This is a genomic window from Peribacillus sp. NPDC096379, from assembly GCF_044762875.1.
Taxonomy (GTDB): domain Bacteria; phylum Bacillota; class Bacilli; order Bacillales; family DSM-1321; genus Peribacillus.
In genome coordinates, this window is the sequence record NZ_JBIWFD010000003.1 from 530,395 (window position 1) to 588,065 (window position 57,671).

The following is a 57,671-nucleotide window of genomic DNA, read 5'->3' on the forward strand; positions in this document are numbered from 1 at the left end:
TAGTCTCAATAACACCAAGCGCACCAGATTCATACTCTACTAAAACAACAGCGTTATCATCCACTCCGAGCTTTTTTGTTTGCTGTAATCGTGCATGTAGAGCCTGTACGGGTCCAGCAAGACGGTTCGTCAAATAAATCGGATGTGCCCCTAGGTCAATCAATGAACCTCCACCACTTTGTTCTTTATCAAAAAATCGTACAGGCAACCACCCCTGTGTTCTCCCATCCGCTACAACCGCTCCATTATGAGCAAGTCGACAACGAATCATCGTCAATCGACCAAGCCAGCCTTTGTCCACTACCTTTTTGGCATATAAATAATAATCTCTCGTTAGCCTTGGTAAAGAAACCATTAGCTTAACTCCTTGTACCTCGACTGCATTAAATATTTCCTCACTGTCTTTGACAGAAAACGCCAATACCTTTTCAGTGAAAATATGTTTTTTATTGTTTGCTGCAGCAAGAATGATTTCCTTATGCAGATTAGTAGGTGTATTGACAACGATCGCATCTATAGATGGATTGGCTAGAACGGATTGTAGATCTGGTTCAAACGGGACGCCAAGCTCCTCCGCCCATTTTCTACCTCGTTCCATATCTTCATCCCACACAACTTGGACAGATAGATGTTCATTCTCCCTGATCTCTCTTTCATAATCATCAGCATGTACATGCCATCTACTTAATAAAGCAACATGAATCATTTTTTTTCCTCCTTAACAAACTCGAAATAAAACCCAAATTAATTCATACGGAAAATGCTTCTGCCTTCTGTACTTTAAGAACCTCTACTAGCATTTCACTCAAAATAAACGGCTTTACCCGTTTTGGCAGATTCATAGATGGCTTCTAAGATTTGTGTAACGACTAAGGCCTCTTCCGGTTTCACGATCGGTTCTGTGTTATGAATAATGCTTTCGATCCAAAGTCTCGCTTCTAGATCAGCATCACTTTCTTCCTTCCCATCATAAAAGGCAACACCACCAGCACCTAACTCCACATTTGTTGTATACAGTTTACTAAAATTCTCACCATTAATACGCAAGCCGTCTTTCATATCAGCTCCACCTTCCGTACCACTAAGCGAGCATTTTGCTTCATCCACATCAAGGGTATTCAAAGCCCAACTTGCCTCTAAGACAATGGTTGCTCCATTTTCCATCGTAATAAACCCAAACGCAGAATCTTCAACCGTGAACTTTTCTGGATCCCAAGGGCCCCAAGCATTTGCAGCGTCCTTCTTTTTCCCTAATTTATGATAAACCGTTCCCATCACAGATTTCGGTTTATAATTGTCCATCATCCATAATGTTAAATCGAGAGCATGTGTCCCAATATCAATTAACGGGCCGCCACCTTGTTTCTCTTCATCTAAGAATACGCCCCAAGTGGGTACTGCTCGGCGGCGAATGGCGTGTGCTTTTGCGTAATACACTTCACCTAGGTCCCCCTGTTTACAAACATTGTGTAAATGTTGGCTGTCTGGTCTAAAGCGATTGTTATATCCAATCGTTAGCTTTTTACCGGTACGTTCTGCCGTTTCAACCATTAACTTAGCTTCTTCAGTCGTTTTTGCCATCGGCTTCTCACACATAACATGCTTGCCAGCTTCCATGGCCGCAATTGAAATTTCCGCATGAGAAATATTTGGTGTCAGGACATGGACCACGTCGATGGATTCGTCTTTCAATAATTGTTGATAATTCTTATACACCGCTGCTTCAAGTGTTCCATACTTCTTCGCAGCTTTCTCTGCCTTTGTTATGTCAATATCACAAAATGCAACCATTTCTACTTGTCCAAGCTTCTTAAGACTCGGTAAGTGTTTTCCATTCGCAATTCCTCCACACCCAATAATCGCTACCTTTAATTTTTTAGACATTTTATTTTCCCCCTCAAAATATTTTTTTGCTAAATACCATACTAATATTTAAAAAAATCAGTATTTTGTAAATGTATCTACTAGTGCCCTTTTAATATCTGAAAAAATGGACCTATTTTTTTAATGATTTTCAATATTTGTTTTTCATCCCCTTATTTTAGCCGCCGTTAATCGAAGTAAATTTCCATACCTTTTTCACTAGATTCATAAATACCAGCCAATATTTTCATGATTTCTACGCCATCTTGAACGGGGCTGATTGTTTCCATTTCACCCTTTACACAAGATACAAAATGGTCAATTTCATTTTGGAATCCTTTATTAAAATCAAATGATAATGAATCAATTTGTGGTGTAATATTTAAAATAGTATTATTTTTTTCCGTTACAAGTTGAAGTCTAGGTTCAATTTCTGCACCACCTTTGTCACCGAACACGCTAACCGCGATTAACTCTTCCTTCACATGAAGCGTAAAACTGACATCAACCATTAAAGATGCACCATTTTCAAATCGAATGATTGCATTGGCTAGATCTTCTACTGTATTTTTATCTGGATCATAGTCTGCCGCCTTATAGAAGGTTTTATTTTCAACATTTGAACGATTTCCCAGTTTATTGTATGTGTTTCCGCTAATTGATTTAACTTTTGGTTTCCCCATTAAATACCAGCATAAATCTAAAACATGAACACCTAAATCGATCAACGGACCTCCACCTGAGCGTTCTTTATCAGCAAACCAGCCTCCAGGGTTACCCAAAGCCCTAATGCAAGATGCTTTTGCATAATAGATTTCACCAAGGTCACCTGAATCAATGAATTTTTTTAACACTTGAGTATTGGTGCCAAAACGGCGAACGAAGCCAACTTGAAGGGTTTTTCCATCACTTTCTTGAACTGCTTCCTCTATTTCAAGTGCTTCCTCTACTGTTTTACAAAGTGGTTTTTCTACTAATACATGTTTACCAGCTTGTAATGCAGCAATTGATATTTCCGCATGGGAGTTATTCCATGTACAAATACTTACAGCATCAATTTCAGGATCAATTAATAAATCCTGATATTTTTTATAATACTTTTCAGCACCATACTTCTCTGCTTTTTCTTGTGCTCTATGTTCGTTAATATCACAAACGGCATAGATTTCAACATCCTTATTATTTTTGTAGGATTCAAAATGCATGTCTGATATAGAACCTGCTCCAATTACACCAACTTTTATTTTCCCCATTTCCTTATCCTCTTTTCTCTTGTTAAACTTCTTCCCGAATTCCGATTTAACAATTCAAGCACCCGACTCTTGAGCAATACAACAAATTATCATAGAGGGTTTTCAAATCAAAATTGAAAATGCCTATCACAAATGTAACTAACCTGATACTAATTAAGCCTCTTTCCAAAAGCGTCTTAGATTATCCATTCCAATTTTACATGCTTCCTTGCATTCTTCCATTCCTTCAAATTCCAATGTAATATTACCATCGTAACCAAATTCCTTAATAAGTTTAACAATTTCTCTTATTGCTATATCACCCTGTCCAACAATTGCCCCCCTTAGGAAATTACCATTTGACGTCTTAAACCATTTTCCTGCACCAGGATCTTCATAAAAAGGACGAAAATAAAAATCTTTAAAGTGAACAAGTGATGCATATGGCAAATTCTTCTTCACACCTACAATAGAATTTTCATCAACACACATAAAGTTCCCTATATCCAATGTTGTTTTAAAGTTAGGCCTATCAACTGCATGGAGCACGCGTTGGACGCGATCACTGTGTTGAACAGCAACACCGTGATTTTCTATCGTTGTTGTAATCTCGAATTGTGCTGCATAGTCAGCAATGCGACGGCTCCCTTCAATGATTTGTGGTAGACTATTTTCAAAGTATTCAATTGTCATTTTTTCACGCGGGAGTGTAAACGCTGTCACATCATGACGCATATGTCTGATACCCATTCGTTTTAAAAGATCAACATGTTCTTTCAATCGTACAATTTCCGCTTCAAATTCTTCTTCTGTTTCTTGGACAAAATTTGCTGGAATCGAATAGTTTGATAGTTCGATCCCCACTTCTTTTGCTTTATCACACACTTTATCTGCTAGTTCTACATTATCTACTAAACTAAAACCATAAGGAACAATTTCCATATGCTCTCCACCATTGTCGGCAATCCATTGCACAACATCTAGTACATCCATTTCTCCAGCTTCAATGGCATCTAGCAAACTATACGTGCTTAATCCTACTTTCATCTCATATATCCCCCTTACACCTTTGTATTCGTACCAGAAATACTATCTGGATTTTCATACATGATGGATGTAATCTTGATGACTGTCATTCGATTAAATTACATTTTATGTTTAACTAGTCAACTCTACCTTTAGACTATTTCTATTGATAATGACTCGTATGAATATTTCCCAAAAGGGCCATACGAGTCATCTTTTTAATTATCATGAGAGCTCAATTAGCACGGTATTTAAGTACCAGCAAACTGTTATTTTTCTATATAAATATAGGATTATTTATTTTTAGCCCAACGATCATACGCACCTTGATAAATCTCAATATATTCGTCAATTTTCATCTTTTCAATTGTTTCTACATAATTACCCCAATTTGATAATGGTTCAACACCAGTAATGAACTTTGCTTCCATCTGCTCGACATAAGAGCGTAAGTCAACCTCAATCGCATTAACTTGTTTTTGTTCCTTTGCAGTTAAATAAACGTATGGAAAAGGAACTTCACCAAAAGGAGCAATCTTTTCCGATGTTTCTGAATTAATGAATTTTTCAAAGTCTGACTTTTCCCCAAATCCTTGAATTGGCCCTCTTAAGGATGGAGTAGCAATTGCATAATCAGGAGTCAATGTACCTCGATAATCTTCCATTGATTCAAACTCCTTAGGCAATTCAGCTTGTTTTTTTGTACCTGCTTCTTTGTCAACCCACTCCCAAAGTAATCCTTCAGGACCTTTATTTATGAATTCAAAACCTTCCTGTGAATAGAAGTAGTCAATCCAACGTATTGATGCTTCTGGATTTGGATTGTTTTTCGTGATAGAAAAAGTACCTCTTGTCATTCCCGATCTAATTGGCACGACTACTTCATCTGATACAGAACTTGTTAAAGGGTAAAACATCGGATTATTCAATGCCACTTCTTCCGTTTCACCTGTTGTAAAGAATGAGAACCAATCCGGGAATATCCCTAGTCTATTAGACTGCCCTTTTGCTTTTTTCTGTTCATCTGATTGAGAAAATGTCTCTGGATCTAATAATTTTTCCTTATAAAGTTTATTCATAAATGTTAAATATTCTTTATACTCATTTTCAACTGGTGTATATCTAACGGTTCCATCATTTTCTTCAATACCCCATTCTTTCATGCCAAATGCCGCTAAAAACCATGCACGAGAACTATTCATTTTAACGTCAAGTAATGGAATCTCATCTGCTTTGCCATTACCATTAGGATCCTCTGTTTTAAATCGTTTTAATAATTCATAAAATTCATCTGTAGTCTTGGGAAGCTCCTTAACGCCTAATGCTTCTAGCCATCGACCGTTATACCATAATGGTCCTTTAAACCAACTCGCTGAACTACCTGATGTTTCTGAATCTACCATTGGCAATGAGTAAATATGACCATCAACTGTAGTAATAGACTTTCTGACATCAGGTCTTTCTTCAAGTAACTTTTTTAGATTAGGAGCATGTTCATTTATAAGATCCTCTAAAGGTATTAATACTCCCTGTTCACCATAATCAACTTCCATTGCAGGAGTTAAGTTAGATGTACCAGCTGCATAGATAATATCAGCTATATCTCCACTAGCAAATGCTAAATTTAATTTCGTTTGAAAGTCACTTAATGGAGGTGTAATGTATTTAAAGTCCATATTGGTCATTTTTGCATATTCTTTTAAAGCAGGCATGTCTTTCCATTCCTGCATACCAGTACCTGGTGCCATCAATGTTAATTCTAATTTTTCGTCTACAATCGGAAAACCGTCTTTATTTACTTCAACAGCTGCAGCTTTTGATGTGTCTTTTTCTTTGTCTGATGAACACGCGGTTAGTGCTAATGTTGCAAAAACAGCTGGTAAAAGTAATGTTAATGCTTTTCTCATCTGTAAATCCCCCTTCACTTTTTGAGTTTTGTATGTCTCCCCACCCAGATCGTGCGTCTTCTAATACGTGATCACCCCCTTATAAATAACCTTTTTCCTATGATTATTTTGCTTATCCTTTGAGTGAACCTATCATGACGCCTTTAACAAAATGGCGTTGTAAAAATGGATACGCAATGATAATAGGTAATGTGGATACAATCATTACCCCGTACTTAATAATAGCGGCTAGTTGTTGCTTGCTATGCAACGCCTCAGCCATACTACCTGTCATATTTGTGTTCTGAGATGACATTTCTTGCAGGACAAGAATTTCTCTCAAGACTAATTGAAGCGGATACAGACTTTTATCAGATAAATAGATCAATGCGTTAAAATAGCCATTCCAATGGCCAACGCCGTAAAATAATGCCATGACGGCTATGATTGGAGCTGATAAAGGTAAGATAATCTTAATAAACATCTTAAAATTAGAGCATCCATCAATAATCGCCGCTTCTTCCAATTCTTTTGGTATCGAAACCTGAAAAAACACACGCGCAATAACGATATTCCATACAGCCGCCGCGTTAGGTAAAACCATTGCCCAGATCGTGTCAATTAGCCCCAAGTTTTTTACAACTAAGTACGTTGGAATTAATCCACCACTAAAGAACATAGTTATTACAAAAATACCCATAAGTACATTTCTACCAACCAAATCTTTACGTGATAGTGCATAAGCTGCTGGTATAGTAACTGCTAGGTTAATGAACGTACCAAGTGCAGTATAAAAAATAGTATTGAGATAACCTCTCCAAATAGCATTATTCTCCAAAATCATCCTGTAACCTTCTAAAGTGAATCCTTTCGGTAGAAGCCACATTTCCCCTGAATTTACAGATGCCGGATCACTCACTGATGCACTAATAATGTAGATCAATGGATACATGACGATTAATAATGCGCAAGTTAGAAAAATATAAATAAAGGTTTTAATAACTTTATCTGTCTTTGTTTCACTAATAGCTGTATTCATTATCCTTTACCTCCCTACCATAGACTTGTTTCCGACCGTTTTTTCGCAACTTGGTTCACTGTTATTAGTAAAATAGCGTTAATTATTGAGTTAAATAATCCTACCGCTGAAGCAAAACTGTACTGGGCATCTAATAAACCAGCCTGATAAACGAAAGTCGCGATAACGTTCGACGACTCCAAGTTAAGTGGATTTTGTAGTAGCAATATTTTCTCGAACCCCATTGCGAGGAGGTTACCAACGTTCATAATTAACAAGATAATCATTGTAGGCACAAGTGCTGGAATGTTTATATACCAAATACGTTGAAGACGTGTAGCACCATCTACAATTGCTGCTTCATGATGTTGTGGATCTACACCAGAGAGAGCCGCGAGATAAATGATCGTTCCCCACCCCGTACTTTGCCATACACCTGAAAATACATAGACCGTTTTAAACCATTTTGGATCACTCATAAATGGAATTGGATCAAAGCCAAATAACTGAATAGCATGATTTACAAGACCTGTTGCTGGTGATAGAAATGCAAGAATCATACCTGCCATAACAACAACGGATATAAAATGTGGAGCGTATGTTACTGTTTGCACGGTTCTTTTGTATAGTCCATCTTTTGCCTCATTTAGTGCAAGTGCTAATATTATAGGTAATGGAAAACCAACAGCTAATTCGTAAACGCTAATTTCAAGTGTATTCTTAATTAAGTCCCAAAAATAATATGAATCAAAAAATCGAATGAAATGTTCAAACCCTACCCATTCACTGCCCCATATTCCCAAAGAGGGAATAAAATCTTTAAAGGCAATTTGTACCCCATACATTGGAACATAATGAAAGATAATAAAATACAAAAGTGCTGGCAATATAAATATGTACAGTTGCCAATTTTGCAGGATCTTTCTATTTTTTTTCTTTTTTTGTTTTCTTTGTATTAACTTTGGCTTAAAAGATTCTATCTCTTCTTCATGTGGTATGTTAGTAGCGGTGCTTGTCCCCATTTTATATCCCTCCCTTTTATGTAACTGCTTACATATTAGTTTTTTCAGAAAAGATAATCAATATGTTGTTTTTACTAAAGGTTGTCATAACAGAAATAATCCACTTGTTAACGCTTTCGAAAAGAGGGGCTATGAACTGGAACATATGTCAGTTTTGTTTTAGTATGTTTATTTTGACAATATGCTTACAAACCCTTGTCCACCGGCGTTTAGAGTTTAAAAACACTTTAATAGGATAAAGAATTCAAAGTTTCTTTACTTTTAAGGCCCATCTTTATGGAGTTATTTATACTCCAATAAAAAAATACCTCCATCATACGAAGGTACTAAAATATCTTTTATTTATTTATCGTACGATACTGCCCAGGTGTTACGCCAACTATTTTCTTGAACTTTCTAGTAAAATTGGCAACATCTTTATAACCCACTTGAGTTATTATATTAATAATCGATTGATCCGTCTCCCTTAGTTGCTTCTTCACTTCGTCCATGCGGAGATCCTGTAAATATTGTGTAAAGGTAACACCAGTTTGTTCTTTTATAAACCGACTTAGATATGATAGGGATAGATGAAACTCAATAGCTATATTTCCTAAGGATAGCTCATACAAATAATAATTTGTTTTAATGTAGTCCAAAATATCATTTCGTAGTTTATCATTATGGCTCTCTTTCCTAGCTTCAACCTCTTTACAAATAGTCAAAACTACATTACCAAGCTGGTTGTGTAATTGTTCAATAGAATTAAAGTCAACTATTTGATTGAAATCATGAAGATGTTTACTTAACCCCAATTCAGAAACTGTTTTCACAACCGTATTGATAATATCAAAACAAATGCATTTCGATACTTGGATTGACATATCTTTATCAGCAATGATTGTAAACATATTACGTAATGTTTCTACAGCAACAATTTCATCCCCTTGTTTTAAGCTTTGAACAAGTTTTATTTGTTCTTCCTTGGGATAACCTAGTGCCTGTTCTGGATGTAAACTAATATCCTCAAAATAGATAATACTACCTTGCGGGTTTACAAATTTGTATTCCATTGCGGCAAGAGCTTCAATATAGGAACGATTTATTCGACTTTTTTCATCATACAGCCCCCCTACACCAATAGTAGGCTCAATTGATGAAGTACCTTGAATATACTTTTTGATTTTTGGTACCAGTAATTGACGTTGTTTGTCTGTATTACTTTTTACCTGATCTAGACTTATAATGATCGCCATTGCATCATTATAAAGCAAATCAATACCGTGCACTGCGGTATCTTTAAGTGAGATATTTGCCAGCAGGTTAAAAATCCCTTCTCTTTCTTCGATATTATCTTCTTTAAATGTTCCTTTATCAAAATAGACAATTGCTACAAAGTAGTGACCATTTCTCATTTTAATATTTAAGGTCTGTAACAATGATTCTATTTCTTCGTTACCTCTTATGTCACCTTTTAATAGTCTCACTAGTAATTGATCTCTAGCAAAAGGCTTTTGCCTATACATTGCTTCATTTAATATTTGATGGTCTTCGAATACATTTGTAATCGTATTATGAATTGACTCCCATTCATTTCCACTCTCTACATTACCACCGCGTTTATCATTCTTGTTTGTTATTTCAAACAGATTTCTTATTGGCCTGTATTGATTTCTTCCTAGTAAAACAGCCAAAGCAAAACCAATAAATAAAGTAAAAATCAAAATTATCATTATTAAGTTTTTCGTATAATCAAGCTTCTCAAAAAATTGATCCGCGGCCATTAAAGTGATAAAAGTCCAACCACTAACGTCCGACTTAACGGAAGCAAGAGAATAGTCTTTTCCATCAATTACAACGTTATCAACCCCATTGCCTTTAATGGTTAATAAATCTAAATTTTTCTGGTTAATAGCCTTATCATTAATGGTGGCAGCAACTATCTCATTCTTTTCATTAAAAATATATGCATTGCCTTTAAATTCTCCTAATATATTTTGAATTAGGTCTGTCATCACTGACTCCTCTATAAAATACATGACGGTCCCATAAGGACTTGGATTACTCGGAGCGATTGGAAATAAGTAAGCAATCATTCTATCATGATCAGAATTGTTAACAATTACATTATCGATAGGCCTTATAAATGGAATTGTCGTATGCAAATCGCGAATAAAGTCTTCCTTTTTCCATCGATCAAATCTATACTTTTTTTTAAATAAAGTATCAATGGAATACGAACCACTAGTCGAATATAATGTTTCCTTCGTATGATAATAAACAAATAGTTCTTCGATAATAGAGCTATTCGCCTTATACTTTTTTAATTCTTCAATTGCCTCTCCGCTGTAATAGTCATGACCCATCATATATGGTGTTAAGCGCGGATCATAAGAAATTCTTGCAGCTAGAGTATTTAATTCCTTCATACGCTCATCAGTTATTTTCTCCACCTGTTCCAATTTATTAATATTGGATTGTTCAATTTCCTGACGTAAATTAGATACAGAATTATAATAGATTATTGCACTCATAATCATAAATGGAACAAGAAAAACCAGTAGATAGGAGACAATATATTTATATAATAGTCGAGATCTAATCCTATTAATTACAGACAAGTTCCATCTCCCTTTCCCCCTAAAAACATTCACTTTTAGTTTTCTTCCCTTTTTTTACTTATTTTCTTTTTCTATCCATATTATATCACAAAAGTGAATATTTTTGAATATTTAATCAACATTCAAAAGGGTCCATTCCCCTAATCACAACAACTATTCATCTCATTATGAAAATTGCTACTCATATAGGTTGATGCAATAATTAATAACTACTGAATTGGTTATATCTACTCTATTAAATCTTGATTAATATTCTAAAGAAAAGGCTCTTTTCGTAAAGATTGTTGTTTTTTCAAGTAACAAATTCGAGCAGATGTTGATTGTAGTGGAAGGTACGAGGCTCCTGAGAACGCCCGCCGAAAGCGAGTACCTGCAACGGAAATCAACCCAGGATAGTATTGTAAATATCATTCAAAAGCAACAAAGTATGCGAAAACAGCCAAAGAAAAAGAGACTATCCGAATAGTAACGCAATTAGTTTGCTTACCTTTTTTGGTAGTCTCTTCTATTCATTTGCAAATTGTTATGAGACGAATCCTGCTAGATATTACACCTTTTTGTGAAATTTCATGTTGCTATCACGTACTTATTCGCTACTATTTTTCCCATCTTCACACTTACGATCTATTCCTTTAAAAACAATTCAATCACAGGTACAATTACATCTGGTTTTTGCACAGGAAGTTCCAATACAACTGAATTAATATCAATTTTCGCTTCTGTACTTGTTATTACCTCTTCAGGGTCAAATTCTCTAAAGTAAACCTCTGACGCATCATTAAGCAGTTGCGCATATTTTACTTTTCCAGCTAAACCCTCCAAATGAATGTGTCGGAATGGCCATGAGTAGATATGGAGATATAAACGATTCCCTTTTTGCGTATAGCGACAGTTACTTGGCGTTTTATATTCACTATGTTTTGCCCCATATATTGAACGAGAATGCAATCTCATCCATTCTCCAATTTCTTGTAAACGCAAAATGGAACGACTATCAAACTCTCCCCGCCCATTAGGCCCTACGTTCAATAGGAAATTCCCACTTTTTGAGACAGTATCAATTAACATTTTAAGGAGCATGTCAGTGGATTTCCAGTCTAGGTTATCGCGATGGTATCCCCAAGTTCCATTCATCGTTTGGCACGCTTCCCATATAACGGGAAGTCCATTTTTCTCAACCGGTTCATTTGGTTGGTACTGTTCTGGAGTTATTACACCTCGATTTAAGTCGAGGCGGTCATTAATTAGAATATCCGGTTGCAATTCTAACACCATCTTCTCTAATTCCTCAGACTGCCAATCAATAGCCCCTTTTCCTTTAGACCAACCCCAATCTCGATGAGGATATGAAAAATCGAACCAAATGTAATCTATTTGACCGTAATCTGTTAATAATTCTCGAACTTGTCCATGCATAAATTTCAAATACTTATTCATATCTCGATTGACATTTTCTTTTTTTAAATCTTCGTCATCTCGTTGTGGATGTAATCCATCGAGTGTAAATTCCGGATGATACCAATCGATTAAGGAATGATAAAGTCCTACTTTTAATCCTACTTCACGAAAAGCCTCAATTATTTCAGACAATAAATCTCGCTTTATTGGTGTGTTTGTCACCTTATATTCACTTAGTTTCGTATCCCATAATGCAAAGCCTTCATGATGTTTTGTCGTTATAACAAAATATTTCATACCAGCCTCTTTAGCAACACGAGCCCATTCTTTTACATCTAATAAATCCGGATCAAAATGTTCAAAATACTTACGATATGCATCTAGAGGCGTTTTTTCATGTGTCATGACCCATTCATGGCGTGCTGCTGGCGTGTAGAGACCTAAATGTATAAATATTCCAAAACGATCTTTTAGAAACCATTCTGGATTCCCATATTGTGTAGGCCAATTTGCAAATTTTTTTTCATTGGTAATTGTATTCATTTTTATTAACCTCCAATACTCTAGTGAATAGTCGTTATATTATAAGTGCGTGTTCAAAAAGGAGGATAAAAGTTCGGGGAGCAATAGTCTCAAACCTTTTGCGTATGCAGTACGTTTGGGACCGGACTTGCACAGGACGTGCGCGATTTTAACAGAAGGTCATTCATAAACTTTGATGAAGTTCGCAAGCTTTTTTACCGGACTTTTTGAACATCCTCTATTAGTTTCAACAGAGGTGCAGGCGTACTATTTATTCCCTCTAGAGGTAAATCGAGAAAAGACTTACTAATGTTAACGTCCACCTACTCAAGTAGGTGGATTTAGACATTCATGTTGACGACTTAAAGTCGTAAAACTAAGACTCAAGTCTTCTCCTTTGATTAACGATACAGATTATATTTTATCTGCAGATTGAAGGTTCACTTTTGTTCCTATTTCGTCATATTCCCACAATTGAAGAGCAGCACCTATCATGCCCCCTAAGTTTCCTTTGTAGGCAGCGAAAATATCAACGCCTTCTACTAATGAAGACATGGCTCGCTTTTTCATTTCCGCTTTTATTCCATCAATAAGAGGTGCTCCTGCTTCCGCTACCCCTCCGCCAATGATAATTGCTTCTGGATTAAATATATGAACGAGTGATGCAATCGCTGATCCTAGTGCTGCAATTGCTTGATTCATAACAAGTGCTGCTGTAGGATCACCTTTTATCCAATCGGCAATGATTTTTTTTGCCTCGATTGGAGTAGTTCCTATTCCTTGTTTCATAAGAAGTTCTTGCATTCTCCACGCAATACCCGTACCTGACGCATATTGTTCAAGGCATCCGATACTCCCGCAATGACAAGGAACACCGTTAAAATCGACTGTCATATGGCCGATTTCAGCGGCACCTCCCCAAGCACCGTGAATGATTTTTCCATCTATGAGAATAGCTCCGCCAACTCCTGTTCCAAGTGTTAAACAGATGACATTTCTTTTATTTTGTGCAGCTCCTAAATATTTTTCAGTTAGGGCCAAGCAATTCACATCATTATCGACAATCACCGAGGCAGTAAATTCATGTTCCAATTCATCCTTTAACTTCGTTCCAGTATAGCCGGGAATTAATGAATTAGCATAGCGGATACTCCCTTTGTTCCAATCGATTTGACCAGCACTGCCAATTCCAATTCCCTTTAATGAAGTACCATCAAATGAATAGTGGTATTCATTCAAAAGCTTAGAAATTAATGTTTTCACTTGGTTCAGCACCTCTCCTTGCTTGGCAAGGGTCGGCAAATGATGCTGTAAAAGGATCTGACCATTTCGATCGATTATTCCAGCGTTTATCTTTGTTCCTCCAATATCAACACCGATGGCAAAATCTGATGAGGAAATGAATTCGATTGGAGTCATATTTGCTTACCTAAAAGGGAGTCATCATTGCCACAGACTGCTTCTATAAATTTGGCCATCAGTAGTTGTTGCCTTGTGATGACACGCCCAACTGTACCAGCCACTTCTATCACTATTTTCTTCACCGTATCACCAACATGTAAGAGTTCTTCCTGAAGCACGTGGAAAGTAACAATCAATTCTTTTTGAGAAAATTGTGAATTCACTTCCTTCACCTCACTCTTACACTTTTTGCTTCACTGATATAATCCAAGATTTTTTGGTTTAATCTTTCTATGGAAGCCTCATCCGACTTTCTTATTGGCAATAACGGCAGACGGGGTTCTCCGCAATCAATCTGGCGTAGCTTTAAGATCGCTTTACACGCACCATAAAGGGAAGGGTAGGATAATAATTCTGAAATGATATCATTTACTTTATATTGCCAATGTCGTGCTTCCTCGATATTTCCTTCTTGAAAACACTGTTCAATTTTCAAAAACAACTCAGGCATGACACCATACGTACCGCCAATCCCTCCATCTGCCCCGATCATTCTACCCGCAATGTATTGTTCATCTGGTCCGTTAAAAACAAGGAAGTCTTCTCCACCAATTGCTTTAAACTGCTGCAGCTCGTATGTGCTTTCAGATGAAATTTTCACACCAATTACTTTCTCTTGTGCAGCCATTTCTTTCAGTAGCTCTGGAGAAAGATGGAACCCTGTAGTTTGAGGAATATGATAAATAATAAAAGGAAGATCTGTGCTGTCAATCATACTTTGCCAGTGTTGTTTTACACTAGCAGGAGAGAGACGGTAATAAATAGCTGGGACAGCAGAAATCGCATCCGCGCCTGCCAGCTCTGCATGTTTTGCCAGCTCCACACTATGCTTCGTAGACGGACTTCCAACATGGGCAATGATGGTCAGTTCTTTTCCCACTTCCTCCATGACAGCACCCAATACAAGTTTACGTTCTTCATTGGTTTGGAGCATTCCCTCTCCAGAACTTCCGCCAACATATAATCCTTTTACGCCACTATCTGCATAATATCGAGCCAGTTTTTTCACACGCTCATAAGAAACTTCTCCGTTTTGATCATAACAGGAGTACATCGCAACAAAAATCCCTTTGAATTTTTCTCTATTAATTCTATTCATACTACCGCCTCATCCCTCATTAAATTTCAATTATCTTTGCTTTATTTGAAGTAATTCCATTCACAGGGTTTTTCCCTTTTAATTTAGAAGCCTTTCGTTCCATACTGACAAATGCTGTATTCGCGAGCCACATAAGCGAATATGCCAACAAGCTGAAACTAAAGAACGGAAAGAGCCCAGGAAACTGGATCATGATCATGCTGAAGACAGTGATGACGGCAGCCATGCTGATGACATGAAATGGGTGGGAGATGGCAGTAATGGCTGCATATTTTATGACATTGGATAGTTTAATCTCAAAGTGGACATATACCGGAATAACAAACAATACCGTCATCAAATATGCGACGCACATTGTCGAAACTACGAAAAATAATACGATTTGGATTGTATCATTTCCCCCTCTAAATAATTGGAGATAATAAAAAAGACTAAATCCTGTCACAACAATAACCCATCCCAATATATTGGCCTTAAAAAAAGAAGCACGGTACAGATTCCAAAATGTACGAAAAAGAGGAAATTCTGTTTGTTTATTGATCCATTTCCTGCAAATCGCAAACATTGTAAATGTGGCAGGAAAAATGCCTCCTACGATAAGCCCCAAAATGCAGAAAAGTATCCATATTAATTGAACAAAAAAGAATCTTGCAATCCATTCCATGACCGTGTTTAATTTCCCCATGTAGCCGCCCGTTTGAAACATTTTCCCACCCCATTTTTTTCTGAGCATCTATTGTCATGTCGATGCTATCAAAGTTTACATATCATTTTTTCTTTGTCTCTGACAGGCACGTTTGCTTCTACCAACTGTTGAAAACGAACAGCCAGTATTTTATCGCCTTCAGCATTTGGATGCAGCCCGTCAGGCATATACTTTTCATACTCTTTTCCAAACATTTCAAGACCGTCTAAATAATACAAATTTTGATCACCATGCTTCTTCAAGATGTCAATAACTTGTACGATTTCTTTTCTTGTCTTTTCAAGTGATAAACCAACTTTGTTTTCTGTTTTTTCATATTCCCTGTTAAAAATAGGAGAAATGATCGCAATTGGCACATCTTTTTGTTTATCTCGGATGATTTGGATAAAGCCCATTAATGCTGGTGCAAACGTTCGATCTGAGAGCGCGTTTCCTCTTACAATGTTGATTCCTACACACATAGATATAAAATCAGCAGGCATATCGCGGATCATCCGCGCTACCGTAGGTTCCAAAAAACAATTTCCACTGTATCCAAGGCAGGTAAGTTTAAAATCCATCTCATTCGCTACAAGCGCAGGCCATGTTTGGGAAGGACTTTCAGAATAATAACAATGAGTAATCGAGCTTCCATAAGTAACCCAGTGCAAGCGTGAATCCTCTACAAGCTCCCACTTTGCGTGCTCATCAATCCAAATTCCAGTAATAGGTACAGCCATTTTTTGTGATAAATATAGTTCGATCAGCTTTGTTTCGTCTGAAAGACCATCAAAGTGTACAGAAGTATCTCCTTTTGAGATGTGAGCAGTTTTGTATAGAGAACCGTTTATTAAACAATCCATCTGCATAAACTCAGCTGCGTCCAATATTCCAATGTTTATAATTTTCGTAGTACTACGAATTACTATTCTGACACCAGCAGGAAGCTCTGCCTGCCCGCCAATCTCGTTTGGTAAAAAAATCTCAGCTTGCTCAAAAGGAATTCTCCAAGGTTTCATATACGTTTCTGTTTTTTCAATTGAGATGGCCCCATGAAACATTTTTTCAGATAATGGCAGTTGTTGCACAGTAATCACTCCATATCAGTTTCATAGTTAAAAACCTAAGATTTCAGCCATTCTAATGTAAACGTACAAAATTGTATGTCCATGTTATTCCAATCAGAGTAATCATAAACACGTTCATATAGGACGCCAATTTCACCATTCTTAAGGACAGTTAAGCAAGAATATCCATAATAGCCGTCTTCTATCACTTTACTGTATGGCCATGTCTTCCCACCATCTTCACTTAAGCGAACGGTTCCTTTTACTCTCGTTTTTTCATCATCTGGATTAGAGAATAAAACACGTACCTTGCCATCACCCAAATCAGGATAAAGCACAACACTTGACTGACAAGTCGGATCGACCAATGCCATATCAAACGTCACTTCTCCCCATGTTTCTCCGCCATCAGTACTTGTTGTAACAGCTGTTCTTTGAATTCCATAATGATTACGTAAATAATATTTCAATTCACCTGTAGGCAATTCAATCACTTGAGACTCTGTCAAATATTGTTTACCTTCTGAGATTGTTTCAGCAGACAGAATTTCTCCGTCCAATTCTCTGCCATCATTTGGCGATTCCCCACGTTTCCATGTAACCCCATGATCATCACTATAAATACAAGCACAAGATAGGTGACCTGCTTCATTAGAGAAGTATATTGGAAAAACTAATCTGCCTGCATGTTTCCCTTGCTTTAGTTGAATCCCACAGCCTGGACCTGAACCGATAAACTTCATCCATTCCTCTTTAACCATGACATTCAATTCTCTAGGTTTCGACCAAGTACGGCCATCATCATCACTCTGAATGATTTGTAAAAAGGAAGTTCTTGCTTCTAGTAAACTTTCATTTAGATCGCTTCCTTTTTTCAAATAGATATTTCCATGTAGCTGAGTCTCTTTATTAACATTTCCTTGATCGTCTACTGTATAGTCTGTTAAATTGTTTTCTGAGTCATAGACTTGCCCATCTTTTGCAAGGAAATAACATTGACCATTTTGATCATACAATTGCTTGCGCCCATCTGAATCAAAGCCAATTCCTGATTCACTATTCCAAAGACCAACTCCACCTGGAGTATGGCAGAAAATCATAAATATCGTGCTCGTTACTTCATCTTCTAAAAGTGCTGTATCGATTGCGGCTGCTCCGTCTAACCCTTCCCCTGCATAGGCAACTAGCTTTTGCGCAGGTCCCCACGTTTTTCCATGATCTTCACTACGGCGAATCGTCACATCGATTTTGTTAGGGTTGTCTCTTTGATCAGCTAGCCTTGCATCGATTCCTGCAATGACAGTCCCTTTCGATGTTGTAATCATAGATGGAATTCGATAAGATTTAGAATCTGCAAAACCTGGATAAAAGATTGCTTCTTTCTGGATATTGGACATGTGAATATCTCCTTTTATTATAATAATATAGATACTCCAATTTCATTTAAGCTGTAATATGTAATAAAAAACGTTCATGAGTGTCTGATCCCAACTTAGGCGATGAAAAAGGTTCAGGTTCTCAATTTGTATCACCTTATAAAGGGGGCGGTGCGGAGCTGGTTTTGCAAAGCCCGCCCCTTTTCTGTGTTATTTTTCTGATAGTAGGCATATTGTTGTCACCTTATCAAGATTCCTTCATTAAAACGACAGATCATTGAAGACAATAAGACTGCTTATTATGATAGGGTCATACCTAATCATCTACCATATACCGTTTTTATTACGTCTCAGTGACACAATCAACCGTGTATAGAGTGTAAAGTAGACCCTTTCATAGAAAACCTCTTACTTACTTATTGCTTCATTAAATCTGATACTTTATCTGATTTATCCATCTCTGCAAGGATATCTTGTCCGCCGTTATTCAACCAATTTTCAATATATTTATCCCATTCTTTATCGATGTCAATTTCCCCTACAATCGCTTTCATTCTAAATTCATCAACAACTGTTTTTAATTGTCCTTGGTAACGCAACTTCATTTCAGCCATTTTTGTTTTATTCAAGACATCCCATTTATATGGACGAATTAACATATTTTCTTTTACATCATCTCGAGCAAAGTATTCTTTTCTAAGATTCATTGTATATTCTGATGTAAACCACTGTACTCTTTCCTTATCATAGGTACGGAAGTTATAACCCCAGAAGCCAGAATTTCCTTCTTCAGCTGCATATTCAGGGCGTACCTTTAAGGCAGATTTTTCAGGCTCGCCTTCCCAATCTGAATGAACGCCAACTTCGCCATAAAGCGTCCATCTTGCCTCATTATCAAAGTTGATATAGTCAAAAATTTGGAGAATTCTTGCTAGTTCTTCATCTGTTACATTTTTTGAAACATAGAATGCATCCGCTAAATTACCAACTGGTATAAACGAACCAACACCTTGCTGTCCATCTTTACCAATTTCCGGTGCAGTAGCCAGTATTTTAGCAGTAGAGTTTGGATTTTCTACAAGATTTTGTGGCGCTCGTCCTTTAGTCCAATCATCCATGGCAAGATATGAAGATTGTGCAATATAGTAACCGATTTTTCCTTGCTTGTATTTTTCCCAACTCTTATTTAAATCAAGTGTTGTAAATTCAGGATCAATTAAGCCCATATCATACCATTTAGCTAACAGCTTAAGAAATTCTTTATATTTCTTAGAAATCTCTGTAACTACTAATTTATCATCTTCGATAAAATTGTAATCAGGAGCTAATCCAAATGATCCCATTAAAGAAGCTGCCCAGTGCATTTGGTCATTATATGGAGAAATTCCATACGTATCATTTTTGCCATTTCCATCTGGATCATTAAATGTAAACGCTTTTAAAATTTCTTCTACTTCTTCAAGTGTATAAGCTTTGTCTGTATAATAGATTTTCTCACGTCCACCGCTTGGGCCCACTTGTTTAATTTCCCCTGGTGGTTCAAATCCCAATTTCTCCAACCAGTCTAGACGGAATGTTGGTGTCCAAGTTAATCCATCAACATGTGAATATAAACCAATTAATTGTAAATATTCATTATCTGAACCCTTTAGTAAGTTCATTTCTGGTCCTGGTGGGTTTTCCCCTAACATTTTCATATAGCGAGGCGCATACTTTTCAAGCATCTCTTTTGGAATCGTTCTTGTTAATCCTGCATCAAATAATTCCTGTGGTGTTTTTCCCCCCGCAGTAAAAGCAAATGTATCAGGTAATTCACCAGAAGCAACCATTAAGTTCACTTGGTCTTTATTCCAAGTATCTACTTTTGTGTTTTTAATTTTAATGTTAAATTGTTCTTCTAATCTCTTTTGAACATAGTTACCATCTTCCGCTTTTCCTTTTGTAATTGATCCAGATAAGCTTAATTCAAGCTTATCTGAATAATCCCCTGAATCCGGCAAACTTGCAATATCGATTTTTTCCCCTGAAGTAGCTTCATTATTGGAGCAAGCAGTTGTTAGAAGTAACGCACTTGATAAAGCTGTGGCTGACAGAACTTTTGCATATTTCTTCATTGTGTATTCCCCCATTATCCTTTTAATGAACCTATCATAATGCCTTTAACGAAATATTTCTGTACAAATGGATAGATTAAAACAATCGGGCCGATGGAAATAATTACCGTAGCTGCCCGCACATTACTTAACAACAAATCTGAATTGGACGAGCCACCTCCACCCATTTGGCTATTCGCTTGTGTAAGATCCATCGCTACAAGCATATCTCTTACGACGGTTTGTAAAACATCTAATGAATCGTCTTGTATATAAATCAAAGCATGGAACCACTCATTCCAATGATAAACCGCTGCCCAAAGTGCTACAGTGGCGATAACAGGTTTCGATATTGGAATAATGATTTTAGTTAAGATTTGGAAATAATTAGCACCATCAACAATCGCTGATTCTTCAAGCCCTTTATCAATCGTCATAAAATAGTTTCGCATGATGATGATAAAGAAGACATTGACCGCTGAAGGCAAGATTAATGCAAAACGGCTATCAATTAAACCAAGGTTTTTAATTAGCAAAAATTCAGGAATCATACCTCCTGAGAAGAACATCGCAATCAAGAAAAAGATTGTAAAAAAGTTTCGATATGGTAAATCTTTTTTTGAAAGCGGATATGCAGCTAATACTGTAAATGAAACAATTAATACCGTCCCTACCACTGTTCTAATAATTGTATTGAAATAAGCGACCATAATATTTTGGTATGAAAATACAAATGTATAAGCATCTGGTATCCATTTATCCGGCCATAAATTAATTCCGAGACTAGAAGCAGATTCGGCATCTGAGAAGGATAAAACAACTGTCTGCCAAAATGGGTACAACACGATAATTGAAAATAAGGTAAATCCTGTCACATTTAGAATATCAAATAAAGATATTTTACGTTTTTTTACCGCCATCTTTATATCCTCCTTCCTACCAAATTCCGTGTTCGCTCTTTCTTCGAATGATCGCATTCGCGGTGAGGATAAGTGCTATACCAATAACGTTTTTAAATAATCCTACTGCTGTTGCATAATCAAATTGGAATTGCTCTAATCCACTTCGATACACATATGTGTCGATAATGTCGGCAACCTCATATACTAGTGGGTTGTACAAGTTAAGAATTTGATCGAAACCGGCATTTAATACTGCCCCTAGTCGAAGAATAAACATAATGATAACCATTGGCATAATCGATGGAAGAGTAACATGAATCATTTTACGAAATCTTCCTGCTCCATCTATTTCCGCTGCTTCATATAATTGAGGATCTATGGACGTAATCGTAGCCAAATAAATAATCGCTCCCCAGCCCAACTCTTTCCACATATCAGTAAGAATTAATATCGGGATAAAAGAACCTTTATCAGACATAAAGTTAATGGCCTCTCCACCAAAGAATGTAATAACATAGTTGATAATTCCTCTTTGCGGAGAAAACACTTCAATCACCATCGCTGACAAAATAACCCAAGACATAAAATGTGGCAAGTACGAGATCGATTGACTCACCTTTTTAAACTTTTCACTTTTGATTTCATTTAATAAGATTGCAAAAATAATCGGTGCTGGGAAAACAATTAATAACTTTAATAGACTAATAACGACTGTATTTTTCAAAGCCCTAATAAATAAGAAATCGGAAAACAATCTTTTAAAATGTTCAAAGTTATTCCATGGACTATCCCAAATACCTAAGCCAGGAGAAAAGTTTTTAAATGCGATCAAAATTCCATACATTGGAATGTAATGAAAGATAAATAACATGACCATCGGAATAGCCATCATAAAATAAAGCATCTTCATCTTCTTCATTCTAACCCAATTAATATTTTCTTTACGCTTGGGCTTTGATTCTACCGCCCTTTCCCTTTCTATTGCTGTTTGCATGATATTTCCCCCTCTCTCTATTCTTTTATTGAAAGCGTTTACTATTTTCAGAATAATATAAAATTAAAACAGATAGTTCTACTATATTTAGAAAAAATATCACTATTTTAAGCATTAGTAAAAATAGTGTAAAGAATATTTCATTCTATCTGCAAAATGAAGCTATCGGATTTATATTTATAAATCCGATAGACTAAGTATTATTTGTTATACAAACAATGCCCCATTCGAAGTCTGACTCCCATTCACAGTACTATATCTAGATAATTTAAAACACAAATCAAACTAAGATAGGATTGTGAAGAGAGCTGACTCCATGACTTTTGGGACACCCTTTACATAAAAAATTATTTAACAATTGGAATAACGATTGAAACTTGTGTACCTTCTCCGAACTTACTTTCTATGTTAAGACCATATATACTTCCAAAATGAAGCTTGATCCTTCCATTAACATTGTAAATACCTGATTTATTTAATACCGCTGCGAAAAGATATGCTTTCACCTTTGAAAGATCCTCTTCTCTTATACCAATGGCATTATCTTTTACACGAATATGCACCGTATCTTCAATACGTTTACAGGAAATATGAATTGTTACCATATTCTTTGTTTTTCTAGCTCCATGGTGAATCGCATTTTCAATAACTGGTTGGATAATCAACTTAACCGTTTTAAAATTTAATACATCATCATCAACATCCCAAATACATTCAAAATTATCAAAACGATATGACATAATTTTAATATAAGTCTTAGTATAGGCCAGCTCATCCCTGATTGCGATCATTACCTGTTCTTTATTCGTAATGAATCGAAACAGCCTACTTAATGAAACAATCATATCTACCGATTTATCCGTTTCATTTGACTCAACGAGATAAATCAAATTGTCCAAAGTATTATATAGAAAGTGTGGGTTAATCTGCGACTGTAAAGCATTGATTTGAATCTCCCGCTTCTCATATTTTAGCTGGATGCGCTCTTTATTCGCCTCTAGCGATTCATGTATTAACTCTTCCATTCTCTGAATCATCGTATTGAAGTTTCTAGTTAGTGTATCCACCTCATCAATTCCTGAGAATTGTTCAGCAATCTCATGATGAGAACCTTTTAAATCGAAAGTATTGAATAATTCATTTAACTGACCGAACGGCCTCAATATTCGTTTAGAAATCCAGTAGGAAAAAACGAGTAACAACAGGAATATGATGAATAACAAATAAAGATTGCTGATAAACAATTGATTGACCTGCTTTTGTATATCAGAATAATTATATTTAGAGATAAATTTCCATCCTTGTTCTGTTATTTTTGTACTATAGATATGGTCATTTAAACTTTGAATATGGTCATTTTCTAATAAATCTTCTGTCACTTCCAAAACGCCGCCAATTTTCATTGGATTTTGATGGGAGATAATTCTATTATTCTTATCTACTAACAGCAAATCCAGGCCTGGTTTTCGCCAATTTGAATAAAAGTTTGATAGTTGATTACTATCAATATCTACCGTAACGTATCCAATCACCTCTGAATAATTATCGGGTGAAAATATCGGCATCCCCATTATAATTGTACTATTATTGAAATGGTTTCTTTCCAACGTATAACTTATTTTTCGACCAGAATGTAATAAAAGTTGATAAAATTCATCATTTAATTGATTCGGATGACTATAGCTATTCGTGTACAAAAATTCACCATTTTGATTATAAATCCATATATTCTGTTTCATTAATTCGGAATATTTCTTTTTATCCAGCAACTCAGACCCTATCTCATCCTTTTTTTCCTCTTGTACTTTATACTGTAGTGGATTATCTAAGGCGATCCTCGCCATAATTAGCTCTCTCTGATTGATTTCATTACTCATAATCCTTGCCATTTTTTCATGTACTGTGTGATAACTTTCCTGCAAATCCTCCAAAACGATTTTAGAAGTTTGCCAATAAAAGATCACCATAAATACAATGAGAGGCAACAAAATGGTCATTAAAAAATAAAAAAAGAATCGTTCTCGTAAGCTCATTTTAATGTGTCTTTTATCATTTTTTTGCAAAAGACTGCTATAATTTTTACTTTCTTCATGCTCTTTTAAAGATGTTAATAATTTATATAAAGGCTGAAGCACTTTTCTACCAACTATTCTTGAAAAAATATAAGCAATTAATACAGTAAAAAGAAAAATCAGAGCAATCACTTTCAACGTTGTTTGCATTTGCTTCGAATAATAGCCTATTTGTTCCGCATAAATGAGTTGAAACTTATAAAAAGGTATACTTGAATAATGAAGTTCCACATCTTCTTTCTTTGATAGCAATCCTTTTTTACGCTGTTCCAATCTATCGATCTCATGAGGAATATTTCCATCTACTTGATTTCCTTTAAAAAGCATCGTTCCTTTTCTGTCATATAATGCAATTTGATCTGCATAAAAGATATGATCATCTAAATTATTCATATTCATTATAATTAGGATGACCCCTTTAAAATGGCCGTCCGCTGATACACTATTAGCTCCAAAATACATTTGGTTATTCAAGTCTTTTGAAGTAACATCCTCTTGCCAGTTCTTATCACCTAACAAAGGATGCTCGATCATCTTATTTGTTTCACCAATGGAAACAAAATGATAATTACTCTCCACTTCACTTTTTAATTTCATTCCATTAAACTTGTAATCCACGTATTTACTGTCTGAACTGAATTGGGATTCTGGTGTAATAATCAGAATACTATCAATGAGCTTGTTATTCTGTTTGATTGCATACAAGTATTCCTCAAGACTCTTCATCTGGTAGTACTTATCGGAAGGACTGAGTTCCGAACCTGTCAATTCATCTATATATCGAATTACAATCTCATTTGCCTTTAAGTTGTTAATCGTTTCATACATATTATTAAACTTGAGTTGTATTTCATTAGAAATTTGGTCTATCCTTAATTGGGTAGTGGCTTCTTTTTTTTCTTCAATAAAGTCTTTTATTTTCACATAATAAATAGAACTTAATAGCAAAAGAAAAATGAATACCACAATCAACGAAAACATCAGTAAATAGTTTCGAAAAGGGTATTTCCCTTCTATTCCTGTTTTTTTCCTCATGCTATACCTCCACGAGCGTTACCGTTTTTGCTGTCTTCTAAACACGACTGGCGTGACGCCTTTTTCATTTTTAAATACTTTGATAAAATACGAATGGCTATGGAAGCCGACCATATCAGATATCATCTTCACTTTATTATCCGTCTCTCTTAGCAACTGTGTGGCTTTTTCAATCCTAACCTCATTCACATAGTCGACGAAATTTTGCCCTGTCTCTTTTTTAAAAATAGCACTGAAATATGCTTGATGAAGGAATAGGATATTCGACATTTCAATTAATGAGATCTTCTCATGATAATTTGACTTCACATATTCCTTGGCAATCAGCACGTAGCGATTAACATTCTGCTCATCACTTTTCGTTAAATCATAAGACATAGTTTCCAGCATTTGTTTCAGCCATCTTTTCAATTCCTTTAGTGAATCAATCTCATAGATTTTTCCAAGTACTTGTTGATTATCTATTGATGGGAGTGCGAGCCCCTTTTCTTTAAGCCTGAAGATAAGCATAATGACGAGCTCGGAACAGGAACCACGTATTTCTGAAATTTTCTGGCCTTTTGATCGCTCCAACGCCTCGAAGAAACGGTGGATATCGTTTGAAATTTCAGTTATTTCTCCAATTAAAACAGACTCCATCAGTTTTCCCTCAATGCGGTTCACATGCTCCACTATATTATCTTGAATTATCTTATTATTTGCGAATCCTTCGTTGGCAGACAAATCCTCACGAAAGATGACCGTCTCATGTTCACTAAAATATTTATAGCTACTAGCATGGACAGCTTCATGATAAGAACGGCTAATTTCTTGGATTGATTGGGCCAAATTGCCAACCCCCACAACAATATGGGACTTTTCTTTGAATATTTCTCCAAGATTTTGTTGCAAAGAGTCTGCAAACAATAGAATTTTTGGCTTTAAATCTTTTCTTAAAACAGGCTTCTGTTCAGAGATTAATAAAATGAGACTATTCCCGTAAAACAATACAGGGACACGATAGCGCTTCCAAAAATCAATTGCAAGTTCTTTAATCTTTTGCCTAATTGAGAAGGTTGAGGTTTCTTTAAACACCCTTTCAAATGAAAAGATGACGACCCTAATGTATGGATTTTGCGCACTCCATTCTTGAGTATACTTCTGTAAGTTTGCACCTTTAATCAAATCCAATAGCATTAATTCCTGCGTATTCCACTTCTCATTTGATGCACTTACTTTTTTCAATTCTGCATCTTCATTTAATTCGCCCATCAGTTTATTAAAAACATCATAAAAATCCTCCTTATTCAATGGTTTCAACATATATCCCTTCACACCATATTGAATGGCATCCTGGGCATATTTAAAGTCATCATAAGCACTGAGGATGATGACCTTTATATCTGGGTATGATATTTTTATTTCTTTAGCGAGCTCCAACCCTGTCATTTCAGGCATAAGCACGTCAGTCAACACTACATCGGGATGTTCCTGTTCAATGAGTACTAGAGCTTCACGGCCATTTTCTGCCGCCCCAACTACTTCAAACCCAACATCAGACCATGGAAAATAACGGGTTAATCTTTCTCTAATGCTTTTTTCATCATCGACTACTACTACTTTATACAAAAACATTCAACTCCTTTTAGAAGTGTGCCTATTAATATCACTAGATTGGTTTATTAGCTCAAGTATATTGATTATTGATGAACCATCACGAATTTCTGCCCTATTCTTTCGAAAAACAACGTCCGCTACTTTGTCCATTTAAGGATTACCATATTGGTACCTTGCTCTTATTGTATAAGAAAATGTTTAAGTATGGGGGAAAAGTTATTGAAAAAGAGCTAAATGTGGAGAACGGGGACTCTTGGCTGTTATTTTTGCTTCTGAGTATAGATTTGTAATCAGTTTGATCAAATTGATATTAATAATCTTAATAAACGATCAATAAGAAAAAGCATGTTTTGAAAAAAAATTGATCAAAACACGCTCTTACTATATTCAATTGAATCATTATTTAAAAAGGCACAATTCCTTATACAAGAATTGTGCCCTTTTGTGGAAGTTCATCGCATCCTATTTCAGCTAGATAGTTATATAAGAATGGTCATTTATTATGCTGATGGAATTACAACTGCGTTACATGCCTTTTCGTAAAACTCTATTGGCCCGGCTTCACCAATAATGGCATACTCATAACCAATATCCTTCATATCTTTTAAACAATGATGTAGTAATGAGTAACCAATCCCGTTAATCCTATTAGACATCGATACTCCCATAGGACCAAAATAACACTTTTTATTTTTATATACATCAAAAGCAGCAAAACCGACTATTTCTCCTTCAGTGTCTGTAGCTATATATATCGAAGGTTCACTTAATAAAAAACCATCTTTTATTGTTTGTGACCATTCGTATGAAAAATTATGTTCTACAAACTTAACAAGCCTATTTAAATCGGTATTCTTCACTTTACGAACAATCTGTGAATTTATATTTGGGAAGCTGTAATTGCCAAGATGTGTAATCATATCTCGAGAGGTAGTACCGAGAGTTAAAATTATCTTCTTGTTTTCATCTGTTAAAAAACGATCAATCACATTAGTTTTTATTAATGCTTTAAGGATATGACCTTCATTCAGATAGACTTGGTTGTATTTTTCCATATAACTAATGGCTACTTCAAAAACCTTTTTAACTTCTTCAGTTACGGGCACATTAAAAAGGAAACTGCTAGTCAATTTTTGATCTATAGAATCATCCCTTTCCTCAATCTGAACCCTTAAGGAATATACGTCTAACGTGCTTTTTAAATATATTTCCCCAATCACACCTGCTTTTTCCTTTAAACAGGCTATAAGTAAATGTACCGGCTTTAGCACTTTACTTTTAGCAATTTCAACCTCGTTTTCCGCATTCCTTATTATTCTTAACATTCTATTAGTGAATTTAAAATTACCCAGTTTTACCTCTCCCTTTTAAGTGATTTCACTATTTTACTTCCAGGAGTAAATTTAAATCCTTATTAAAAAAAGTGCCTGATAATTCCTGCTCTAGAATTGCCCCGATTGTTGAAGATAACTAAAGCTTCTATACTGAGCCAACTATGCTAAAAATCTAGTAAGCTTCATAACAGAATGGTAAGCCAGAGACAAAAAAAGGCCACAAAGCTTTCTAAAAAGGCTTTGCGGGCTTTTTTGTTTCTTGTTTTGTATAGGTAAAAATCAATGCGATCTCTTTGGAATCTACTGCTTTCGCATGGAACTATTCTTCCCTTTTATGCCTCTTCCCAAAGACGTCGCAAATTATCCATGCTGATTTTTGACCCTTTCTTACATTCTTCCAGCCCTTCAAATTCTACTGAAACATACCCATCATAACCTGATTGTTTAATAATCTTCACAATTTCTCGCATATCAATATCTCCATGACCAACTATTGCGCCTCGTAAATAGTTACCTGCAGTAGTTGGAAACCATCCTTCCCCAGGGTTATTATAGGATGGTCGTAGGTAGAAATCTTTGATATGAATCATGGACGCCAATGAAATATTCTTTTTTACAGCCGAAACCGAATCCTCGTCTACACACATAAAATTTCCAATGTCCAGTGTGGTTTTAAAATTTGTTCTGTCAACATGGTTAATAACTGTTCGAACTCGATCACTCGCCTGGATGAAATATCCGTGATTTTCTACACTTGTCGTTATTCCAAACGTTGCGGCATAATCTGCAACCTGCCTACATGCGTAAACTATACTTGGCAAATCTTCTTCAAACTGTTCTATAGAAGTTTCATTTACTGGCCGTGATGCCACATCATGGCGCATTAGTTTTACACCAAGAAGATTAGCAATATCTACTTGTTTCTTAACTCGCTCAATTTCGTTCTCATATTCTTCGTTAGTTGATGTAATGAAATTGGCACTGATTGCATAGTTAGAAATTTCAATCCCTGCGTTTTCTGCCCGTTGACGAATTGCATGAATCAAATCAGGGTCATCATCCAAGCTAAAGCCCATCGGAACCATTTCAATATGTTCCCCGCCTTGATCTGCTATCCACTGAATCGCTTCCAAAATATTAATCTCTTTCGACTGCAACGCCGAAAATAAACTATAAGAGCTTAAACCGAGTTTCATGCCTACTCACCCCAGTAATTAGTTTCGGTATATGAATAAAAACACGTGAGATTATAACCCACAAACGGTCTTTTATATTCTAGTAAGAGTGACAGCTTGTTTTAATTTATTCGATTCATAAGCGGCCTGAACGACTTCCAATGTACGAAGCCCATCTTCTCCTGTAATGGATGGACACCGCTTACTTTTCACACAATCAATGAAATCATTTACAAGTCCAAGATCCATGTCATCGCCCCAACCAATATGCTGAACTTTTTTCTGCTGATCATTATATAAGACGAGATGCTGTTTAAAAGCATCGAGCGAAATCGTTCCTTTTGTTCCGACTATCTCCATCTTCACATCCCCCCATGTCGGGAATGTACGCGGTCGAGACCAACTAGGATCAATCGTTACAATCGTACCTGATTCTAGCTCCAATGTAACAATCCCACAATCTTCAACAGCGATATCATAAAATCTTGTATCTAGTTCGGCATACACTTGTTTCACTTCATCATTTTGTATCCATCGGATCAGATCCATCACATGAACAATATGATCAACAGCTGCTCCTCCACCTGATCGTTCTTTTTCGATAAACCACCCTCCAGGCATTTGCCCGTGATTCGTTGCCTGGATCGCTACAATTTCTCCTAGTGCTCCCGATTGAATCACTTCTCTTACTTTTTGTACAGCTGGGACAAACCGAACCGGAAAGGCTACTTGCAGGATAACTCCTTCTTCCTCACAGACACGAATCATTTCCTTTGCATCATCTACTTCTGTTGCAATTGGTTTTTCACATAAAATATGCTTTTTCATCTTCGCTGCTTCTATTACATGTTCTTTATGGTTAACGTTTTCCGAGCAAATAACTACCGAGTCAATATCTGTTTCGAGAAAGCTAGTCAGATTAGAATAATACTCACAACGAAAACGTTCTGCCATTCTACTTCCTCTTTCTATATCCTCATCCCAAATAGCGGTTAGCTCGACATCTGAATGTTCAGTTAAATGATCGGCATAACTCACAGCATGCATATGGGCAAAACTAATGATCCCTATCTTCATTTCAAGACACCTCCCTTTTTGAGTTCTACGGGTTGTCCTGATTTTGCTGAAAACCTTACACATTCCGCTATAGTAATTGCTTTAATTGCATCATTTGTTGTAATAATAGGAGTAATTCCATTTTCTATGCAGTCAACAAAATGTTGAAGTTGCTTTTCAAGAGGTGTTTGCCTAACAACATAGCTAGGAACTGCAACCCTTTCCTGTCCCACTTTTTCCTCATCAAACAGTTCTAACACAATTGGTTCTTGATCACGGCTTTGATACGCAATCATCCCCTTGCTTCCGGCTAATTCGAAGGAACTTACAAATTTTTTTGAGCCCCATGATACCTCTAGATGGGCTATTACTCCCGATTCAAACCTTAGTGTAATAAGTGCATATTCAAGATTCTCTCGTTTGATCTGTTTCGCCATTACGCGCTCAACCTCGCCGAATGTCCAACGGAGCCAATCAATATCATGAATACCCAAATCTAATACAATGCCGCCGCTTTTGGATTCATCGTTATACCACACATCATGGCCTTTTGGATATGGGCCACATCTTGATAATCTCATGATACCGGGTTGTCCAATTGCACCACTTAACACTTGCTTTCTCGCTTCAATGTATTCAGGAGAAAATCGTAATACATGCCCAACACAAAGAGGAACATTATATTGCTCACATATATCGACAATTCTTTTCGCCACTTTAGAATTTACTGCTAATGGTTTTTCACAAATAACCGCTTTCCCTGCTTGTGCTGCAATCTGAACCACTTCTTCATGAAGATGCGTCGGAACACAGACGTCAACAATATCAATTGGTATTTGCCGAAGCGCTTCTTGTAAATCATCGAAGCCTCTAACATTATACTGTGCTGCAAGATGGGTTGTGTTCTGTTTGGTTCGACCAACGACCGCAACCACTTCGCATCCATTCACATTTACCCATTCTTCCAAATGCATAGTTCCCATTGTACCTGTACCAACAACAGCCACTCTACTCATCTTTTTCACACCTCATTTTTCATTTACTTGGCATTAACAAACGGCAGAAGCTGACATAAATTCCGATAAATGAATCGCCTGACCTGTTTCACTCGATGTATTCGCAGCTAGTGTGACAGCTAACGTTTTCACTGCTTCTTCATAAGGAGCTAACACTAATTCCTTTTTGTTAAAACGAACAGCATCAATAAATGCACGATCTTGTTCTCCGTAAAAGTCCAATTTAGATTTATAAGAAATGGTTGTGTCTTTATCAATGATGTGTAAAGTTGTATTATCGAGCACTACTCTAAAATCTCGCCCTAAAATTTCTAATCCGGAATAATGATCTGCCTGTGTAAAAGAAGAAACAAGATTTCCAATCGCACCTGATGCAAACGTTAAATTTACCGATGTCACATCTGGTATATCGATATCTGGAATATCCCCCATCACTTGCAATGCCATATTTGCATAGACAGTGTTCACATCCCCTGCTAAATAACGGATTAAATCAAGCGTGTGCGTTGATTGTTCCACTAATTGCCCACCCGACTTATCCATTACGCGATACCAAGGCGTTTGCACAAATGATGTAATATAATGACCACGTACCATTGCTATTTGCTTATCTTGTAAGTACTCTTTCGCTTTTGAAATCGTATCCAAATAACGTAAGCAATAACCCGATGCGCATATAATCCCAGCTTCCTTAATTGCTTTTGCTTTCGCTATGACATTTTCCATCTCAAGTCCCAGTGGTTTTTCAACCATTAAATGAATCCCACGTGCAGCTGCTTTTTCTTCGATATTCCCGTGCGCAAAAGGCGGAACGCAAACAAATAGTGCGTCTATTATTTCATTTTCGAGCATTTCATCTACATCGGTATAACTTTTGGCTCCATACTGTTCTCCCACTTGCTTTACTCTCTCGGTGGAAATATCACATACCGCTACAATTGTTGCATGTTCATTTTGGTTGATATGTTCTAAGTGCACCGCAGCAATGCCACCGACTCCGATAAAACCAACTTTTACGTTTTCCAAATTATTTCCTCCCCCTATACTCTTTGTATCGTTGGATCGATTGCTAAAATTACATCCATGACGCACACTATCGTTTTAAAGTACATAGCGAAATATGGTAAGTCTAACTCAGCTTAATTCACAAGATTTTCACCAATTGCATGTGTACCCAGTTTTCAAAGTATCCGAAATGAAGTCTATTCCGGATTTCAGAATATATGCACCCCATAGTCGAAAGTCGACTCGTCAATGTAACGTATCATAGCATGCTAGACTATTTAAATATTGGTCCGATTATGTGCTCGCCGTGATAGTCTTGTCAGAAAGTATTACGATTTCTCCATCTTTATCAGCTGAACAAATTTCAGCTTCAATTATTTCGAGAGATCCTAATGTACTTTCAGGTGTTGCAACTGAGATTAGGGTATTATTGAGAATAGAATGGACGAAATAACTAATTTCTCGATAATATCCTCTGTCTGATGAAAGCTCTGCGATAAAACCTGATGCATGATTTGGATTTACTTTGACTTGGTCGTTCTCAAATACGATATTTCCTCGTTCAAAATTAACACGGTAAGTCATGGAGAAGCCATAATCACCTTGTAAAGTCCAGTCCGCCTGAGCATTCAACACTTTGTTATCTTCATATATATAGTTGGTTGAAACAATATCATAGCCACTACCCGGAACGACGGTGCGTCCTAGTGAAGATACTTTTTCTGGTTTACCAAATAGCCAATGGATCATATCAGTATCATGAATATGCATATCCAGCATACTGCCACCACTTTTTTCTTTTTCTCTATACCAGCCATTTGGGGTCGCGCCACCTCTGAAAAAATACCCGCTGGTTACTTTTCCGTAGCGTTCATCCTCAACACAATTTTTCAAGTATTCGTACGCTGGCCAAAAACGCAGACATTGACCGATCATTAGATTTTTTCCAGTTCTCTTTGCAGTTTCTACCATACGGGTTCCTTCAACAGAGTTTAACGCCATTGGTTTTTCACAAAATACATGATAACCGCGTTCTAATAGATCACACGAAACATCTGCATGTAAATAGGTAGGCAATGCAATGTCTATAATGTCTAACTGTTCATTTTTTAACATATCTTCCATATCTGAATATAACCGGAATGACGATAAGTCGTAGGACGATTGGTCAGTTGAAATATTTCCTACCACTTTTTCATTTTTTAATTCCTCTATACGAATATCGCAGATCGCTGTCAATTCTATTGGAACCCCTTCTGCTGCCAAACGGAGATAATTTTCAAAATGCATATGCCCCATAAAACCGAAACCAATTAACCCTACTTTTAACATACTATCTTCTCCTTTCTTTTTCTTACTTCACAGAACCTCTTAAAATAGCATCCATTGATCTAGAAGTATTATAGATAATTTGTGTGGAATGGTGTGTATACGCTGGAATCATTTCTGCTGTAACATAGTTGCTATAACCAATATCACGAAGTGCATCAATGACTGCCGGATAATTTACATCTCCCGCAAGTAGATCTACGAAACCTGCAAGCCCGCCCACTTCACGACGGTAATCTTTTAAGTGTACTTTTTTAATCCGTTCCCCTAAGATTTGGATCCAATGTTCTGGATACCCTGAATACACGACGTTACCAACATCGAAATAAGATCCAACATATTCCGACCCAACAGTATCAATAAAACTTCTCATTTCTAGTGGCGACAGTAAGAATTTATTCCATACATTCTCGATACCTATGTTGACTCCTGATGCCTTAGCATCATTAGACAATTCTTGCATCGCTTCAAGTGCAAACTCGTAAGCCTTTTCGTAATTGACAACTTTGTCATTTGATTGAAGATCTGCATTGACACCCCCTGGGATTACCAGAATAGTATCGACTTCAAATGCCGCTGCAAGTTCTAACTGCCTTTTACAAATATCGATTGCCTTCTGGCGCATTTTGGCATCTCCACTTGTCATAGAATAGGACCAATACAATCCCGTCGCAAACCCACAAATTTCAAGCCCAATATCATCCATCAAAGCACGGATTTCTCTAATTTTTTCATCACTAGTTTGCAGTCCCAATTCACCTGTTTCAGTTAATGCCAATTCAATCCCATCAAAGCCTGCATCTTTAGCAATGCGGCTACATTCAGAGATTGACATGCCCTCTGGAAAAGACCAAATATTAATACCTTTTTTCATTTTAAATGCCTCCCTAATAATCGTTTCATTTCATAAATAAATACATATTCAGCAATCTCACTTTTTCCAATATAACTGATATTCCTAATGCATGTTTACGCTTACATCCGATCGATCAACTAAAGACTTGGATGAAGTTAGACCATAGTACTACTTTTGCACAATACCTACTATATTGATATTAAAGTTTGAGTGTGCTATTAATTAACTAACTACAATTAGTATAACAACCTTTTATAGAAAAAATTTAGAGGAAGGAGAGTCATTTTTGTACAATCCCGACTTAATTTTTCCCAGACGACAGTATGCTTCTTTCAGTGAATGGTCGCCAAGCATTCACTATGCCCAATTTCAAAAGCTGCCTCCTGGCCAATTACCAGAAAGACGTATCTACGATTTCGAATTACTGTATGTCCAACAAGGTGAAGCTTCAACAATACTCAATGGCCAACGCTATACCCTGTCTGCTGGACAATTGATTTTCATACCTGCAGGCGTTTATCATCAAAATGAGGTAATTTCATCTCCAAATGCACAATTTCTTGGGATTCACTTTGACTTTTTTGGTGATTTGGATATTCAGACTGAAACAGATATCGTTGTTAATGAGTCAGCTGTACAGTTGGACAAGTTCGGGATTGAAGCCATTGCGGAATCATTTGCTCCACTTTCGACTAATCCGTTATACACACCCTCATTATCATGTGTTCAATTGATGAAACAACTTGTGCATGAATTTACGATGCGTCCTCTCGGTTACACCTTGATTTGCAAAGCACTTTTGCTAAATATTCTTGGTCTTTTGTTACGTACGCAAACAGAATATAATCCATCTCATTTTCCATTGCACGGCGATCGAATCCTTGAATTAATGGCGTTAATTGAAGAAAGTCCCTCCGAACCATGGACCAATCAAATGCTTGCAAAACTATTAAATATGAATGATGACCATATGAGTAAAATATTCAAAAAGATTGCGGGCATGCCGCCTGGCGAATATGTGCAGATGATTCGTCTCCGTAAAGCAAGGCTACTGTTACGTGAAACCAACCTTTCAATAGAAGAAGTCGGGAGAGAAATTGGTTATGCCGACATTCATTACTTTAGTCGTCTCTTCCGTAAATATGAAGGAATTTCTCCAAGCAAATATCGCAATCTATCACGCATTTTATAGATCCATGTGATGCAATAGGAGAACTTTACGTTCGACTTTCATTTTTCCGGATATTCACAAAACAATTACGAGCCAGAAATCGAATTTGTGCGCCAGATTTGCATATTTTCGCGCGGAAATCTACACTTTTCGAGCGAGATTTGAGATTTACGCGCAGTTTAATATTTTCCATTTCCTTCGCCAAGCCTCTAATTATCATAAAAAACAAGCGATGCCCTTCAGCTCACTTGGGCCAAAGGGCATTGCTTGATCTTAGATGTCGTATAAGTATGTAAACTGGTAGCTCAGATCAGCACTATAAGTGATTCATCTTCTACTCCTGTTACAGGCTACTTCCCTGTATTGAAACAGGAAAACTCTAAAATCTTCGGTGTTTTGATTGATTCAGATACAACTAATTTTAAAGCATTTGTACGAATCGATCCTAATTCATCAATTTTTTTATGCCCGATTGCTGATCCATTAGCCACGTTATGCCAGGTGCCACTTTGCCAAGCTTGAATTTCATATTTTCCTATTCGTTCACCAAATTGGATATCTTCCTTCAGGATTACATGATCGATATCCAGTTCAGATGGTAATTCCAAAATCAGTTCAGTTCCTTCTCCAGTACAAACGGCAAGCGGATTTGAAAATCTATTTTTTATTTCATTACCGAATTCTAGTACTCTATCTTCATCAAGTTTAGGTATTAATCCCCTATTATCAGGTGCAATATTTAATAATAAATTCGTCCCATGCCCAACTGAATGGTAGTAGATATCAAGTAATCCATCGATGGAGAGAAGGCTATCTTCATCATTAGGATGCCAAAACCAATGATTTTTCCTGATCGGAACGTCACACTCAGCTGGAAGCCATTCAGGTGTTCCAGGTAGCCAATTTACTTCTTCATTTGTAAACATACTTATTCTCGCTTTTCCCTTTGAATTCCAACATGGATAAGGTGCCACACCGTCTTCATTCCCTACCCATCGAATAGTCGGCTGTCCCATGTTAAATATCATCGCATCAGGTTGATTTTTTTTTACAACTCCTGTAATTCGTGCCCAATCATACTCTCTTTCTTCAGAGCCAGCACCATCGAACCAGACCTCAACAATAGATCCATATCCTGTCAAAAGTTCAGTTAATTGACTGCAATAAAAATCATCATATGCCTGCTTGTCCTGGTAACAAGGTTCATGGCGATCCCATGGTGACAAATAGATCCCAAAAAGGATCCCTTCTTCCTGACAAGCTTCTGCACATTCTCGGACAATATCACCTTGACCATTTTTCCACGGACTATTCTTAACTGAATAGTCCGTTGTTTCTGTTGGCCAAAGGCAAAATCCATCATGATGCTTAGCGGTAAGAATAAAGTATTTAAATCCTGCCTTTTTGGCAAGTTTTACCCATTGTCTTGCATCCAGTTCTGCCGGATTAAATAGGCTTGGTGAATCCGTGCCCTCTCCCCATTCTTGATTGCAAAAGGTATTAATCCCGTAGTGGACAAACATTCCTAACTCAAGATTTTGCCATGCAATTTGCTGTTCTGTCGGTACTGCAATCTTTGTTTCAACCATCTATTAAAACCACCTAACGGTTAAAATTTCATATCTAAATTGAAACTTTTTTTTTAATCAATCAAAATATAGTTTTAATCACTTAAAATATAAGCTCACTTAATTTCTCTTACAGATAATTTCCAAATCAAAATGTATTGTTCGGTTTATCCTTCAATAATTTCTTTTTTTATAAAAGTTCAACTACATTGAAATGCAGTGCCACTTTCCGAAAGGATTATCCTAAAACGGGCGTATCAACAAATGTTACACCTTGTTTATGGTTGTGTAATTCTAATAAAATAATCTCATTTTCTCCTTCATGTAAGAATGGTGCTGGTACATAAAGTGTTTGTTGCGGACCAACCTCCCAGTATCGACCAAGATTGTGACCATTCACAAACACGACTCCTTTTGTCCAGTTCGACACATCTATGAACGTATCGGCCACCTCATTAACTGTCAGGATACCTCGATGAAAATAGGGATGATTTTCTTCCGTTTCACAATTGGAAAACTGCAAATGATTGATTTCATTTAACGGGATTGGGTAAACCGTCCAATCAAATAAAAATTGGTTCCCCATTCTTACCCCTTCTGTTATCCCTTTAAAATCGACAAGGAATGGACCATAATTAATGCGTCCCATATTCTCGACAATAATTTGCAACGTTGTCTCTTCCTCAGTAATATCAACATCTATCCGAGATTCGCCACTAATTCGGTCGACTAACCCAACATACTTGCCATTCAAATAGACTTGCCCACGATCATGGACATTTTGAACGGTCATGGATTGTTTGCCATAAGCTCCTTTAATAACTGTTTCATAAACGATAAATCCATAGTCCTGGCCATAATACTCCATCGATAAAGGAGCTTGGCTATGCTGTGGAGCAGAAAGATGATTCAATGAATCTAACAATGCAACACGCTCCGTAAATTGGACTTCACTGTATTGTTTCTTCGCTATGATTGGCGGTAATTTCATCTCTGGCAAATCAACATATTTTTCAAAAACCTTCCGTACAGCAAAGAATTTTTCTGTAACATCTCCTGATTCCGTCAATACCCCATCATAATCATAGCTAGTTATGGTAGGCTGATAGATGGCCTCGTTATGGTTTGCACCATTATAAAAACCAAAATTCGTCCCACCATGTGCCATATAGAAATTAACAGATCCATTTTGTTGCAATATCTCCTCTAACTCCTCCACAACATTGTCCGAGGATCTTGTGTGGTGCTCCTCCCCCCAATGATCAAACCAGCCATGCCAAAATTCCATACACATTAATGGAGCTTTCGGCTGATAAAGCGTTAATTGTTCAAATGCCGACTTCGCTCGCGATCCAAAATTCACGGTTTCAAGCACATCTTCAATCATTCCACCATTTAACATACTGTGGTCAGGACCATCAGACGTGAAGATCAGTTCATCACCTATTCTTTTCTTGATATCGTCACGCATATATTTTAAGTATTTTTGATCATTCCCGAAGCTCCCATATTCATTTTCTACTTGTATAGCAATAATGGGTCCGCCATTTGAACGTAATAATGGCTGCAAGCGCTTAAATAGGACATTGAAATACGCCTCTACTTTTTCTAAATATGGCTCATTGTAACAACGTAATTTGATGTTCGGAACTGTCATGAGCCAATATGGAAATCCACCAAATTCCCACTCTGCACATATATAAGGTCCAGGTCTAACAATGACATGAAGGCCGACCTTCTCAGCCGTTTTAATAAAACGTTCAATGTCTGCAATGCCCTCAAAAACAAATTTCCCTTCTTCTGGTTCATGTATATTCCATGCAACATAGGTTTCTACTGTATTAAATCCACATTCTCTCAGTTTGATAAGTCGATCTTCCCAGTATTCAGGTACTGTTCTAAAATAATGCATCGCACCACTTAATAATAAAGTTTCTTTACCATCCATTAAAAATGATTTTTCATTAAACGTTAACATTGACAATTTCTCCTTCTTCTAAAGTTGTATATGCCTATCTTTAAACTTTTACCGTCTCTTTTAATGCCTGTTGAAAGAGACTCTGACACTTTTGGTTTTTAACCATCTCAAGAGAGATCACCCGTCTACTGCTTCTATCATTTCTAAGTCAGAAGCACTGTATTTCTTCACTCTTTCATCTGTATCAAGTACCTCTTCTAATGAAAATTCAACACGCTTGAAAAGATGTTGGTAGTCTTGAATATGCTCTTCTTTCAGCTCCTCATAAGATATACTCATAGCTTTTGATAGATTGACTTCATTTAGGATAAAAGATTCATATAACATTCTCCCATTCTTAAAGAGGATGTTTAAAAAGTCTGGTAAACAAGCTTGCGATTGCATCAAAGCTCTATCTCTCTGGTCCTCACGTATTACGGCATGCGGAAAGGATCACTCGCAGAACTTCTCGGCTCTTTTTATCCTCCTTATTGAACACGCACTTAAACATTTTATTTTCATCCTAGTTTCATAGTAAATGAATACTGATATGACCGATTCGAAAATATTGTGAATTCAGGGTGCGTCTTTGCATTCCAGGAATCATCTCCACCAACACCCATTTGCTTATGGTTGATCCGTAAATACGTTTTTGTTCGTTCAGGCAATTGGTACGGATGACCTGCTTCTTGTAGCTCTGTTGCCGAATAGCCACCTGCGTTTACCTCTAGTAATGAATCACTTGTTACTTGAAGATTGATTCCTAGATTATTATTAATTTCAAAAGAGCGAATGCCAGTTTTATTCCCATTTTCTTGTGGTTTTATATATGGTACAAATTCGTTCGTTACTGTGGAAACGTAACGCCCTATCTTTGCACCCTTCTCACGGTCCCAATGATTTTCATGTGGGCCCTTCCCGTACCATGCAATATTTTCAAATGATTTAACTAATGGAACGAGCATCCCAATTTCCGGAATTTCTGGCAGAGCCTTATTTGGAATCAGTTCAAAATGAACTCGAATTTCACCATCTCCAGTGATTTCATAATCAATATTACATAATGAAATTGGAGATGTTTGTAATTCAAAAACTGTCTTTACGCTTACGATTTTGTCTGTGTTTTTCACCACATCTAACTGCTGTAATATAGCCTTTTCACCTGCATGTTCCCATATAGCAGCACGCTGATCTAATTTATTGCCTCGATCATTATCGGTAAGCGCTCTCCAAAAATTCGGTACAATTGAATCCGCTAATACATCGATTCCATCTTTCTTTAACGAAGTAATCAACCCTGTTGATTTACTTATGACAAGATCAAATGCTTCACCTTTCAATTGTAATTCTTCATTCGTTTCCTCAATTGTTTGGAACGACTGACTCGGTTCTAATTGTTTTAAGCTTCTATCTGATAGGACAAATTGATCAAATGCAATTTCATAGCCTTTTTCAGCCCATAGTTGATCCTTTGTTAAATGGAAACTTACAGTTATGATATATTCACCGCCGTCTTTCACGAATTTCGTGATTACATCATTTAAGTCAATGACCTTTGAAGTTAATGCTTCACAAGAAAAGCTTACTTGATCACTTCCAATCTCTTCCCCATCTCTAAGCATCGTCCATCTTAATTCATATTCATTGATATTTGTGAAAAGATGTTTATTCACAATAGTACATATGCCATTTTCAAAATGAACATCAATTGGTTGATAGCATTTCTTCACCTCAAATATCTTCGGTGTTAATGAGCCATCAGCAAACACGAGACCGTTTCCTGAGAAATTACCGTCATGTGGTGATTCGCCAAAATCGCCACCATACGCTAAATATAAGTCTCCTGTTTCAGCAGTCGTTTGAATGGCTTGATCTTTAAAGTCCCAAATAAAACCGCCTTGTAAAATCGGATATTTATTAAATAAATCCGTATACTGATACAAATTCCCTACAGAATTCCCCATTGCATGTGCATATTCACAAACGATATAAGGCTTTGCAGGAACATCGCTCTTCTCTGCATTCAGCGCATACTCTTCCAATTTCAATGGATGTTCATACATCATACTTTCAATTTCTGAAGCCTCACTCGACGGACGATAATGCGCTACACCTTCGTAGTGAATAAGGCGAGTTGGATCTTCCTTTTTCATATGTTCTTTCATTTTAATAAAATTACTTCCACCAAATGACTCATTGCCAAGCGACCAAATAATGATAGAAGAGTGATTCTTATCGCGATGTAGCATGGAATGACATCGATCAATAACATTTGCCGTCCACTCTTCTTTATCCCCAGGGATCGCATCATTAATTTCTGTTTGTCCATAGCTCCATGAACCGTGCGTCTCTAAATTTGTCTCATCAATAACATATAATCCGTATTGATCACATAATTCATAAAAGCATGGGTGGTTCGGATAATGTGACGTTCTAACCGCATTAATATTATGCCTTTTCATTGTGATAACATCTTGAAGCATATCTTCTTTCGTAATAGATCGGCCTCTAAGATGTGAAAACTCGTGACGATTTACTCCATTGAACAGCACTCTCTTCCCATTTATCAACATAAGGCTGTCTTTAATTTCAATTTTCCGAAAACCGACTTTACAGCTCTGTGCTTCCAATATCGTCCCGTCCATACTCTTTACAACAATAACAAATGAGTATAGTGTTGGTTGTTCAGCACTCCAAAGGGAAGGAGAGATTATTTTTTTCTCAAATCGTAGCTCCGCTTCCTCCGTTCCTTGTAAATAATTTTCTACGACTATCTCGTTACAAATTATTTGACCATCTTGATCATACAAATATGCTTCAATTGTTACAGGCTCTTGGGATGAGCAAGCATAATTAGATACCTTCATGTTGACTAGAAGGTCTGCATTCTCATATTGTTCATCCAATTCTGTTCGTACAAAATAATCAGAAACGTGAACGACAGGTGTCGTATATAGATAAACATCTCTAAAGATTCCACTTAAACGCCAAAAATCCTGATCCTCCAACCAGCTTGCATCACTCCAACGATAAACCTCAACCGCTAGCTTATTAGATCCTTCTACTAAATAAGGAGAGATATCAAACTCACTCGGTGTAAAGCTATCTTCACCATACCCTACCAAATCTCCATTGATCCATACGTAAAAAGCAGATTCTACTCCTGCAAAGTGGATATATACAGGTTGATTTTCCCACTCTTTCGGGATATCAAAGTATGTACTATATTGACCAACTGGGTTATATTTTGTTGGAGCAAAGGGCGCTTTTATCTTCTCTTGTTCTTCCCAAGGATAACGAACATTCGTATATTGCGGATAATCATACCCTTGAAATTGCCAATGAGATGGTACTTGAATCTGTTTCATTTGACTTTCATTAAAACCGACTTGATAAAAATCTTGGCTTTTACTTTCAGGATTCTTTGAAAAGGAAAATTTCCATTCACCATTCAATAGTTTACAATTTGGTGATGCCATGCGATCTACAGACAGCGCATCTTCCATCGTCAGAAATGGCATACTTGTAGCATGAGCAGGCAATCGATTTAGTTGAAAAATTTCCGGATTATTATTCCACTCTGGATAGCCATTACTTGGGGGTGTATATGCAAACCTCTCTTTACTCTTACATCTGGTTGTATTCAATTCAGATTCCCTCACTATCATATATATTTTTTCATTATTTGTTCTCGTGTATCTCGTTCAAAATACAAAGTTTCCAACACTACTTCTATCTCAAGTGTTTCAAAGGAATGATGATCAATAACAGATCCTATATTTTAATTTGGAACATCAAATTTGTTTAACGAGTCATCATAAGATAAACGCGAATCCGCTATAAGCTCCTGACCATTTGTAATGAGCAGATCTTGTCCCTTCATAGTATTCATCCTAATATATGAAGGAAATTGTTGTTCATCGGTATTTCCTTCTATTACAACACCCTTACATGTGTCAAATTCATAAAATACATCATGAACTCTGGTGTACTCTGTTTGAATGCCACTAGATAAAGAGAAGTCATTTCCACTTTCTATACCCATTGTCAACTCGCTTGGGGGTGTCTTACTATTCGGTTATTTTTGATGATTAAATTTTCAACATTTTCTGCTGAAACAACACATTCATGATGCATGAAAAAGATATTGTCCCCAATCGTAATGTTTTTATGGATTGGAACAGATGATCCTTTCTCTTCAAGTGGAATTGGATGAATATACATGGCAGGCTTACGATAATTAAATCCTTCACCTAGAAATTATTGAAAGATTCTGTAATTATGAACCACACTTCTTTTTGATGAATGTTTGCTCACCTTTACTATAAAACACGCAACATATGCAATAACAAGAATCTATGAAAAATAATCTCCTAGGAATGCTTGCTCGTCTCAATCATCAAGAAGATCGCCGAATTCTTTCACCCCGTCCAGCCGTTCAGTATTTGCCATGACAACCAATAGAAGGGGTTCTCCTTTTGTAACGATTGAGGATAGATAAGGGACCTTTGAAACATCAATTCCGGTTATCGTTTCCGGGTCTTTAACCGAAGGATATTTTCTTACTTTCCAATCATCAAACACATGAAAATTACTCAAATCATATAAGTTACCATCTTCATTAAATTGTTGAAAGACTTCTTTATCTACAAGAAGAACATCCACTTCTTTCGCTGCTATTTCAGCCGCTAGCTTTTGGAGTTTTAATACTGCTTCTGAATTATTCGGGATATCGCTCGTATTTATTGCCTGAACGGATAGCTTCTTTTTATTATGATCCAGTAATCCTTTTTCTAGCTCATTTCGTAATTCTTTTGCTTGGTCATCGATAATATTATCTTTAACAATATGAATTGATAACAATTCCTTTTGTTGATTTGCAAAGGTATTGAAGCCCATCGCAAGAAAGCAAAGGACAACAATTACACCAATTACATGAAATGAATAATATTCAATCAAATACTCTATTTTTTCTTTCATCGATAAAGGCCGCAATTGTTCTTTTAACTTTTTCAATAAACCCTCTCCTTTTTTTCTTGATTATATCATGCATACAATTAACATTATAAAGCGCTTTCTTACAAAAATACACAACCATTAAGAATTCTCTTAGAAATTCATTCAAACTTCACAATCTATTATCCGCAATCACTATAGCGTCAAATTAATTCCTTTCATCTTTTCGTAGTCAAATCCTACTGTTTCCTATTAATCTTCTGTTCTTATTTCATTGTATGTAAACCTATCATTTGTTACAATATTATTAATTGTCAGTTATTTCCGTCTGAATGAGGTGATGAAAATTTTTAGTATAGACGGTCGTTTATATCGAGTAGGTATGTGGTTATATAACTTCATGTATTTAAACATCTTATTTATTCTAAGTTGTATCCCTATTATTACGATTTTCCCAGCACTCGCTGCACTTTTTGGGGTAGTACGACAGTGGAGACAACGTAAAGAGGTAGCCGTTTTTTCTCAATTCAAGACAATGTTTATTGAAAATTGGAAGCAAAGTTATTTTGTTGGCATTCTTTTTACGTTTATCAGTTTAGTATTAGTGGTTGATTTCCTATTTGTTAATCAAATGGCTTCACCATACAAAATAATCATTTATGTTGCTACTGTATTTGTTAGCTTTTTGTTTGTTTTATCGTTCTTAAGCATTTACCCACTTATGGTCAACATGATTACAACATTCAAAGGGTTATGTATTTCTAGCCTCCGAGTTGGTCTATACAAAATTCACTTAACGATCTTTTGTATGATTATTCTTGGTGCATGGACGATTCTATCATTGCGCTTCTCATTTTTGATTTTCTTTTTCTTTTTTAGCGTTTCTGCATATCTTATTTACTGGATCGCTGATCTTAAATTTGCAAAGTTAATTCCGCAAGAGGGTTCTGAAAGCTAGGTCAACTACCCACCACTTAGATTCTAACGAATCTTGAAGTGGGGGCTTTTAAAAAGCCTTTGGTTGTCTAGCCTAAGTTTTACGGAAACTACGTTGGGTTGGCGATCACACCCTCGGATGATTCCCTAGTCCGTTGCTCTGTGTAGGCTCTGTAATAGTTCTGAATGGGGAGGAACGGTCAACCTAGTTTGGCGGTTTTACCGCAAAGCCATTCCAACATTGGCGAAGGGAAACAAACTCCAAAAGGAGGGAATACGTCATGTTCGTATTCACACTTAATAAGCATGGGGAAGCCTTAATGCCATGCAAACCGAGAAAAGCGAGGCTCTTACTCAAACGAAAGAAAGCAAATATCGTAAGCTATCAACCATTTACGATCCAACTACTATATGGAAGTAGTGGCTATAAACAATCGATTCATGTTGGGATCGATTTAGGTGCTAAACACACAGGGTTAGCGGTTACGACCCGTGACAAGGTACTTGCCAAAGGAGAGATAGAAGTACGTCAAGATGTTAAGAGTTTACTAGAAACAAGACGTATGTATCGAAGAAGTAGACGTAATCGAAAATGCCGATATCGAAAGCCACGATTTGACAACCGTAAGCGTCACGAAAATTGGCTACCGCCAAGTATACAATGTCGATTAGATAACACGTTTCACTGGATCGATACGTTTTTATCTCTTGTACCCAATCCTGTGTTAACGATCGAAGTGGGGAAATTCGATATTCAGAAGATGATGAATCCAGAGATACAAGGTGACGAGTATCAGCAAGGACAAACACGTGGCTATCATGATGTCCGTTACTTTGTATTAGCAAGGGACCATTATACATGTCAAGTGTGTAAGAAAAAGGACGGTATTTTGAATACACATCATATTGTGTATCGTTCACATAGAGGAAGTGACCGAGCTGATAATTTAATTACAGTATGTACAGATTGCCATACGCATGAGAATCATCAAAAGGGTGCAATATTGTGGAAGTGGATGGAAGAAGGCAAAGAATTACCTTCATACAAAGAGGGGACGTTTATGAATATCTTCCGTAAACGAGTATTTACAAAGTATCCGAAGGCTAACGTGACGTATGGGTCAGTCACTACACCACGAAGGAAAGAGTTAGGATTAGAAAAAACTCATGCGAATGATGCGGTTGCGATCAGTAGAATAGAAACGATTCAGCAAATGAGTGATTCTGTCTTCTTCATCAGGCAATTTCGTAAGAAAAAACGTTCGTTGCATGAGGCCACAGCTAGAAAAGGTCGGAAGACGAAGAATATCGAGAGCAAGCGAAACAAAAAGAATGTGAAACAACTGAAAGGATTTTATCTGAATGATCGAGTACGAGTGTATGAGCGAATTGGATATATTACGGGCTTTACGGGAACAGGTATGGCATATGTCAAAGATATTCATGGGAGCTACATCACGAAGCCTAATAAGTCGTACAAACAGGTTAATCTAAACGATTGCGAGTTTCTCAATCACAATAATAACTGGCAATATGTCGAGAACCTTTCGGCTAACGTCTAACCGAAATTCATCCCTTCCCTACTCATTTTGTTCCTTGAGGAAGGGGACTTCTTTCAGGAAGCTAGTTAAACAAAAGGTTGTTAAGATGACGAATCCTAACAACCTTTTGTTATCTAAAAATTCTTTATTCACTTTCTCTATTGTGGTAACTAAAAACAGAATTTTTTCCTAAATATAACTTAAAGGGCGTGTTCAAAAAATGCCATAATGTCCTATCAAAAGGACTTCACTCTTGCAATAATACGGAGAGAGGTAGACTGCTCCCTCCTTTTTGAACATGCACTTATAATCGGACTATTTTCTTCGTTTCATTCGATTCCAAAGCTCCCAGGATGACGTTTAACGATTTCAGTCCTTCCAGTCCATTGATGAGTGGCTCTTTATCTTCATTAATACTGATGATAAATTGACTGATCACCTGTGTATCATGCTGGCCGCCCGATTCATTCGATTGAATTTTTCCTAATCTCAGATTTTCAACTTGCCCAGTAGCTCGTTGAATAATCAAAGAAAACTCAGGGTCATCCTCTAGCCTTAATATGGCTTTTTCACCATAAATAATCGTCGAGTTATCTTCTTGTACATAAGCCCAACTTGCCGCGAGTGTCCCAATAATTCCGCTTTCTGTCTGCAAAATAAAGGTGGCATTATCGTCTACATCGCTATTTTCCTTCGCACTACTTTTAACAAATGCTGCTACTTCCACGAATTCTTCATCCAATAGATAGCGAAGCAAGTCTGTTTTATGAACCCCTAAATCACCCATTGCCCCGATAAATGCTTGATCTTTCTTAAAAAACCAGCTAGCTTTACCGTCAGCACTCCATGACTCTGGACCTGCATGACCAAATGCTGAACGAAAGCTATAGACTTTCCCTATTTCTCCGCTTGCGATGATCTCCTTCGCTATTTGATGGGAATCTACAAAACGCTGATTATGGGCGATCATTAATTTCTTACCGGCTTTATTTGCTGCAGCAATCATCTTCTCTGCCTCTTCACGTGATGTCGCCATCGGTTTTTCACAAAGAACATGCTTCCCAGCTTCTAAAGCAGCAATGGTCATTGGAGCATGAAGATAGTTTGGGGTACAAATACTAACAGCATCAATACTAGGATTATTCAGTAGTTCAATAAAATCAGTATATGCCTTTGCTTCATATATTTCCGCTATCTCTTGAGCCCGTTCCTCTACAATGTCGCAAACTGCTATGATTTCTGCAGAATTATTCAGTTTATATTCTGGTAGATGGCGGTTCTTTGCGATACTGCCACAACCGATTACACCAATTTTTAATAGACTCATCATTCTCTCTCCCTTTCAATTTGTCTTCTCTCATTTTTTTCCAGATATAACTTCCAACGCTTGTGCATTTCCGTAAACAGGACGAGCGCGTTCTACCGGCTTAACCCACTCAACAGCATTCGTAATCACTCGTTGAATATCAGGGTGATGATAGGTAGGATATGTTTCATGACCAGGTCGGAAGTAAAAAATCTTCCCGTTTCCACGACGGTATGTACATCCACTTCGGAATACTTCTCCACCTTCGAACCAGCTCATAAACAGCAGTTCATCTGGTGCCGGAATATCGAAATGCTCCCCATACATCTCTTCTTTTTCAAGTTCAATATACTCTCCAATACCTTGTGTAATTGGGTGGCTTGGATCAAGGACCCATAAACGTTCCTTCTCATCCGCCACACGCCATTTTAAATCGCATGAGGTCCCCATAAGTTTTTTAAACACTTTCGAAAAATGTCCAGAATGTAATACGATTAATCCCATACCATTAAGAACACGCTCGTACACCTTTTCTACGATTTCATCGGATACCTCGTCATGGGCCGTATGTCCCCACCAAATTAAAACATCCGTTTCCAAAAGAACATGATCCGGTAATCCATGCTCCTCTTCATCAAGCGTTGCGGTCGCAATATCTCGAGTCTCACACTTCAAAAAAGACGCAATTGCTTGATGAATCCCATCAGGATACACTTCAGCAACAATCGGGTTGGTTTTTTCGTGACGATATTCGTTCCAAACAACTACCTTCATTTTCATCTACTCCTTTGTTATATCTCTCACTTTTTTCTACATTAAAGATAAAGTAAAACTTCCATCAGTGGAGGTTTTCGTCATCCCCCACTGATGGTTAGTTGAATCAATCGAACCTTTACGGGCAGAGTTGTCCTCCACCTAGCTTCTTTGTACCTCATAAGCTTGAGGTGGAGGTCTTACTGCCCGTTAAACGCGGAATAATAAGGAGACTCCTATTATTTCACCGCTCCATCTGCAATTCCTTTAATGATTTGTTTTTGGGCAAAGAAATACCCAATAATAACAGGCAAAATGGAAATCGATAATCCTGCTAACGCAAGATGCCATTGTTTCGTATATTGCCCAAAGAAGAAGAATAATTGAAGCGGAATGGTTTCCGTCCCATTTCCTCCAATAACGAGGGATGGTAATAGATAATCATTCCAAATCCAAATTACATTCAATACTCCGACCGTTACCGACATCGGTTTTAATAGTGGAAAAATAATGTACCAAAATGTTTGAAATTTATTGCAACCATCAATTTTTGCTGCATCGTCTAACGATTCCGGAATCCCTTTTAATGCCCCGTGATAAAGGAATATGGATAGACTCGCTCCAAATCCTAAATACATGAAAATCAAACTGCTGCGGTTCAGCATATCAAGTTGACCAAACTGTGATACGAGCGGAATCATAACCGCTTGGAAAGGAATCAGCATTGCAGCTACAAACATAAAGAAAATCACCGTGCTAAGCTTGCTCTTATTTCTTGATAATGCATACGCTGCCATAGCTGAACAAATGATGATAATTATTGTGCTGACAGCTGTAATGAACAATGAATTACCAAAAGCTTTAATAAAGCCAAGTTGTACAAACGCTTGCACAAAGTTGTCCCATGTCCATTCTTCAGGTAGACCTAGCGTATCTGCGAAGATATCACGTTTTGTTTTGAATGCATTGACTACCATTAAGTAAAATGGCACAAGCCACACGAACGCTAAAAGGATTCCGATAATTTCCAGAAGGAGGAGTCTGCGGTTTTTGAACATTATAATTCAACCTCCTTTTTCTTGTTGTAGTACACTTGCAGCAAGGAAATAGCTGCGACTGTGACAAAGAAGATCATCGCTTTAGACTGTGCATACGCCATTGAATTTTCTGTAAAGGCCGTTTTTACAATATCCATCGCAACCATTTGCGTTGAATTGAATGGCCCACCGTTTGTTAGTGACAAGTTTTGGTCATACATTTTAAACGAATTTGACAATGTAAGAAATAAGCTAACCGTGAATGCCGGCGCAATCATAGGAACTGTAATGTTTCGGAAGCGCTGGAATCTATTCGCTCCATCAATTTGCGACGCCTCAATCAATTCTTCTGGTACAGATTGCAGATAAGCAATATAAATAATCATGACATATCCCGCCATTTGCCAGGATGTCAAAATGACCAGGCCCCAAAAACCAGTTTCCGTTGTTGAAAGCCATCCTTGCAAACCCTCAACCCCAATCGACTCGCCTATCGAAGCAAATGCCTTTGTAAAAATGAACTGCCAGATGAATCCTAAAATCAAGCCGCCTATTAAGTTGGGCATAAAGAATACCGTACGTAGAAAACTGCTTGTCTTAATATGCTGAGTCACAATTAACGCAAGCCCTAACCCAATAATGTTGATGACAATAATGGCCGCAATGGAAAATTTAATTGTAAACCAGAATGCATCCCCAAACTCTTTATCGTGAAATAATTTGATATAGTTGTCTAATCCAACAAACTTCGAGATACGAAGACCGTCCCAATTCGTAAATGAATAATATAGACCGGTCAGTAATGGGTAAATCACAACGATGAGGATTGCGACGAGCACAGGAGCTAAAAATAGCCAAAATGATAAATCTCGGTTTTTCATTTGAAACGCCTCCTTTTTGAAAAGCGTAAGCCGAGACACGCAGAAGTTTTCCTTTCATTCTCTGGATCCGGGTTACTTGTGACCTCGGGGAGCTAGGCTGCTTACGCTAGATACAATAGCTGATAAAAAAACACATATTAGTGCGTGTTCAAAAAGGTGGAGCAGCCCATCCGCAGTTAATTACTTGGTCGAATGTCCACTCCACCACTGAATTGTTTACCAAGTTAATCGAATACCCACTTTGGTAAAGCTTCACTTTTTCCTGTTAGGATTTAGCAAACCGCTTAATCATTTACCGCTTCGAATATCTTCCCAGGCTTTGATATTCTTTTGAACCAATTCATCCCACGTCATTTCTCCCAATACATAAGCTTGTACGCTTGCTCCGAATTGGTCCTCATTCCAACCAACCGGGGAACCTGTAAATGTCCAGCCAATTGTCTTTCCTTCTGCTGAATACTCATAGATTTCTTTTGATAGCGGATCTGCGATTTTCGAAGAATCATATCCTTCATAAGCAGGAATAAATTTAAAGTCTTCTAATACTGCTTGTTTACCAGTATCAGAAGTGTACATCCAATCTAGGAATTTCTTCGCTTCTTCTGCTACTGCGTCATCTACCTTATTGTTAACCGCCCAATAATTCGGTACGCCGACCGGCATTTTTGCTTCACCATCTACAGGAATTGGAATGATACCAATATTTTTTTCTGCTAGCTCTGGATCCATGTCTAAGACGGTGTTATACACCCAGTTACCTTGCTGAATGATGGCTACTTGTTCAAGTGAGAAAAGTTCCTCCACTTGTTGGGAATAATCAAGGCTTGTTGTCGGCTGTACAGAAAACTCATTTTGTAGATCAATCATTTGCTTCAGCTGATCTCCTTTTGTAAAAGCAACAGTTGGAGATTCATAGGCAGTCATTACATTTCCATCGAATTCGGAAGCTAAGAAAACATTGGAAAGATGGTTACCTGTTACCCACTTTTCCTTAACAGGGAATGCAAATACCGCTTTGATTTTCAAATCTTTCTTCTTAGCATCCAATTTTTCAACCGCTTTGTTCAACGCTTCATAAGAGGTAAGCTCTTCAGCGTTAATGCCAGCTTCTTTAAAAATACGTTTGTTATAAATAAATCCGTACCCCTCTTGGTTAAATGGTAAGCCAAGTACTTTACCATCTATAGTTACACCATCAAGTGTGCCATCCAAAGCTGCTTTTGCTGCCTTTGTGTCACTTAAATCTGTCAAACGATCGCCAAACTGTTCAACATCGGTCGGCCCGCCGACATTGAAAATGGCCGGCTCTTCTTTCGAAGTAAACTTCGTAATTAAAGATTGCTTATAATCATTTCCGCCACCTACTGTAGAAATCTTAATCTTCACATCAGGGTTCTCTTCTTCATAAGCCTTCGCCAATTCTTCAAATTGATTCTTGAATTCTACTTTAAATTGGAAAACGTCTAATGTAATCTGATCCCCAGAGGCTTTATCGGATGAAGAGCATCCTGCTAAGAATAACGATGACGCTAATACCGCTGAGGCAATGCCTGTGACCTTCTTCAATTTCAATGAACCCATCCCCTTTTTCATGTATTTCTCACAAAAAACAACGAGTGAAACCGTTTGCACAAATGAATAAATAAATAGAATCGTTTCTCTTAAACGCCCCCTATCAATCTATCTATTCAAATTGCATTTTATTCTCCACCATTCTACACTGTATTCCCTAAAAATAAAAGCGTTTTCATTGTAAATTTATATATTTTTTCCCATTCAATGACGAAAAGTAGCGAAGTGGCTTGTTTTTTGTATTTTTTCCCTGGTTGGAAGAAAGCAGAACTATTTTTGAACAGGGGGCCCCCAATTTTATATAAATAAAAGAGAATGCCAACTTTAAGCGGCATTCTCTTTTTATTTATATCGACAAAATCTCCCGAATATCCGCTTCCGATAAAGAAGAAAGCATGGTTTCGCCAGATTGAAAGACCATCGGTAATCTTCTCATTTATCTATGAGAATCGCTTCCATTACCGTGTGAAGAAGATGTCCAATGTGCTGGGTGTTTCACGAATCGGCGATTATAAGTGGCTTGATCGTCCCGAAAGTCCGAGTGTAAAATGTCATAAACCCTTGTGCGGCAAGTCAAAACATCTTTCTTAGGGTCTAGAGGTCTTTATGGTAGTCCAAATATAACCAAAGGTCATCAACACCAAGGAGTGAAGGTTAGCCAAAAAGCAGTGGTATGAATTATGAAGATGAACTGCTTCAGGATGACGACGAATCAACTCGGAAACGGCACTCCCCCCTAACTCCCGAGCTGATTTTGTGTGAAACACCCCTTTAAATCGACCAATTGGTGTACGAACACCATCTAACAAAATAACTTTTCTCAATAGAGTCATCCTTATATCTCATATTTCTTACATACATATGATTAGATTAGGTTAGTGAATCACGATACGTTTCGCGTGCATATAGAGTCGCAATAATACTAAGCACTCCAAGTGCAACAAGATAAATGGCGATTGGCCAGTACTGTCCATCGAATTTTGCTAGCAAAGCAGTCGCAATAATCGGCGAAAATCCTCCTGCCAGAATCGCTCCGATTTGGTAGCCGATCGACGCTCCGCTTAAACGTGTTTTTGTGCTAAAGAGCTCGGAGTAATATACCGCCTGCGGTCCATATACGGCATCATGCAAAACGTTCAACCCAATCACGATCCCAATCGTGATCAAAATGACGGAACCTGAATCCATCAACCAGAAAAAAGGAAACACGAACAGCGTAGAAGCAATCGTTCCGAATAAATACACTGGTTTACGACCAATCTTATCGGATAGATGCGACCAAAGTGGCATCGTAGCTAATCCGATTACCGAGGAAATCATTACTGCATTCAATCCAACCGAGCGATCAAAATGATGGGTTGTGACGAGATAAGTAAGGACAAATACGGAATAAATATAAAACACAGCATTCTGTACTAATTTCATCCCAATTGTTAAAAACAAAGGCTTTTTCTGTTCTCTTAATACTGTTACAACCGGTCGTTTTTCTTGTTGTTTTTTTTCTACTATTTCCAAGAACACAGGTGATTCAGTTACCTTTAAACGAATATAAAGTCCGATAAGCACAAGAACGATACTTAATAAAAATGGAATCCGCCAGCCCCAAGTAAGAAAGGCTTCATTCGACATGTTATTTGATACGAGTGAAAATACAGCTGTTGATAAAAGGAGCCCAGCTGGAACGCCCATTTGTGGGAAACTTCCATACAGTCCCCGTTTCCCCTTCGGCGCATGTTCGACAGCCATTACGACAGCTGATCCCCATTCGCCCCCAATCGCGAATCCTTGAACGATACGCAGGAGACTAATTAGTAGTGGTGCCAATAATCCAACCATTTGGTACGTTGGGAGCACCCCCATTAAGAAGGTGGCAGTTCCCATAAGCAAGAGGGAAATCGTCAGCACTTTCTTGCGTCCAAGCCTGTCTCCATAGTGCCCGAATACCATACTGCCCAGCGGACGAGCGATGAACCCGGCTGCGTAAGAACCAAAAGCTGCTAATGTACCATATAATGGATCGAAATTAGGAAAAAATAATGCAGGAAACACGAGTGCAGCTGCTGTACCGTAAAGGTAAAAATCGTACCACTCAATCGTGGTCCCGATAAAACTAGCGAGCGCTACTTTTCGGTGTTCTTTGGAGAGGCCTCTGCCCAGTATAATTGATTCCTTTTGTAATTGACTTTTGGACATCTTATGCGCTCCTTTATTGATTATGTTTTATTTATTCACTTTTCCGTTTGAAAAAAGGGAGCCAAACGTCGTTGCAATTTGTGTAACTCACTTGTAACGGTAAACCAATTTGCAAACCTTGATCGGGATCGAGCAACAGATGAGTCAGCATCGTTGGACCTTCTTCTAATTCAACAACGCCAAGGACATATGGAGCTACTTCCAACCAAGCTGAATGACCAGGTCTATGAACAATACCCCATGTTTTCAAGCGTGCATTTCCAGTGGCTGGTGTCCACTCTAAACGGTTACTCCAGCAATGTGGACATATCTCCCTTGGATAAAATACCCATTTCTCACAATCGGCACATTTTTGTAAAATGAATTCTTTTCGCGCTACTGCATCCCAAAATGGCTTTGAAACAGCTGTGATCGTAGGACCTGGAACGACGAGGTTTTCAAACTGCTCGCTCATGATTCCACCCCCAATACCAATGCTGCTGCTTCACTTAATGTGGCACCATTCCCTGTAACAAGCGAAAGACGCGCATTGGGAATTTGCCTTGAGTGTGCTTCATTCCTTAGTTGACGCACTGCTTCAATAATGTGTGACATGCCTCCAGCGAGATCTGCCTGTCCAAACCCAAGTTGTCCACCATGCGTGTTAAGCGGCCAATCCCCGTCATGACCGAATGAATGGTCTTTCATCCATTCACCGAACTGGCCTGGTTTGCATAATCCCGCATTTTCAATCGTGACACCAACAACACTTGTATAGCAATCATATAAAGACAATAAGTCCATATCCTGCGCACTTACATCCGCTTGCTCTAATGCTGCTGAAATCGCATATGCCAATGGTGCTGATGCGAGTGCAGGTGATTGGCTGACTGCGCGATGCGTGATCTTTTCTCCTGCTCCGAGTAAATATACCGGTGCGTGACCCCCGCTCGGCAGATTATCTTTAGAGGTGACGACGAATGCCGCACCGCCGGCAACTGGCATGACAATCTCATATAAATGCATCGGATCAATAATGAGCGGTGACTGAAGGACTTCCTCGACGGAAAGCGGCTTGCCATAGAAAATCGCATTCGGATTAAGTTGCGCATTTTTTCGCGCCCAGTGTGCAATCAAAGCAAATTGTTCTTGCGTCGATCCGTATTCCGCCATATGACGCTGCTTCAGCAGAGCGTAAGAAACATTGGCTCCTGATGCACCGAACGGTACATCGAATTCCCGAATCGGGTTACGATTAGGTGAACGTGGATTTCCACTTCTTTCATTCGTATTAGCAAGCACACAGACAACCGTTTCACACATTCCCGCCTCGATGGCCGCTGCAGCCCGCCATAACATTCCCGCGCCAGTTGCTCCACCGAGATCGACTACATTCGACATCGTCGGCTGAATACCAAGATATTCTGCTACCGTTGCCGGCACATGTTGAGGTGTTTCCCCTACTTGTGGACCGACTAAAAGACCATCAATTGCATCTTTCTCAAGACCTGCATCAGCAACTGCTAGCCGCACAGACTCTGCAATTAAGCCTAATGTTGTAGTGCCCTCTGTATAACGTATCGGTGCAAGTTCTCCGATACCTACAATCGCACATCTTGGAACCCGTCGTTTCACCATCATACGAAGCTCCTTTCTGACAAGGTACCATAATCCGCAAGACATTCTGGATTATTAAGTGATCCCTTGTTCTTTATCTCTTGACCAATTGCCGCGGATCGTGCTGCCCCTTCCACTTTCTTACCATTTATCGTGTAAGGTACTTCTTCCACACTATAAATACGACGTGGTACATGTCGTGGTGAAGCTTTCTTACGTACATTCTTCCGAATAACGTCAGCTAATTCAGTATCTAGTTCTCCATCCTTCATAACCACACACAACACGATTTCTTCATCACCCGCATTTGGTAGACCGAAAACGATTGAATCTTCTATTTCCGGGATTTGCGCCAAGACACGGTAGATTTCAGCAGTACCAATCCTTACGCCGCCGGGATTAAGCGTTGTATCCGCACGTCCGTAAATGACAAACGATTGTTCAAGCGTTTGTTCCGCTAAATCTCCATGTGTCCAAATTCCCGGTCTTTCCGTAAAATAAGAGGAGTGGTAGCGTTTGTCGCCGTCTTCTCCCCAAAACGTAAGCGGCATACTTGGAAATGGCTTTGTGCATACTAAGTCTCCTTTTTGATGGAGAACCGATACTCCACGTTCATCAAGTACATCGACGGCCATTCCAAGTGCCTTGCATGTAATCTCACCACGGCGAACGGGATGTACGGGAGAGCCCATCACGAAGCAACCAATGATTTCCGTTCCACCAGAAATCGATGCCAGCATGATGTCTTCCTTAATATGTTCGTAGACCCAATCATACTGTTCAGCTGATAGTGGGGCGCCACATGAAAGAACACTGCGCAACTGGGATAAATTGTGCTGCTGACCGACAGAATATCCCGCTTTCTGTAAAGTTTCCAAATATTTCGGGCTCGTCCCAAAATGTGTCACGCCAGCTTCTTCAGCAATCTCCCATAAAATTCCGATATTATCTTTTCGTAGTGGCGATCCATCATAGAGTAGAATGGCAGCACCACTTGCAAGTCCCGATACTAACCATGGATACATCATCCAAGCAGTATTTGTGTACCAGTACATTACATCTCCCGGTTTCACGTCACAATGTAATTGATGTTCCTTCACATGTTGAATTAACGTTCCCCCAACAGAATGTACAATCGCCTTCGGAAGCCCCGTCGTTCCAGATGTATAAAGAATATATAAGGGATGATCAAAAGGAACTCTCGTAAACTCAAGAACAGCAGGCCCTTCTTGACACAATTCCTGCCAGCTCAACACTTTTTTTGTTTGTTGAATCGATACCTCCGTATCTTTTGTCAATGTTACGATTGCGGAAACTTCCTTAAGCACCTCGCACACAGCACTAATATTATCCCGGATATCAAAATACTTACTATTATATTGATAATCTAGTGAGACGATCAATACCTTTGGCCGGACCTGTCCGATACGATCGACAATCCCTTGTGACCCAAAGTCAGGGGAGCATGAAGTCCATACAGCACCCA

The 57,671-nt window shown here is 37.6% G+C and carries 45 protein-coding genes (2 of these 45 only partly in view); 3 read left to right on the forward strand and 42 right to left on the reverse strand.

The genetic code is table 11. The features are described from left to right. The 27 genes from ACIQZI_RS16550 to ACIQZI_RS16680 form a co-directional block, all read right to left on the reverse strand. Window positions 1-706, reverse strand: the 5' portion of a protein-coding gene (locus ACIQZI_RS16550) for a Gfo/Idh/MocA family protein (protein ID WP_403074844.1). 305 nt of this gene lie to the left of the window's left edge; the window shows 706 of its 1,011 coding nt (coding positions 1-706); it begins with the start codon at window positions 704-706; its stop codon lies off the left edge, out of view. Between the two features lie 95 nt (window positions 707-801). Continuing rightward, window positions 802-1,884, reverse strand: a complete 1,083-nt coding sequence (locus ACIQZI_RS16555) for a Gfo/Idh/MocA family protein (protein ID WP_403074846.1) — start codon at window positions 1,882-1,884, stop codon at window positions 802-804. A gap of 167 nt (window positions 1,885-2,051) precedes the next feature. Further along, window positions 2,052-3,116: a Gfo/Idh/MocA family protein gene (locus ACIQZI_RS16560; RefSeq protein ID WP_403074848.1), complete on the reverse strand. Its 1,065-nt coding sequence runs from the start codon at window positions 3,114-3,116 to the stop codon at window positions 2,052-2,054. A gap of 153 nt (window positions 3,117-3,269) precedes the next feature. Then, complete coding sequence (locus ACIQZI_RS16565; RefSeq protein ID WP_403074850.1) at window positions 3,270-4,142, reverse strand: sugar phosphate isomerase/epimerase family protein; 873 nt, start codon at window positions 4,140-4,142, stop codon at window positions 3,270-3,272. 272 nt (window positions 4,143-4,414) lie between these two features. Further along, a complete protein-coding gene (locus tag ACIQZI_RS16570) occupies window positions 4,415-6,028 on the reverse strand; it encodes an extracellular solute-binding protein (protein WP_403074852.1) in 1,614 nt (537 codons plus the stop codon). Between the two features lie 112 nt (window positions 6,029-6,140). After that, window positions 6,141-7,046 (reverse strand): carbohydrate ABC transporter permease, encoded by a 906-nt coding sequence (locus ACIQZI_RS16575; protein WP_403074856.1) that lies wholly within the window; start codon window positions 7,044-7,046, stop codon window positions 6,141-6,143. 14 nt (window positions 7,047-7,060) lie between these two features. After that, window positions 7,061-8,047, reverse strand: a complete 987-nt coding sequence (locus tag ACIQZI_RS16580) for an ABC transporter permease (RefSeq protein WP_403074859.1) — start codon at window positions 8,045-8,047, stop codon at window positions 7,061-7,063. A gap of 338 nt (window positions 8,048-8,385) precedes the next feature. After that, window positions 8,386-10,566, reverse strand: a complete 2,181-nt coding sequence (locus tag ACIQZI_RS16585; RefSeq protein WP_403074861.1) for a helix-turn-helix domain-containing protein — start codon at window positions 10,564-10,566, stop codon at window positions 8,386-8,388. 705 nt (window positions 10,567-11,271) lie between these two features. After that, entirely contained in the window at window positions 11,272-12,588 is a 1,317-nt protein-coding gene (locus tag ACIQZI_RS16590) for an alpha-L-fucosidase (RefSeq protein ID WP_403074864.1), read from the reverse strand. A gap of 393 nt (window positions 12,589-12,981) precedes the next feature. Continuing rightward, complete coding sequence (locus ACIQZI_RS16595; protein WP_403074867.1) at window positions 12,982-13,986, reverse strand: ROK family protein; 1,005 nt, start codon at window positions 13,984-13,986, stop codon at window positions 12,982-12,984. After that, window positions 13,983-14,192, reverse strand: coding sequence for a hypothetical protein (locus ACIQZI_RS16600; protein WP_403074870.1), 210 nt, complete (start codon window positions 14,190-14,192; stop codon window positions 13,983-13,985). Before ACIQZI_RS16600 ends, ACIQZI_RS16595 begins: the two co-directional genes overlap by 4 nt. A gap of 5 nt (window positions 14,193-14,197) precedes the next feature. Continuing rightward, a complete protein-coding gene (locus ACIQZI_RS16605) occupies window positions 14,198-15,127 on the reverse strand; it encodes a dihydrodipicolinate synthase family protein (protein WP_403074873.1) in 930 nt (309 codons plus the stop codon). Window positions 15,128-15,146: 19 nt separating this feature from the next. Continuing rightward, on the reverse strand, window positions 15,147-15,833 hold the full coding sequence (locus ACIQZI_RS16610; protein ID WP_403074876.1) for a YesL family protein: 687 nt from the start codon (window positions 15,831-15,833) through the stop codon (window positions 15,147-15,149). A 47-nt stretch (window positions 15,834-15,880) separates the two neighbouring features. Then, a complete protein-coding gene (locus ACIQZI_RS16615; protein ID WP_403074879.1) occupies window positions 15,881-16,900 on the reverse strand; it encodes an SGNH/GDSL hydrolase family protein in 1,020 nt (339 codons plus the stop codon). A 35-nt stretch (window positions 16,901-16,935) separates the two neighbouring features. Further along, window positions 16,936-18,276: a sialidase family protein gene (locus tag ACIQZI_RS16620; protein WP_062184663.1), complete on the reverse strand. Its 1,341-nt coding sequence runs from the start codon at window positions 18,274-18,276 to the stop codon at window positions 16,936-16,938. A gap of 395 nt (window positions 18,277-18,671) precedes the next feature. Beyond that, complete coding sequence (locus ACIQZI_RS16625) at window positions 18,672-20,369, reverse strand: type 2 periplasmic-binding domain-containing protein (protein ID WP_062184666.1); 1,698 nt, start codon at window positions 20,367-20,369, stop codon at window positions 18,672-18,674. A 14-nt stretch (window positions 20,370-20,383) separates the two neighbouring features. Further along, on the reverse strand, window positions 20,384-21,268 hold the full coding sequence (locus ACIQZI_RS16630) for a carbohydrate ABC transporter permease (RefSeq protein WP_403074883.1): 885 nt from the start codon (window positions 21,266-21,268) through the stop codon (window positions 20,384-20,386). A 16-nt stretch (window positions 21,269-21,284) separates the two neighbouring features. Beyond that, complete coding sequence (locus tag ACIQZI_RS16635; RefSeq protein ID WP_403074887.1) at window positions 21,285-22,244, reverse strand: ABC transporter permease; 960 nt, start codon at window positions 22,242-22,244, stop codon at window positions 21,285-21,287. A 347-nt stretch (window positions 22,245-22,591) separates the two neighbouring features. Then, window positions 22,592-25,351 carry a sensor histidine kinase gene (locus tag ACIQZI_RS16640; RefSeq protein WP_403074890.1) on the reverse strand — a complete coding sequence of 920 codons (2,760 nt, stop codon included), beginning with the start codon at window positions 25,349-25,351 and terminating at the stop codon, window positions 22,592-22,594. A gap of 18 nt (window positions 25,352-25,369) precedes the next feature. Next, the gene (locus ACIQZI_RS16645; RefSeq protein ID WP_403074892.1) at window positions 25,370-26,959 is read right to left on the reverse strand and encodes a response regulator; all 1,590 of its coding nucleotides are present in this window, start codon (window positions 26,957-26,959) and stop codon (window positions 25,370-25,372) included. A gap of 488 nt (window positions 26,960-27,447) precedes the next feature. Next, window positions 27,448-28,299 (reverse strand): GNAT family N-acetyltransferase, encoded by an 852-nt coding sequence (locus ACIQZI_RS16650; RefSeq protein WP_483878423.1) that lies wholly within the window; start codon window positions 28,297-28,299, stop codon window positions 27,448-27,450. Between the two features lie 314 nt (window positions 28,300-28,613). Then, entirely contained in the window at window positions 28,614-29,477 is an 864-nt protein-coding gene (locus ACIQZI_RS16655) for a sugar phosphate isomerase/epimerase family protein (RefSeq protein WP_403074897.1), read from the reverse strand. A gap of 72 nt (window positions 29,478-29,549) precedes the next feature. Continuing rightward, on the reverse strand, window positions 29,550-30,533 hold the full coding sequence (locus ACIQZI_RS16660) for a Gfo/Idh/MocA family protein (protein ID WP_403074900.1): 984 nt from the start codon (window positions 30,531-30,533) through the stop codon (window positions 29,550-29,552). Next, entirely contained in the window at window positions 30,530-31,528 is a 999-nt protein-coding gene (locus tag ACIQZI_RS16665; RefSeq protein ID WP_062184689.1) for a Gfo/Idh/MocA family protein, read from the reverse strand. Before ACIQZI_RS16665 ends, ACIQZI_RS16660 begins: the two co-directional genes overlap by 4 nt. Window positions 31,529-31,561: 33 nt before the next feature. Next, the gene (locus ACIQZI_RS16670; protein ID WP_062184692.1) at window positions 31,562-32,554 is read right to left on the reverse strand and encodes a Gfo/Idh/MocA family protein; all 993 of its coding nucleotides are present in this window, start codon (window positions 32,552-32,554) and stop codon (window positions 31,562-31,564) included. Between the two features lie 273 nt (window positions 32,555-32,827). After that, complete coding sequence (locus tag ACIQZI_RS16675; RefSeq protein ID WP_403074904.1) at window positions 32,828-33,865, reverse strand: Gfo/Idh/MocA family protein; 1,038 nt, start codon at window positions 33,863-33,865, stop codon at window positions 32,828-32,830. A gap of 22 nt (window positions 33,866-33,887) precedes the next feature. Continuing rightward, a complete protein-coding gene (locus ACIQZI_RS16680) occupies window positions 33,888-34,736 on the reverse strand; it encodes a sugar phosphate isomerase/epimerase family protein (protein WP_062184698.1) in 849 nt (282 codons plus the stop codon). A gap of 268 nt (window positions 34,737-35,004) precedes the next feature. On the opposite strand from ACIQZI_RS16680, the gene ACIQZI_RS16685 reads away from it, so the two are divergent. Further along, window positions 35,005-35,910, forward strand: a complete 906-nt coding sequence (locus ACIQZI_RS16685) for a helix-turn-helix transcriptional regulator (RefSeq protein ID WP_403074907.1) — start codon at window positions 35,005-35,007, stop codon at window positions 35,908-35,910. A 329-nt stretch (window positions 35,911-36,239) separates the two neighbouring features. Here ACIQZI_RS16685 and ACIQZI_RS16690 read toward each other — a convergent pair whose 3' ends face one another. The 6 genes from ACIQZI_RS16690 to ACIQZI_RS16715 form a co-directional block, all read right to left on the reverse strand. Beyond that, window positions 36,240-37,478: an alpha-L-fucosidase gene (locus tag ACIQZI_RS16690; RefSeq protein WP_403074910.1), complete on the reverse strand. Its 1,239-nt coding sequence runs from the start codon at window positions 37,476-37,478 to the stop codon at window positions 36,240-36,242. Window positions 37,479-37,695: 217 nt separating this feature from the next. Continuing rightward, complete coding sequence (locus tag ACIQZI_RS16695; protein ID WP_403074913.1) at window positions 37,696-39,435, reverse strand: glycoside hydrolase family 35 protein; 1,740 nt, start codon at window positions 39,433-39,435, stop codon at window positions 37,696-37,698. 117 nt (window positions 39,436-39,552) lie between these two features. Then, window positions 39,553-39,762, reverse strand: coding sequence for a glycosyl hydrolase family 95 catalytic domain-containing protein (locus ACIQZI_RS16700; RefSeq protein ID WP_403074917.1), 210 nt, complete (start codon window positions 39,760-39,762; stop codon window positions 39,553-39,555). A 170-nt stretch (window positions 39,763-39,932) separates the two neighbouring features. Beyond that, window positions 39,933-43,061 carry a beta-galactosidase, LacZ type gene (lacZ, locus tag ACIQZI_RS16705; protein WP_403074920.1) on the reverse strand — a complete coding sequence of 1,043 codons (3,129 nt, stop codon included), beginning with the start codon at window positions 43,059-43,061 and terminating at the stop codon, window positions 39,933-39,935. Window positions 43,062-43,195: 134 nt separating this feature from the next. Beyond that, window positions 43,196-43,459, reverse strand: coding sequence for a hypothetical protein (locus tag ACIQZI_RS16710; RefSeq protein WP_403074923.1), 264 nt, complete (start codon window positions 43,457-43,459; stop codon window positions 43,196-43,198). A gap of 347 nt (window positions 43,460-43,806) precedes the next feature. Next, window positions 43,807-44,430, reverse strand: coding sequence for a hypothetical protein (locus tag ACIQZI_RS16715; protein WP_403074926.1), 624 nt, complete (start codon window positions 44,428-44,430; stop codon window positions 43,807-43,809). A 280-nt stretch (window positions 44,431-44,710) separates the two neighbouring features. On the opposite strand from ACIQZI_RS16715, the gene ACIQZI_RS16720 reads away from it, so the two are divergent. Both ACIQZI_RS16720 and iscB read left to right on the forward strand, forming a co-directional pair. Then, window positions 44,711-45,328, forward strand: coding sequence for a YesL family protein (locus ACIQZI_RS16720; protein ID WP_403074929.1), 618 nt, complete (start codon window positions 44,711-44,713; stop codon window positions 45,326-45,328). Window positions 45,329-45,587: 259 nt separating this feature from the next. Further along, complete coding sequence (gene iscB, locus ACIQZI_RS16725; protein ID WP_403074932.1) at window positions 45,588-46,868, forward strand: RNA-guided endonuclease IscB; 1,281 nt, start codon at window positions 45,588-45,590, stop codon at window positions 46,866-46,868. A gap of 283 nt (window positions 46,869-47,151) precedes the next feature. Here iscB and ACIQZI_RS16730 read toward each other — a convergent pair whose 3' ends face one another. The 9 genes from ACIQZI_RS16730 to ACIQZI_RS16770 form a co-directional block, all read right to left on the reverse strand. Continuing rightward, window positions 47,152-48,174 carry a Gfo/Idh/MocA family protein gene (locus tag ACIQZI_RS16730; RefSeq protein WP_403075229.1) on the reverse strand — a complete coding sequence of 341 codons (1,023 nt, stop codon included), beginning with the start codon at window positions 48,172-48,174 and terminating at the stop codon, window positions 47,152-47,154. Window positions 48,175-48,204: 30 nt separating this feature from the next. After that, entirely contained in the window at window positions 48,205-48,927 is a 723-nt protein-coding gene (locus ACIQZI_RS16735) for a ThuA domain-containing protein (RefSeq protein WP_403074934.1), read from the reverse strand. A gap of 218 nt (window positions 48,928-49,145) precedes the next feature. Beyond that, window positions 49,146-49,964 carry a carbohydrate ABC transporter permease gene (locus ACIQZI_RS16740; RefSeq protein ID WP_049679776.1) on the reverse strand — a complete coding sequence of 273 codons (819 nt, stop codon included), beginning with the start codon at window positions 49,962-49,964 and terminating at the stop codon, window positions 49,146-49,148. After that, the gene (locus tag ACIQZI_RS16745; RefSeq protein ID WP_403074938.1) at window positions 49,964-50,824 is read right to left on the reverse strand and encodes a carbohydrate ABC transporter permease; all 861 of its coding nucleotides are present in this window, start codon (window positions 50,822-50,824) and stop codon (window positions 49,964-49,966) included. The genes ACIQZI_RS16740 and ACIQZI_RS16745 overlap by 1 nt, the downstream gene beginning before the upstream one ends. Before the next feature lie 288 nt (window positions 50,825-51,112). Continuing rightward, on the reverse strand, window positions 51,113-52,405 hold the full coding sequence (locus tag ACIQZI_RS16750) for an ABC transporter substrate-binding protein (RefSeq protein WP_062185117.1): 1,293 nt from the start codon (window positions 52,403-52,405) through the stop codon (window positions 51,113-51,115). An 861-nt stretch (window positions 52,406-53,266) separates the two neighbouring features. After that, the gene (locus ACIQZI_RS16755) at window positions 53,267-54,589 is read right to left on the reverse strand and encodes an MFS transporter (RefSeq protein ID WP_403074941.1); all 1,323 of its coding nucleotides are present in this window, start codon (window positions 54,587-54,589) and stop codon (window positions 53,267-53,269) included. A gap of 31 nt (window positions 54,590-54,620) precedes the next feature. Then, on the reverse strand, window positions 54,621-55,043 hold the full coding sequence (locus ACIQZI_RS16760; RefSeq protein ID WP_403074944.1) for a Zn-ribbon domain-containing OB-fold protein: 423 nt from the start codon (window positions 55,041-55,043) through the stop codon (window positions 54,621-54,623). Further along, window positions 55,040-56,209 (reverse strand): thiolase family protein, encoded by a 1,170-nt coding sequence (locus tag ACIQZI_RS16765; RefSeq protein ID WP_403074947.1) that lies wholly within the window; start codon window positions 56,207-56,209, stop codon window positions 55,040-55,042. Before ACIQZI_RS16765 ends, ACIQZI_RS16760 begins: the two co-directional genes overlap by 4 nt. Continuing rightward, a protein-coding gene (locus ACIQZI_RS16770; protein ID WP_403074949.1) for an acetoacetate--CoA ligase crosses the window boundary here: on the reverse strand, window positions 56,206-57,671 show its 3' portion. Its footprint extends 499 nt past the window's final position; 1,466 of the gene's 1,965 nt are visible here — the last part of the coding sequence; its start codon lies off the right edge, out of view — the gene reads right to left on this strand; the stop codon is at window positions 56,206-56,208. Before ACIQZI_RS16770 ends, ACIQZI_RS16765 begins: the two co-directional genes overlap by 4 nt.

Coding starts and splice junctions, on each gene's coding strand:
- ACIQZI_RS16755 (WP_403074941.1), bottom strand. CDS start 54,589: ATGTCCAAAAGTCAATTACAAAAGGAATCAATTATACTGGGCAGAGGC.
- ACIQZI_RS16640 (WP_403074890.1), bottom strand. CDS start 25,351: ATGAGGAAAAAAACAGGAATAGAAGGGAAATACCCTTTTCGAAACTAT.
- ACIQZI_RS16665 (WP_062184689.1), bottom strand. CDS start 31,528: ATGAGTAGAGTGGCTGTTGTTGGTACAGGTACAATGGGAACTATGCAT.
- ACIQZI_RS16700 (WP_403074917.1), bottom strand. CDS start 39,762: ATGTTATATGAATCTTTTATCCTAAATGAAGTCAATCTATCAAAAGCT.
- ACIQZI_RS16740 (WP_049679776.1), bottom strand. CDS start 49,964: ATGTTCAAAAACCGCAGACTCCTCCTTCTGGAAATTATCGGAATCCTT.
- ACIQZI_RS16625 (WP_062184666.1), bottom strand. CDS start 20,369: ATGAAGAAATATGCAAAAGTTCTGTCAGCCACAGCTTTATCAAGTGCG.
- ACIQZI_RS16735 (WP_403074934.1), bottom strand. CDS start 48,927: ATGAAGGTAGTTGTTTGGAACGAATATCGTCACGAAAAAACCAACCCG.
- ACIQZI_RS16560 (WP_403074848.1), bottom strand. CDS start 3,116: ATGGGGAAAATAAAAGTTGGTGTAATTGGAGCAGGTTCTATATCAGAC.
- ACIQZI_RS16710 (WP_403074923.1), bottom strand. CDS start 43,459: ATGGGTATAGAAAGTGGAAATGACTTCTCTTTATCTAGTGGCATTCAA.
- ACIQZI_RS16660 (WP_403074900.1), bottom strand. CDS start 30,533: ATGAAGATAGGGATCATTAGTTTTGCCCATATGCATGCTGTGAGTTAT.
- ACIQZI_RS16595 (WP_403074867.1), bottom strand. CDS start 13,986: ATGACTCCAATCGAATTCATTTCCTCATCAGATTTTGCCATCGGTGTT.
- ACIQZI_RS16580 (WP_403074859.1), bottom strand. CDS start 8,047: ATGGGGACAAGCACCGCTACTAACATACCACATGAAGAAGAGATAGAA.
- ACIQZI_RS16620 (WP_062184663.1), bottom strand. CDS start 18,276: ATGTCCAATATCCAGAAAGAAGCAATCTTTTATCCAGGTTTTGCAGAT.
- ACIQZI_RS16590 (WP_403074864.1), bottom strand. CDS start 12,588: ATGAATACAATTACCAATGAAAAAAAATTTGCAAATTGGCCTACACAA.
- ACIQZI_RS16720 (WP_403074929.1), top strand. CDS start 44,711: ATGAAAATTTTTAGTATAGACGGTCGTTTATATCGAGTAGGTATGTGG.
- ACIQZI_RS16555 (WP_403074846.1), bottom strand. CDS start 1,884: ATGTCTAAAAAATTAAAGGTAGCGATTATTGGGTGTGGAGGAATTGCG.
- ACIQZI_RS16575 (WP_403074856.1), bottom strand. CDS start 7,046: ATGAATACAGCTATTAGTGAAACAAAGACAGATAAAGTTATTAAAACC.
- ACIQZI_RS16695 (WP_403074913.1), bottom strand. CDS start 39,435: ATGTTAACGTTTAATGAAAAATCATTTTTAATGGATGGTAAAGAAACT.
- ACIQZI_RS16680 (WP_062184698.1), bottom strand. CDS start 34,736: ATGAAAAAAGGTATTAATATTTGGTCTTTTCCAGAGGGCATGTCAATC.
- ACIQZI_RS16750 (WP_062185117.1), bottom strand. CDS start 52,405: ATGGGTTCATTGAAATTGAAGAAGGTCACAGGCATTGCCTCAGCGGTA.
- ACIQZI_RS16655 (WP_403074897.1), bottom strand. CDS start 29,477: ATGAAACTCGGTTTAAGCTCTTATAGTTTATTTTCGGCGTTGCAGTCG.
- ACIQZI_RS16730 (WP_403075229.1), bottom strand. CDS start 48,174: ATGAGTCTATTAAAAATTGGTGTAATCGGTTGTGGCAGTATCGCAAAG.
- ACIQZI_RS16765 (WP_403074947.1), bottom strand. CDS start 56,209: ATGATGGTGAAACGACGGGTTCCAAGATGTGCGATTGTAGGTATCGGA.
- ACIQZI_RS16690 (WP_403074910.1), bottom strand. CDS start 37,478: ATGGTTGAAACAAAGATTGCAGTACCGACAGAACAGCAAATTGCATGG.
- ACIQZI_RS16565 (WP_403074850.1), bottom strand. CDS start 4,142: ATGAAAGTAGGATTAAGCACGTATAGTTTGCTAGATGCCATTGAAGCT.
- ACIQZI_RS16675 (WP_403074904.1), bottom strand. CDS start 33,865: ATGTTAAAAGTAGGGTTAATTGGTTTCGGTTTTATGGGGCATATGCAT.
- ACIQZI_RS16610 (WP_403074876.1), bottom strand. CDS start 15,833: ATGTTTCAAACGGGCGGCTACATGGGGAAATTAAACACGGTCATGGAA.
- ACIQZI_RS16605 (WP_403074873.1), bottom strand. CDS start 15,127: ATGAATAGAATTAATAGAGAAAAATTCAAAGGGATTTTTGTTGCGATG.
- ACIQZI_RS16635 (WP_403074887.1), bottom strand. CDS start 22,244: ATGCAAACAGCAATAGAAAGGGAAAGGGCGGTAGAATCAAAGCCCAAG.
- ACIQZI_RS16585 (WP_403074861.1), bottom strand. CDS start 10,566: ATGATTATGAGTGCAATAATCTATTATAATTCTGTATCTAATTTACGT.
- ACIQZI_RS16760 (WP_403074944.1), bottom strand. CDS start 55,043: ATGAGCGAGCAGTTTGAAAACCTCGTCGTTCCAGGTCCTACGATCACA.
- ACIQZI_RS16745 (WP_403074938.1), bottom strand. CDS start 50,824: ATGAAAAACCGAGATTTATCATTTTGGCTATTTTTAGCTCCTGTGCTC.
- ACIQZI_RS16630 (WP_403074883.1), bottom strand. CDS start 21,268: ATGGCGGTAAAAAAACGTAAAATATCTTTATTTGATATTCTAAATGTG.
- iscB (WP_403074932.1), top strand. CDS start 45,588: ATGTTCGTATTCACACTTAATAAGCATGGGGAAGCCTTAATGCCATGC.
- ACIQZI_RS16570 (WP_403074852.1), bottom strand. CDS start 6,028: ATGAGAAAAGCATTAACATTACTTTTACCAGCTGTTTTTGCAACATTA.